This is a genomic window from Pseudomonas arvensis (assembly GCF_056688935.1).
Genome location: NZ_CP162038.1, coordinates 3028733 through 3085192 on the forward strand (window position 1 = coordinate 3028733; position 56460 = coordinate 3085192).

The 56460-nt window shown below is 58.4% G+C and carries 54 protein-coding genes and 3 pseudogenes (2 of these 57 only partly in view); 27 read left to right on the plus strand and 30 right to left on the minus strand.

What is annotated here, in order from left to right; all coding sequences use genetic code 11:
- On the plus strand, positions 1-446 hold the end of the coding sequence (locus AB3G88_RS13505) for a methyl-accepting chemotaxis protein (protein WP_158878281.1). The gene continues 1174 nt to the left of window position 1, outside the view; only the last 446 of its 1620 coding nucleotides appear in the window; its start codon lies beyond the left edge, outside the window; its stop codon occupies positions 444-446.
- Between the two features lie 68 nt (positions 447-514).
- Here the strand turns inward: AB3G88_RS13505 and AB3G88_RS13510 are convergent, their stop codons facing one another.
- The gene (locus tag AB3G88_RS13510; RefSeq protein ID WP_480454345.1) at positions 515-1210 is read right to left on the minus strand and encodes a B3/B4 domain-containing protein; all 696 of its coding nucleotides are present in this window, start codon (positions 1208-1210) and stop codon (positions 515-517) included.
- 161 nt (positions 1211-1371) lie between these two features.
- Here AB3G88_RS13510 and AB3G88_RS13515 point away from each other — a divergent pair, with 161 nt between their 5' ends.
- From AB3G88_RS13515 to AB3G88_RS13565, 11 genes are all read left to right on the plus strand, one after another.
- Positions 1372-1974, plus strand: coding sequence for a helix-turn-helix domain-containing protein (locus AB3G88_RS13515; protein WP_112195367.1), 603 nt, complete (start codon positions 1372-1374; stop codon positions 1972-1974).
- 627 nt (positions 1975-2601) lie between these two features.
- Entirely contained in the window at positions 2602-2856 is a 255-nt protein-coding gene (locus AB3G88_RS13520) for a DUF1652 domain-containing protein (RefSeq protein ID WP_099583081.1), read from the plus strand.
- A gap of 105 nt (positions 2857-2961) precedes the next feature.
- Positions 2962-3702, plus strand: a complete 741-nt coding sequence (locus AB3G88_RS13525) for an OBAP family protein (RefSeq protein ID WP_425375721.1) — start codon at positions 2962-2964, stop codon at positions 3700-3702.
- Between the two features lie 265 nt (positions 3703-3967).
- Positions 3968-4249 (plus strand): hypothetical protein, encoded by a 282-nt coding sequence (locus tag AB3G88_RS13530; protein WP_480454346.1) that lies wholly within the window; start codon positions 3968-3970, stop codon positions 4247-4249.
- Positions 4250-4350: 101 nt separating this feature from the next.
- Positions 4351-4605: a DUF6555 family protein gene (locus AB3G88_RS13535; RefSeq protein ID WP_480454347.1), complete on the plus strand. Its 255-nt coding sequence runs from the start codon at positions 4351-4353 to the stop codon at positions 4603-4605.
- Positions 4605-4844, plus strand: coding sequence for a hypothetical protein (locus AB3G88_RS13540; protein WP_099583170.1), 240 nt, complete (start codon positions 4605-4607; stop codon positions 4842-4844). Before AB3G88_RS13535 ends, AB3G88_RS13540 begins: the two co-directional genes overlap by 1 nt.
- A gap of 334 nt (positions 4845-5178) precedes the next feature.
- The gene (locus tag AB3G88_RS13545) at positions 5179-9324 is read left to right on the plus strand and encodes a CheR family methyltransferase (RefSeq protein WP_480454348.1); all 4146 of its coding nucleotides are present in this window, start codon (positions 5179-5181) and stop codon (positions 9322-9324) included.
- Positions 9325-9772: 448 nt separating this feature from the next.
- Positions 9773-9946 (plus strand): con-10 family general stress protein, encoded by a 174-nt coding sequence (locus tag AB3G88_RS13550; protein ID WP_027616405.1) that lies wholly within the window; start codon positions 9773-9775, stop codon positions 9944-9946.
- A 331-nt stretch (positions 9947-10277) separates the two neighbouring features.
- The gene (locus tag AB3G88_RS13555; protein ID WP_099583089.1) at positions 10278-10562 is read left to right on the plus strand and encodes a con-10 family general stress protein; all 285 of its coding nucleotides are present in this window, start codon (positions 10278-10280) and stop codon (positions 10560-10562) included.
- Between the two features lie 53 nt (positions 10563-10615).
- A complete protein-coding gene (locus AB3G88_RS13560) occupies positions 10616-11167 on the plus strand; it encodes an ATP-dependent Clp protease proteolytic subunit (RefSeq protein ID WP_099583091.1) in 552 nt (183 codons plus the stop codon).
- A 138-nt stretch (positions 11168-11305) separates the two neighbouring features.
- Positions 11306-11521 (plus strand): hypothetical protein, encoded by a 216-nt coding sequence (locus tag AB3G88_RS13565; RefSeq protein ID WP_099583093.1) that lies wholly within the window; start codon positions 11306-11308, stop codon positions 11519-11521.
- Positions 11522-11569: 48 nt separating this feature from the next.
- Here AB3G88_RS13565 and AB3G88_RS13570 read toward each other — a convergent pair whose 3' ends face one another.
- Together AB3G88_RS13570 and AB3G88_RS13575 are read right to left on the minus strand one after the other, a co-directional pair.
- Positions 11570-11839, minus strand: a complete 270-nt coding sequence (locus AB3G88_RS13570) for a DUF6555 family protein (protein WP_099583095.1) — start codon at positions 11837-11839, stop codon at positions 11570-11572.
- 367 nt (positions 11840-12206) lie between these two features.
- Positions 12207-12521 (minus strand): hypothetical protein, encoded by a 315-nt coding sequence (locus AB3G88_RS13575; protein WP_480454350.1) that lies wholly within the window; start codon positions 12519-12521, stop codon positions 12207-12209.
- Between the two features lie 407 nt (positions 12522-12928).
- On the opposite strand from AB3G88_RS13575, the gene cyoA reads away from it, so the two are divergent.
- The 4 genes from cyoA to cyoD are packed head-to-tail and all read left to right on the plus strand — an operon-like array spanning position 12929 to position 16786.
- The gene (cyoA, locus tag AB3G88_RS13580) at positions 12929-13852 is read left to right on the plus strand and encodes a ubiquinol oxidase subunit II (RefSeq protein WP_191958399.1); all 924 of its coding nucleotides are present in this window, start codon (positions 12929-12931) and stop codon (positions 13850-13852) included.
- Between the two features lie 2 nt (positions 13853-13854).
- The gene (cyoB, locus tag AB3G88_RS13585) at positions 13855-15828 is read left to right on the plus strand and encodes a cytochrome o ubiquinol oxidase subunit I (protein ID WP_480454352.1); all 1974 of its coding nucleotides are present in this window, start codon (positions 13855-13857) and stop codon (positions 15826-15828) included.
- Between the two features lie 3 nt (positions 15829-15831).
- Positions 15832-16446 carry a cytochrome o ubiquinol oxidase subunit III gene (locus AB3G88_RS13590; protein ID WP_480454353.1) on the plus strand — a complete coding sequence of 205 codons (615 nt, stop codon included), beginning with the start codon at positions 15832-15834 and terminating at the stop codon, positions 16444-16446.
- 1 nt (position 16447) lies between these two features.
- Positions 16448-16786, plus strand: coding sequence for a cytochrome o ubiquinol oxidase subunit IV (cyoD, locus tag AB3G88_RS13595; protein ID WP_480454355.1), 339 nt, complete (start codon positions 16448-16450; stop codon positions 16784-16786).
- Between the two features lie 194 nt (positions 16787-16980).
- Here cyoD and AB3G88_RS13600 read toward each other — a convergent pair whose 3' ends face one another.
- The 8 genes from AB3G88_RS13600 to AB3G88_RS13635 form a co-directional block, all read right to left on the minus strand.
- Positions 16981-18582, minus strand: coding sequence for a histidine kinase famiy protein (locus AB3G88_RS13600; RefSeq protein WP_480454357.1), 1602 nt, complete (start codon positions 18580-18582; stop codon positions 16981-16983).
- 109 nt (positions 18583-18691) lie between these two features.
- Positions 18692-19576, minus strand: a complete 885-nt coding sequence (locus tag AB3G88_RS13605) for a manganese catalase family protein (RefSeq protein WP_158878292.1) — start codon at positions 19574-19576, stop codon at positions 18692-18694.
- Between the two features lie 331 nt (positions 19577-19907).
- Complete coding sequence (locus tag AB3G88_RS13610) at positions 19908-20924, minus strand: zinc-binding metallopeptidase family protein (RefSeq protein WP_256673649.1); 1017 nt, start codon at positions 20922-20924, stop codon at positions 19908-19910.
- A gap of 224 nt (positions 20925-21148) precedes the next feature.
- The gene (locus AB3G88_RS13615) at positions 21149-22078 is read right to left on the minus strand and encodes a ZIP family metal transporter (RefSeq protein WP_099583104.1); all 930 of its coding nucleotides are present in this window, start codon (positions 22076-22078) and stop codon (positions 21149-21151) included.
- Positions 22079-22100: 22 nt separating this feature from the next.
- Positions 22101-22328, minus strand: a complete 228-nt coding sequence (locus AB3G88_RS13620) for a PLD nuclease N-terminal domain-containing protein (protein ID WP_099583105.1) — start codon at positions 22326-22328, stop codon at positions 22101-22103.
- Positions 22329-22423: 95 nt separating this feature from the next.
- Positions 22424-22870: a DUF421 domain-containing protein gene (locus tag AB3G88_RS13625; protein ID WP_480454359.1), complete on the minus strand. Its 447-nt coding sequence runs from the start codon at positions 22868-22870 to the stop codon at positions 22424-22426.
- Between the two features lie 7 nt (positions 22871-22877).
- Complete coding sequence (locus AB3G88_RS13630) at positions 22878-23396, minus strand: hypothetical protein (RefSeq protein ID WP_480454361.1); 519 nt, start codon at positions 23394-23396, stop codon at positions 22878-22880.
- Entirely contained in the window at positions 23393-23902 is a 510-nt protein-coding gene (locus tag AB3G88_RS13635) for a CinA family protein (RefSeq protein ID WP_480454363.1), read from the minus strand. Before AB3G88_RS13635 ends, AB3G88_RS13630 begins: the two co-directional genes overlap by 4 nt.
- A 73-nt stretch (positions 23903-23975) precedes the next feature.
- Between AB3G88_RS13635 and AB3G88_RS13640 the strand changes: the two are divergent.
- Positions 23976-24095: pseudogene (locus AB3G88_RS13640) on the plus strand (transposase domain-containing protein); the annotation flags it as partial.
- Between the two features lie 74 nt (positions 24096-24169).
- Here the strand turns inward: AB3G88_RS13640 and fabF are convergent.
- Genes fabF through AB3G88_RS13655 form a run of 3 tightly spaced genes read right to left on the minus strand, consistent with a single transcriptional unit; the run spans position 24170 to position 29695 of the window.
- On the minus strand, positions 24170-25468 hold the full coding sequence (fabF, locus tag AB3G88_RS13645) for a beta-ketoacyl-ACP synthase II (RefSeq protein ID WP_400524311.1): 1299 nt from the start codon (positions 25466-25468) through the stop codon (positions 24170-24172).
- A 10-nt stretch (positions 25469-25478) separates the two neighbouring features.
- Positions 25479-28589: an efflux RND transporter permease subunit gene (locus AB3G88_RS13650; protein ID WP_480454365.1), complete on the minus strand. Its 3111-nt coding sequence runs from the start codon at positions 28587-28589 to the stop codon at positions 25479-25481.
- Positions 28586-29695, minus strand: a complete 1110-nt coding sequence (locus AB3G88_RS13655) for an efflux RND transporter periplasmic adaptor subunit (protein ID WP_480454366.1) — start codon at positions 29693-29695, stop codon at positions 28586-28588. The genes AB3G88_RS13650 and AB3G88_RS13655 overlap by 4 nt, the downstream gene beginning before the upstream one ends.
- Positions 29696-29901: 206 nt before the next feature.
- On the opposite strand from AB3G88_RS13655, the gene AB3G88_RS13660 reads away from it, so the two are divergent.
- Complete coding sequence (locus AB3G88_RS13660) at positions 29902-31362, plus strand: efflux transporter outer membrane subunit (RefSeq protein ID WP_480454368.1); 1461 nt, start codon at positions 29902-29904, stop codon at positions 31360-31362.
- A 48-nt stretch (positions 31363-31410) separates the two neighbouring features.
- On the opposite strand, the gene AB3G88_RS13665 is transcribed toward AB3G88_RS13660, so the two are convergent.
- From AB3G88_RS13665 to AB3G88_RS13705, 9 genes and pseudogenes are all read right to left on the minus strand, one after another.
- Positions 31411-32682, minus strand: a complete 1272-nt coding sequence (locus AB3G88_RS13665; protein WP_400524303.1) for an OmpP1/FadL family transporter — start codon at positions 32680-32682, stop codon at positions 31411-31413.
- A 230-nt stretch (positions 32683-32912) separates the two neighbouring features.
- On the minus strand, positions 32913-33533 hold the full coding sequence (locus AB3G88_RS13670; RefSeq protein WP_099583113.1) for a TetR/AcrR family transcriptional regulator: 621 nt from the start codon (positions 33531-33533) through the stop codon (positions 32913-32915).
- A gap of 266 nt (positions 33534-33799) precedes the next feature.
- On the minus strand, positions 33800-34720 hold the full coding sequence (locus AB3G88_RS13675; RefSeq protein WP_112195402.1) for a substrate-binding domain-containing protein: 921 nt from the start codon (positions 34718-34720) through the stop codon (positions 33800-33802).
- A gap of 17 nt (positions 34721-34737) precedes the next feature.
- Entirely contained in the window at positions 34738-35451 is a 714-nt protein-coding gene (locus AB3G88_RS13680) for a methyl-accepting chemotaxis protein (protein WP_371926557.1), read from the minus strand.
- Between the two features lie 144 nt (positions 35452-35595).
- Positions 35596-36723, minus strand: a pseudogene (locus tag AB3G88_RS13685) (HAMP domain-containing protein); the annotation flags it as partial.
- A gap of 172 nt (positions 36724-36895) precedes the next feature.
- Positions 36896-37426: pseudogene (locus AB3G88_RS13690) on the minus strand (GlxA family transcriptional regulator); the annotation flags it as partial.
- Positions 37393-38808 (minus strand): GABA permease, encoded by a 1416-nt coding sequence (gabP, locus tag AB3G88_RS13695; protein WP_480454369.1) that lies wholly within the window; start codon positions 38806-38808, stop codon positions 37393-37395. The gene gabP and the pseudogene AB3G88_RS13690, both read right to left, overlap by 34 nt.
- Before the next feature lie 178 nt (positions 38809-38986).
- The gene (locus AB3G88_RS13700) at positions 38987-40135 is read right to left on the minus strand and encodes a PQQ-dependent sugar dehydrogenase (protein WP_480454371.1); all 1149 of its coding nucleotides are present in this window, start codon (positions 40133-40135) and stop codon (positions 38987-38989) included.
- A gap of 11 nt (positions 40136-40146) precedes the next feature.
- Complete coding sequence (locus AB3G88_RS13705) at positions 40147-40461, minus strand: hypothetical protein (protein WP_480454372.1); 315 nt, start codon at positions 40459-40461, stop codon at positions 40147-40149.
- A 184-nt stretch (positions 40462-40645) separates the two neighbouring features.
- Between AB3G88_RS13705 and ku the strand changes: the two genes are divergently transcribed.
- Complete coding sequence (ku, locus tag AB3G88_RS13710) at positions 40646-41473, plus strand: non-homologous end joining protein Ku (RefSeq protein WP_099583120.1); 828 nt, start codon at positions 40646-40648, stop codon at positions 41471-41473.
- 24 nt (positions 41474-41497) lie between these two features.
- A complete protein-coding gene (gene ligD, locus AB3G88_RS13715; RefSeq protein WP_480454373.1) occupies positions 41498-43963 on the plus strand; it encodes a DNA ligase D in 2466 nt (821 codons plus the stop codon).
- A gap of 18 nt (positions 43964-43981) precedes the next feature.
- Here the strand turns inward: ligD and lpxO are convergent, their stop codons facing one another.
- A complete protein-coding gene (gene lpxO, locus AB3G88_RS13720) occupies positions 43982-44881 on the minus strand; it encodes a lipid A hydroxylase LpxO (protein WP_480454374.1) in 900 nt (299 codons plus the stop codon).
- A 303-nt stretch (positions 44882-45184) separates the two neighbouring features.
- Here lpxO and AB3G88_RS13725 point away from each other — a divergent pair, with 303 nt between their 5' ends.
- On the plus strand, positions 45185-45571 hold the full coding sequence (locus AB3G88_RS13725; protein WP_191958390.1) for a TIGR03067 domain-containing protein: 387 nt from the start codon (positions 45185-45187) through the stop codon (positions 45569-45571).
- 138 nt (positions 45572-45709) lie between these two features.
- Here AB3G88_RS13725 and AB3G88_RS13730 read toward each other — a convergent pair whose 3' ends face one another.
- Positions 45710-46522: a class I SAM-dependent methyltransferase gene (locus AB3G88_RS13730; protein ID WP_480454376.1), complete on the minus strand. Its 813-nt coding sequence runs from the start codon at positions 46520-46522 to the stop codon at positions 45710-45712.
- A 157-nt stretch (positions 46523-46679) separates the two neighbouring features.
- On the opposite strand from AB3G88_RS13730, the gene AB3G88_RS13735 reads away from it, so the two are divergent.
- Positions 46680-47918: an MFS transporter gene (locus AB3G88_RS13735; protein ID WP_480454377.1), complete on the plus strand. Its 1239-nt coding sequence runs from the start codon at positions 46680-46682 to the stop codon at positions 47916-47918.
- 49 nt (positions 47919-47967) lie between these two features.
- Here AB3G88_RS13735 and AB3G88_RS13740 read toward each other — a convergent pair whose 3' ends face one another.
- A complete protein-coding gene (locus tag AB3G88_RS13740) occupies positions 47968-48165 on the minus strand; it encodes a hypothetical protein (protein ID WP_099583126.1) in 198 nt (65 codons plus the stop codon).
- Positions 48166-48493: 328 nt separating this feature from the next.
- On the opposite strand from AB3G88_RS13740, the gene AB3G88_RS13745 reads away from it, so the two are divergent.
- Both AB3G88_RS13745 and AB3G88_RS13750 read left to right on the plus strand, forming a co-directional pair.
- Positions 48494-50080, plus strand: a complete 1587-nt coding sequence (locus AB3G88_RS13745; protein WP_081797888.1) for an ABC-F family ATPase — start codon at positions 48494-48496, stop codon at positions 50078-50080.
- A gap of 163 nt (positions 50081-50243) precedes the next feature.
- Positions 50244-51419 carry an MFS transporter gene (locus AB3G88_RS13750; RefSeq protein ID WP_480454379.1) on the plus strand — a complete coding sequence of 392 codons (1176 nt, stop codon included), beginning with the start codon at positions 50244-50246 and terminating at the stop codon, positions 51417-51419.
- Here the strand turns inward: AB3G88_RS13750 and AB3G88_RS13755 are convergent.
- The gene (locus AB3G88_RS13755; RefSeq protein ID WP_480454380.1) at positions 51413-52450 is read right to left on the minus strand and encodes an alpha/beta hydrolase family protein; all 1038 of its coding nucleotides are present in this window, start codon (positions 52448-52450) and stop codon (positions 51413-51415) included. The genes AB3G88_RS13750 and AB3G88_RS13755 overlap by 7 nt on opposite strands.
- Positions 52451-52661: 211 nt before the next feature.
- The gene (locus AB3G88_RS13760) at positions 52662-53273 is read right to left on the minus strand and encodes an FMN-dependent NADH-azoreductase (RefSeq protein ID WP_112195420.1); all 612 of its coding nucleotides are present in this window, start codon (positions 53271-53273) and stop codon (positions 52662-52664) included.
- 125 nt (positions 53274-53398) lie between these two features.
- Here AB3G88_RS13760 and AB3G88_RS13765 point away from each other — a divergent pair, with 125 nt between their 5' ends.
- Entirely contained in the window at positions 53399-54307 is a 909-nt protein-coding gene (locus tag AB3G88_RS13765; protein WP_400524280.1) for a LysR substrate-binding domain-containing protein, read from the plus strand.
- Positions 54304-54660, plus strand: coding sequence for an MmcQ/YjbR family DNA-binding protein (locus AB3G88_RS13770; RefSeq protein ID WP_012723994.1), 357 nt, complete (start codon positions 54304-54306; stop codon positions 54658-54660). The genes AB3G88_RS13765 and AB3G88_RS13770 overlap by 4 nt, the downstream gene beginning before the upstream one ends.
- Here the strand turns inward: AB3G88_RS13770 and AB3G88_RS13775 are convergent.
- On the minus strand, positions 54649-55032 hold the full coding sequence (locus AB3G88_RS13775) for a DUF1294 domain-containing protein (protein ID WP_122305684.1): 384 nt from the start codon (positions 55030-55032) through the stop codon (positions 54649-54651). The two genes, AB3G88_RS13770 and AB3G88_RS13775, sit on opposite strands and share 12 nt — an antisense overlap.
- Entirely contained in the window at positions 55029-55859 is an 831-nt protein-coding gene (locus tag AB3G88_RS13780) for an undecaprenyl-diphosphate phosphatase (RefSeq protein ID WP_191958385.1), read from the minus strand. The genes AB3G88_RS13775 and AB3G88_RS13780 overlap by 4 nt, the downstream gene beginning before the upstream one ends.
- A 232-nt stretch (positions 55860-56091) precedes the next feature.
- Here AB3G88_RS13780 and AB3G88_RS13785 point away from each other — a divergent pair, with 232 nt between their 5' ends.
- Positions 56092-56460 carry the 5' portion of a methyl-accepting chemotaxis protein gene (locus tag AB3G88_RS13785; RefSeq protein WP_191948047.1) on the plus strand. Its footprint extends 1266 nt past the window's final position, so the window shows 369 of its 1635 coding nt (coding positions 1-369); it begins with the start codon at positions 56092-56094; the stop codon falls past the right edge of the window.

Genomic DNA, 56460 nt, shown 5'->3' on the forward strand with positions numbered 1-56460 from the left:
TCGAGGCAGCACGCGCAGGCGAGCAAGGCCGTGGGTTTGCGGTAGTTGCTGACGAAGTAAGGGCTTTGGCCCATCGCACCCAGATATCGACTCAAGAAATCGAGCAGATGATCGCTGCCATCCAGAACGACTCTGACCTGGCTGTAAAGGCGATGAACACGAGCAAGGACCTGGCGACCGAATCACTTGGCGTTGCTCAAGAGGCCAGCACCTCGCTGGATCAAATAGCCACGGCCATTGTTCAGATCAACGAGCGTAATCTCCTGATTGCCACGGCCTCTGAAGAGCAGTCGCATGTTGCCCGTGAGGTTGACCGCAATCTGGTCAGTATTCGCGAGCTGGCAACTCAGAGTGCTGCGGGTGCCAGCCAGACAGCCAGTGCGTGTGGCGAAATGTCCAAACTGGCGGTTAACCTGAATCATTTGGTTAACAAATTCGTGGTGTGAAAAAGGGCGATTACTGAAAATCCAAGACTCAAAAGCGCTCTAGGGATGGTCAGAAAATGATCTATCGACTATCCGGCCCCAGGACCAATCAGTGAGCTTTCGATCTGGACGCCCGGCATCATTTGCTGCAACCCTTCGATGAGTTTGTCACCCGCTTCCGTCAAGGCTTCAAGCGGCATCGCCGGCAGACTCTCCAGAATGAACCACATGCTCTTCGCGTCAGCACCGAGACGGGTCCTGACGCCTTGCCGCCAATTCCAGCGACGGCAGGTCACGCCTTTGTCATCGCGCCAGACAACCTCGCCGGCATCCGGATACTCGAAAGCAGGAACCCCCTCTTTCATCGTGTCAAAAGGCTCAGTGCCATCTGCGACTACGAGCCGTGGGGAGCCCACATAGGCCTCAATGTTTTCCCCTCCAACCGGGATGGCGTACTCGATGCTGATTGCGTTGTAGAGATCGACGATGGGATCCAGACTAGGCAAGCTGCCGTCACGTAAAACTCGTTTACGCAGCGCTTCAGCTGAACAAGGCGTGCGTTGCGGCTTGGCCCCAAACTTTCGGTATGTCTCAGCCCATGCGGCCAAATGGGCTTCTCCCCAGCTTGGCCCACCTTCCTGCACGGCCTTGCAAGCACGGTCCAGCGCGACCTGAGCCACCTCAGGATGAGCCAGTGGCGCAGCTTCCACCACGATGCTCAGAGCCCTGAACTCCGGCACCAACTGGGCAACGGCTGGATCGATTAACGGCAGTACGGACAGCATCAAAAACCTCCAGGAACCTGAATGTATTTCATGCTAGTCATTGACGACCAGCAAAGTCAATATAATGACCAATATCATCTACTATAACGGATGATCTGGTTGACGGAGCTGCTGATAAAGGCCGAGAATCCCAGCACATTTTTTCCTCATGACCCTCATCAATGACCACCAATACCAGCCTGTCGACTACCCCTGGCGCTGATGCTCAAGCCGTCAGCCTGGCCGTTGCGCGCACTCTCAAACAGGCGCGCAAAGCGCAGAAGATCACGCTGGATGAGCTTTCCCGCCGCGCTGGCGTGAGCAAAGGAATGGTTGTCGAAATAGAGAAATGTACGGCGAACCCCAGTATCGGCATCCTTTGCAAAATCGCCGCCGCGTTGGGCCTGTCCGTTGCAGACATCGTCAATGTGACCGAAGCCCCATCCGCCCATATCATCGACAGTCAAGACATCCCCACGCTCTGGACCGGGGATCAGGGAGGAACAGCGCGCCTTCTTGCGGGAACCTCCGGCCCGAATATGATCGAGCTGTGGCGTTGGGAAATGCACCCAGGCGAGTCTTTCGCTTCACAGGGGCATCCTCAGGGCACGCTTGAACTGTTTCATGTGGAAAAAGGCACGCTGAAATGTGTGGTAGGGGAAACAGAGTTGGTCATTCCTGCGGGGAGTTCGGCAGTCGCCAAAACCGACGTCCCCCATTCCTATTCCAACGCTGGCAGATCCAAGCTGGTATTCACTATGTCTGTGACGGAGATGCACCAGTAGGTACCGGAAGTCCCAGGCAGGGTCACCGAGGCGGGCCAACGTCAATCGTTGGTCGCCCCCCCCCTCCCCCCATGCCATGTAGTCACTTCAGTTAAGCCCTTAGCTCACCTCATTCAGCGCGGCGATCTGCTGAGCACATTGCGTACATTTTTGGAGCATCCAAACCCAATATTTTTATTGTCCTAAAAGGGTTTTGGCCCAACGGTTCACAACGGCCGGGCCATCAATTATTGGCTACGCTCGTCGGCTTTTCCTTCCTGCATCTGTACAGAGGACTTGGTACCGCTGGAGTTGTCTTTGGTTGCATTATCGGCGCTGTCAAAGCATCCATGAAGCATGAATACACTGCAAAAGCCCAAGCACATACTCAACTTTTTCATGATCGTTTACCTATTGGCGAGTGAGTCAATACGGCGCGAAATCTCAAAACCGATCGTCGCACCGCGCTAAACCTATTTGATTAATCTGGCCGAGAGAGCAAATCGTATGTTCAAGAAATTCGAGCCATGTCTGACGAGCGGTACCTTCCAGAAAGGGACGTCGCGCAAAGCCATTATCTTGCTAGCATTTACGCCGTGGCATTCTGATCTAGGCTTGTCGTGTTTACGCATTTAATCCGGTGAACCCATGGACACGCTTACCAAAGTTGAGATTGAAACAGCCCTTTGCGCTCGCCTTCCTAACTGCGCAGTCAACTGTGCGTTCAATCCCGACGGCAGCCTTTCGGTGACCGTAACGGCGCACGACGCTGATCAGTTCACCATCGCAAATATCAATCGCGCCCACTATCACGGGGAATCGGGAATCAATAGGCTCATACGGGAAATACTGGAAGAAATGGTCATGTCGAGACAGTCTTCCAGGCGTTCATCTGTAGGGTAATAAACAGGAATTCATACGCCGGATCCTACTGAAGCTCTTTCCCCAATCAGCTTGAGAGAAGGCAAGAGGATGGAACCCACGACAATGACTACCACGACAGCCAGAATGGCCAAATCGTTTTCCTTGGCGGCAACCTTTACCCTGCTAAGCGCCTGCGCTGGCAATGATTCCCCCTCGAATGTGGGGGCGCCCGGTAAACCGACTACGCCATCAACCCGAACCCTGGAAGCCGGTGCAGCCCTGCTCCAATCTCGTCCGCCTGTTGATGCATTGAACGCCTATCTGGACGGTTTTCACTTCTATAACGGCCATCCCGATGTGCAGATGGAAGCGCATCACTACTGCGCGGTTCTGAACGAAGAAGTGATTCAATGCGTGATCTACGACGGCAATCGCAAGGATGCAAAGTTGATGGGCGTGGAATACATCATCAGCGAGCAGTTATTCAGCACACTGCCTGCCCCTGAAAAGGCGCTTTGGCACAGCCACGTGCACGAAGTGAAATCAGGACAATTGGTCGCGCCGGGAATCCCCGAAGTGGCCGAGCACGCCTTGATGGAAAAACTGGTACATACCTACGGTAAGACCTGGCATACCTGGCATACCGATCTCCACAAACGCCTGCCGCTGGGTGCGCCGCAATTGATGATGGGGTTTACCACCGATGGCCAGGCCGACCCTCGGATGGTCGCCGAGCGAGATCAGCGAATGGGTATCGACAGCACCGAAAAGAAGAAGACTCGCGTCGATATAGTTGCCCCACCCATCGCACCCGGTGCGGACGCATGGCAACAGGGTACCGTTATCCAGATCACCGATCCGACTGTAACGGCCCATCAGCACTGAACGCGCCACTCAGCCATTTGGATTGAACGATCATCTGCCGGCCCTTCTCTATCGCAAGACCAGCGATAGGAGGATGTCATGATGATTGATTCAGCAACCGGAATGAGTCCTGGCATCCGGCTGGCTCACCCGCACCGCCCTGCAACGGCCTCCCATTCAGCGACTTCGTCGGGCAACCTGTTTAGGCCCGCCAGCGGTGAGCGCCGAGTTGAAGCCGCATAACTGAATCGGGGGCAGCCGCTCCGTCTAACTGAGGTAAATCAGCATGTCTTACGAGTTCCAAGGTATTGCCACTGTGATTACTGCTTCGCTCCATTTGGGGACACCCTCGGATGAACGCTTTAACAACGGCGTAAACATCCAAATGAGTAGCAGCGGAAAGCCGACGATTGCGCGTTTGGACTTCGACAAGCCACTGGATTGGCCGGGTAATTCGAACTTCGTCGCGGTCAATTTGCCCGATGGCTCCACCGTGAGTGGTGTCATCGTCGATATCGAGCGGCCCACGAATGCGCCCGGGTGGGTCACGTTTACAGTAGACGACTGAGGTCGTAATGAGCGCCCAGGCTCATCCATCGAGTTGTCGGACAATTTTTTGAATTTTATTTGACGTCAAATATCTGTAATTCATGAGCATAGGGAGGTCTCATGAAACAGAACAATCTATTTACCATCGAGTATCAGCTTCACGGTGAACCGAAGTCCTTCATCGTGCGCGCAGCGCAAATGAACAATGCCGAGGCTTGGCATTGGGCCAGCTGCGATGCAGGTGTTGCCGTCGTACCCAGATTTGGCCAGCACACCCTCAAGCGAGTCTCTAAACCGATGGCGGAAAAATACGGCATTACCGATGTACGTTGGAGCGGCGCGACACAGGTTCAGTGGTCGGAGGGCCTTACATGATGAACAGCCAGGCACTTGGTTATACGGAAAAACAAGCACGGGAAGATGAGGTCGCGCGAAATAACGAGATGTTTTTCGAAGCCGATCGACTGGACGCGCAAGCGTATAAAATCATTGAGTGCTACAGCGGCGATGCGCAGACGTGGGCGCGCTTCATCGAAGCGAAGAAAGTCGCAGATGCGCAACGCACCGCCGCTTACCAAGAGTGGATGCGCATTCACCGCGCCAAGCGAAAGTAGCTGACAGCCCTGTCGAAAACAGGGCCGACGCCCGGCCAAGTATCACAGCCCCTCGCTGTGGTTACTTTTGCGAGGGTGGGCCGGAAGGGTAAGTTCAGATGGATTTTGAAAAAACCGGATAACCCTTCAGGCGCGGCAGAACCATTGGTCAGTCTGAATAAACCTTCTGAAGGTGGCGTGCCTCAACCGCAAGGTAAGGTTTATAGGGTCAGCGATTCGAGGCATTCTTTTGCACGCAGGTTTTCCGCTATATTTCACTTTCGGTTCAGCCCTCGCCCTCGCTTAATTTTCCCTCCACGCGCTTCGCGTGCGCAGTTAACCAAGGTTGGTATTTATGAAGTCTGCCCCCCTGCGGTCCCCTAACGTTCCGCAACGCAAGGATCTGATCCCCAGTGACTTGGATTTTCCGGTGGTTGGGATTGGCGCGTCTGCGGGCGGGCTGCAAGCAGTAAAAACGTTTTTCGAGCATATGCCCAAAGATTGCGGCATGGCGTTCGTGGTGATTCTGCACCTGTCTCCTGATCATCAAAGCGTGGCGGACAAGATCATCCAGGAGTCGACCCGCTTACCGGTATCACAGGTCAACGACACGACGCCCATCGAAAAGAATCAGGTGTATGTCATCTCGCCGGCTCACCATTTGAAGATGAATGATGGCTATTTAGCGGTAACCCCATCAACCCGCGAGGGCGGCTCGCACATAGCCATCGACCTGTTTTTTCGCGACTTGGCAGATGCGCATAAAGAGCGGGCGTTTTGCGTGGTCCTTTCAGGGACCGGAGCGGACGGCGCGGTGGGCCTTTCTCGAATCAAGGAGCAAGGCGGGATCACTCTGGTACAGGCCCCGGAAGATGCTGAGTTCGATGGTATGCCGCGGGCTGCCATCGAAACGCAAATGGTCGATCTCGTGCTTCCCGTGGTGGAAATGCCCCAGAAGTTGCTGGAGCTGTGGCGCAATGCTCAATCGATCATCCTGCCCACCGCCAACGATCCCGAAATCAAAACCACCCCGCCCGCATCCGAACGCGATGCAGCCGTGGCCGAGCAGCTGTTGCTGGACATCCTGATTCAGCTACGCGCCAGTACCGGGCACGACTTCAAGCATTACAAGCGCGCCACAGTATTGCGCCGTATTGAGCGTCGCTTGCAAGTAACCGCCCAGCCGGACCTGGCGGCCTATTACAACTTCCTCCAGGGGCACCCAGACGAAACCAAGGCGTTACTCGGCGATATGCTGATCGGCGTGACCAACTTCTTCCGCGACCGCGAGGCCTTCGAAGCGCTTGAGCGTGACGTGATACCTAACTTGGTGAAGTCACTCGAAGACAGCGTGCCGCACCGTGAAGAGGTGCGCATCTGGTCGGCCGGCTGTTCCACCGGCGAAGAAGCCTACAGCCTCGCGATGCTGGTGGCCGAGCAACTGGCGCTGGATGCCAGCGGCGCCAAGATGCAGGTATTTGCCACCGATATTGACGAGCGCGCAATCACCCACGGCCGCAACGGCGTGTATCCCGAGGCGATCATCACCGACGTACCGCCGCCGCGGTTGCGCCAGTATTTTGCTAAAGAGAAAAACCAGCACTATCGGGTGCGTAAAGAAATTCGCGAGAAGGTTTTGTTCGCTAAACACAGCCTGCTGGCCGACCCGCCGTTCTCCCAGATCGACCTGATCGTGTGCCGCAATCTGTTGATCTACCTGGACCGTGAAGTGCAGCGCGACATCCTGCAGATGTTCCACTTTGCGCTGCGCCCCGGTGGCTATTTGTTCCTTGGTTCCTCGGAGTCGGCCGACGGCTGCCTGGACCTGTTTGTGCCGGTCGACAAACGAAACCGCATTTTTCGGGTGCGTGCCGGCTCCTCCCCTATGCGCCGCGTCCCGACCATGCCGCGAGGCGGCTACTTGCGCCCAAGCACCGCGTCGATCGCGATTGAAAATAAGGCCCCCAACAAAGTTTCATTCGCGGATATTCATCTGCGGGCCCTGGAAAAAGCCGCACCGCCAAGCGTTATTGTCGACATCCACGCGCAGATCCTGCACATGAGCGAAGGTGCCGGGAGCTTCCTGCGTTATGTGGCGGGTGAGATAACGCATAACCTATTGGCACTGGTTCATCCCGACCTGCGCCTCGACATCCGCACCACACTCTTTCAGGTCCAGCAATCGAACATGCCTGTGACCTCCCGCAAGATCCGCGTTCAGCGCGAGCAGGCGCTCTTCATGGTGGACATTACCGCCCGCCCCTATCGCGATGACGCGACCGAAAGCGACTATGTGCTGGTGATCTTCCAGGAAAGCCCGATCGACCTCCAACAGGCCGACTCCACCGCCGTCAGCCATGCTGAAAACGCCATCATGGGCAACCTGGAGCAGGAGCTGCAACGCACCAAGCTGCACTTGCAGGACACCATCGAACAGTCGGAAGTCTCAAGCGAAGAACTCAAGGCCTCCAACGAAGAAATGCAGGCGGTCAACGAAGAATTGCGCTCGGCCACCGAAGAGCTGGAAACCAGCAAGGAAGAGCTGCAGTCGATCAATGAAGAGCTGTTGACCGTCAACTATGAACTTAAAACCAAGGTAGAAGAGACGGACAAGGTCAATGACTACCTGACCAACCTGATCGCCTCCACCGACATCGCCACCGTATTCGTCGACCGCAATATGCGCATCCGGTGGTTCACACCCCGCGCCACCGATATTTTCAGCATGCTCCCGGTGGACACTGGACGCTCGTTGATGGACATCACCCACCGCCTGGATTACCCGCAAATCACCGAAGACGCTACGACGGTGTTTGAGTCGCTGAACATGATCGAGCGGGAAATCAGCGGTAAGGACAACCGCTGGTACATCGCGCGGTTGTTGCCCTATCGCTCCAGCGAGGATCATATCGACGGTACGGTGCTGACCTTCATCGATATCACCAAGCGGCGCCAGGCCGAAGAGGAACTGCGCCTGGGCGAAGAGCGTATGCGTCTGGTGGCCGAGAGTACCCATGACTTTGCAATCATCATCCTTGATGACCACGGCGCCATCACCGACTGGAACACGGGTGCAGAACTGATCTTCGGCTACACCAAGGACGAAGTGCTGGGCGCCTATTACGACTTGATTTTTTCACCCGAGGATCGCACCGCCGGCGCACCCGAGAGCGAGCTGCGCGCGGCCCGCGAACATGGTCGCGGTGAAGATGAGCGCTGGCATGTGCGCAAGGATGGCAGTCGGTTCTACTGCAGCGGTGAGGTCACGCAGTTAAAGAGCGACAGCTTGAAGGGCTACGTCAAGATCGCCCGCGACCTGACCGGCCACAAACGCACTCAGGATGAGCAGAGCCAGCGCCTGATGGAAACCCAGACGAAGAGCCATCTCAAGGACGAGTTTTTCGCGGTGATGTCGCACGAACTCAAACATCCACTGAACCTCATCCAACTGAACGCCGAGTTACTGCGTCGCTTGCCCGCTACCAAGGCGGCGGGCCCGGCGATCAAAGCCGTGAATACGATCTGCGAGGCCGTGTCCAGCCAGGCACGGATCATTGACGACCTGCTGGATGTCGCACGGGTGCGTACGGGCAAGCTCAAGCTGAAAAGACAACGGGTTGATCTGATTCGCACGCTGAGGGAGATCCATGGCGTAGTGCTCGCCGACGGGCATCGTCGTCAGGTGACGCTGCAAACGCCTTCGGATCATGGATCCCTGATTGTCGACGTCGACCCGACGCGCATTGAGCAAGTGATCTGGAACCTGGTCAACAACGCGCTGAAATTCACTCCGGAGGGCGGTCAGGTGCAGTTGGTGCTGAGCCGCTCGGAGGGGCGCGCCCAGTTGGACGTGATCGACAGTGGCATCGGCCTGGCAGATGACAGCCTGGAGAAGATCTTTGATCTGTTCGGGCAGGCAGAAAACCAGCATCAGACGCATCAACGCGAGGGCCTTGGCATAGGCTTGTCCTTGGTACGCCAACTGGTGGAGGCTCATGAAGGCTCGGTCAGTGTTCATTCCAGGGGGCTGGGTTTTGGCTGCACCTTCTCGGTATGGCTGCCGCTGTGCGAACAACAGGATCATCTGCCACTTTCTGACGCTGAACAGGACGAGGTTGAACGCCTCCATGGCGTCAAGGTGTTGCTGGTGGATGACTCTTGCGAGGTGCTTGAAGTGCTGAATCTGCTGCTGGAGATGGAGGGCGCTCAGGTTAACGCGTTCAATGACCCACAGACCGCGCTGGAAACAGCCCGCGATGCACAGTACGACTTGATCATTTCGGACATTGGCATGCCGAAAATGAATGGCCATGAGCTGATGCGCAAGCTGCGCGCGATAGGTCATCTGCGCCAGGTTCCCGCGATCGCCCTCACCGGTTACGGGGCCGGCAGTGACCAGAAAAAAGCGGCTGAGTCGGGCTTCACCACCCATTTGAGCAAACCGGTCGCCCACGAATCGTTGATTGTTCTGATCGAAAAATTGTGTTGCTTACGTCGCTAGTTGGGACCTTCCCAGTTGGGATAAGAGGATTTTCCCGTTCCGCTCAAGGAGCGGGGCTTCCTCTGCAGCCAGCCGCTGTTTCCTGTCCAGCACCGCCCCACGTTCAGTCTCTTTCATACCTGTATATTTGGCATACAGCCTCTAACATTCCGTGATGTAGGTTCGGTAGTCGACCCGTGCAAGAGCTTTCAATTAAAACTACTTTTGCACACTAAGCGAAGCGGCAGCCATTGCTATTAATTTAATATCACTCCCACCCCACCTGGAGTAAAAACTTATACGAAGCGGCGCGAACACCGCGCATCTGTACAAGTTTTCTTCAGCCAAAGACCGTTCATCGTCCTTTTTAAAAAATCCCGAAACATTTCGAAGGCCGCCCTTATCGGAAACTATGTCCGTTGCAATAAACGGGCGTAAGCGAAACCTCAATTACAGTTGGAGTAGCATTATGACGACCAGTAATAAAAACCCAGGTAACTTCGCCAACGATCACGAAAAAGCGTCCGAGGCGGGAAAGAAAGGCGGCCAGGCATCTGGCGGCAACTTTGCCAATGACCGTGAAAAGGCTTCGGAAGCTGGCCGTAAAGGTGGCCAGAATAGCCATGGCGGCGGCCGCAAGTAGTAACAGCGGTCACAAGGGGGCAGCCATGCTGCCCCTTCTCTTAATAGCAGAGGAGAACTAAGCATGGGGGCATCAGCAGACTATCAGCGAAGTATTTTACCTCACAAGCCGAGCACACAAGTGCGAACTGAACCGAGGGCAAGCCTACGCGCGAACACATTGCCGTGTTACGAACATCGGCGCGTCGTCGAACTGGCTGAAGCAACTGTCGATGCGTCGCAAGCACTACCGCTGTGCGAAAGGCATTTATAACCTGAGCGACCATCAGTATTTAACTACCTGTAGATCGAGTTGAAAGATATATTACCAACATAACGACGAGATGACTGAGATGACTACTAACGACAAGCAAAATCAAATGAGCGTCAACGAAGCCGGCAAGAAAGGTGGCGAGGCAACTTCGGCTTCACATGACAAAGAGTTCTATCAGGAGATCGGAAGCAAGGGTGGCCAGAACAGCGGCGGCAATTTCAAGAATGATCCCGAGCGCGCCGCCGACGCCGGTAGCAAAGGCGGTCAGAACAGTGGCGGCAACTTTGCCAACGACCGTGAGAAAGCCTCGGAAGCTGGCCGTAAAGGCGGCCAGAACAGCCATGGTGGCGGACGCAACAGTTGATGTGCTTGATGCAGGGGAGCCGTGCTCCCCTGCCCTGATGGACGGGAGACACCATGCCTTTACACGTCATTAACTTTACCGGGCCGGTCACCGCCTCTACCTGCAGCCAACTCATCGAAAAAGCCTCGTTGGCCGTTCAGCAAGAGGCTTCGGGCCTGGTAGTGAACATCGCCACGATGGGCGGCGAATGCAGCTACGGTTTTACCATGTACAACTTCCTGCTGGCGCTGCCGATCGCGGTGCACACCCACAACCTCGGCACCGTGGAGTCGATGGGCAATATCATCTTTCTGGCCGGTGAGCGCAGGACGGCGTGCAAGCACAGCAAGTTTCTGTTTCATCCGTTTCACTGGCATGTGCAAGGCGCCGTCGACCATTCGCGTATGTCCGAATACGCCATGAGCCTTGACTACGACTTGCAGTTGTATGCACGCATCGTCGAAGAGCGTACCCAGGATGCAAAGGAAAAACTCGAAACAGAAAAGTACCTGATCGCGGCGCCGCGCATTCTCGACCCGCAACAAGCCATGACAGCCGGCTTGATCCATGGGATCGAACTACCGGTCATCCAGGCAGAGTTTGTAAGCAGCTTCATTCACTCCTAGCGCTTTTAAACTTGAAACCCCAATATTGGCGTTTTAACATCAATTAATCGCTTGTTTGAAACTCTTCCTTTTTTTTATTGAAATCGTTCAACTCATCATGGATTGTGAGTGAGCTTTTAATTCAGGGAGGAGTCGAACATGTCTGGTCTACACGCGAACGGCCAGTGCGCCCAATGTAAACAGCCCTTGGAGCCGACGACGGACGAACCCTCCTATCTGGTGTCCACAGCCGCCGAGATGCTCTGCCCGCAATGCAGGCAACAGTATCTGGCGGACTTGATGATGGACGCCCTTCAACGCAGCGCCCTCAAGTTATGCATGCTGCAGGAACGTCGAAAAAACAGTAAGGTTTGACTCAAACCAACACCACACTCAAATGAGTTCATTTGTTAAAAGTTGCATTCATTCAGGGGGCGGCGGTACATAGGGCTGTGCAATAAATGGAATACTGCCAGAAGGACGCCACCTGACATTCTCCAGGCCGTAGCGTTCTGCAAGGGGTCTGCTGACCCGCTTGATCTTTTCATGGCGTGACCGCGGAATTATACCGATCCCAGCATCGCAAGATGCCCAATGCCACGCTTCTGCATTATTCATAACCTCCGCTCTTATAATGAAAGATCTCGGCTTATGATGGTATTCGTACTCGATAATATATAAAGAATTTTTCATATGCCCTCCTTCTGATTTTTGTTATTGGAGCAGCGCGAAGGTTCAGATTTTTCCTCTTTGATGTGTATTTTTAGTTGCGCCAACTTACGGCCCCGCCGGGATATGACCATTCGTCGGCACCTCATGAAAAAAAACAAAACCGTTTTCGCTTTAGCGCTTCTTACTATTGAGCCTGTTCCCTCCAGGCTCTGGTAAAAACTCCTGTCTTGCCCGTACTCCGTACGGGCTTTTTTTCGAGCTGTACATAGGCCCGTAACGCTATTAGGCGAGCCGGTGACTAGTGCGCCGAACTTATATACGCAACGGCGGCTTATTTCGCTGCGTCTGAATGCGCTGCGGTGAGTAACTTGAACTTCACGGCGCTCCGTTAATCGTCCTCGTGCATGTGTCCATCGGCACAGGGCAGCCGTCCCGATTCTCCGCCAGCGATCCGTTCCGCCTGATCAATGCCGCGCTTGAGCGCGTCGTGCACGGTCCATTCGGCGCCCGGCAACTGCCTGGTGCGTTCGACCACGCATTGCCCCGTCGCTGTATAGACGCTGACCAACACTTCGATATCGGCGTCTTCGCGCTCCCGGGCCCTGACTTCGATATGGCAACCGTTTTCCACTTCCTGAGTAAAGCATTCCTCTTCCAATGCCTTTTCTGCCCATGCTTTATAGGTATTACCACGAATAAACATAACTATTCTCCCGGGCCGTTAGTGGGTTGACCCTCAAGTAAGACCTGAATGCTTTAGCAGGGATTCCGTCTTTTTTCCAAGGCCAACTGCATCATGTCTACTGCCGTTTCGCTTGTTAAGCCGTTCGTCAGGCGAAGTAACAAATTGTTAAACCAACCCCGTGACGTCTATTCAAAATATTCGGCAGCGCGGTGAAACCGCCCACCGTAGAGCAGCAGCGAAAGCCAACAGATTCGGGCAGTGGATGCGTTTTATCCATTGATGGCGCTGTATTGCCTGGCGTCAGGCACTTGACTGCGCCAGGCACTAACAAACGCAGCGCCAGCGTTTCGCTTAAGTCATTTACGAACACTGTCGCCGGAGTTTCGGCACCGTCACAACGGACGTTTTCAATACAGGAGCAAGGCATGAAACGAGCGATTGGCTATTGCCTGGCATATCTCGCCAGCGTCTTCTTGTTAAGCGGCTGCAACTTAGTGGTGTTCAACCCCAAGGGGCAGGTTGCAACCGATGAGCGCGACCTGATTATCCTCGCCACCGGCTTGATGCTGTTGGTTGTGGTGCCGGTGATCGTGCTGATGTTCGTATTCGCCTACCGCTACCGCGCCACCAATAAAAAGGCCCGTTACTCACCGCGCTGGGCCAGTTCCCACAAAATCGAAGCGGTGGTGTGGGGCGTGCCGCTGCTGATCATCATCGCCTTGGGCTGGGTGACGTGGAAAACCACCCACGCCCTCGACCCCTATCGCCCGCTCGACTCGGACACGCCACCGATCAACGTCCAGGTGGTGGCCACCGACTGGAAGTGGCTGTTCATCTACCCCGACCTGGGCATCGCCAGCGTCAACGAACTGGCCTTGCCGGTGCACACGCCGGTGAGTTTCACCATCACTTCCGATGCGGCCATGACGTCGTTCTTCATACCGGCGCTGGGTGGTCAGATTTACGCCATGGCAGGCATGCAGACCAAGTTGCACCTGATCGCCAACGAGACCGGCGAGTTCAAAGGGATTGCCGCCAACTACAACGGCCCCGGTTTTTCCGACATGCATTTCACCACGCTGTCATTAAGCCCCACCGACTTCCAGGCCTGGGTGAACAAGGTCAAGGGCGCCTCCACAACCCTTGACCAAACGAGCTATGCGCACCTGGCCAAGCCCACCATCAAGCACCCGGTGACCTATTACTCGGCAGTGCAGGAGCGGCTGTTCCTGGACATCGTCGATAAATACGAAGGCATGAACAAGGCCAATAAAACCAGGCGAGCGCCATTGAGCGGCACTGGAGAGCGCGCCGATCAACACACCCGTTTACTGGCCGAGGAGCAATAGCAATGTTCGGAAAACTCTCATGGGATGCGATTCCAACCACTGAACCGATTGTGATGTATACGCTGGCCTTCATCGGGCTGATCGGCGCGGCGATAGTGGGCACCATTACCTGGAAGCGCAAATGGGGCTATTTGTGGCGCGAGTGGTTCACGTCGGTGGACCACAAAAAGATCGGCTGTATGTACATCATCGTCGCGCTGGTGATGCTGCTCCGCGGTTTTTCCGATGCGATCATGATGCGCACCCAGCAAGCCATGGCCGCCAGTGGCGGGCCGGGTTATCTGCCGCCGGAACACTACGACCAGATCTTCACCGCCCATGGCGTGATCATGATTTTCTTCGTGGCCATGCCCTTCGTCGTCGGCCTGATGAACGTTGTGGTGCCGTTGCAGATCGGCGCACGCGACGTGGCCTACCCGTTTCTCAACGCGCTGAGCTTCTGGCTGTTCGTGGCCGGTGCCGCGCTGGTCAACGTCTCATTGGGGATCGGTGAGTTCGCGCGAACCGGTTGGGTCGCCTATCCGCCGTTATCCGGGTTGGCCTACAGCCCCGGGGTCGGGGTGGACTACTACATCTGGTCATTGCAGATATCCGGCATCGGCACATTACTGACGGGGCTGAATTTCTTCGTCACGATCTTGAAGATGCGTACCGAAGGCATGACATTGTTCAAGATGCCGGTGTTCACCTGGAATGCGCTGTGCACCTCGGTGCTGATCCTGGCGTCGTTTCCAATTCTTACTGCCACCCTGCTGATGCTGTCGCTGGACCGTTACCTGGGCATGCATTTCTTCACCAACGAAGCCGGCGGCAACCCGATGATGTACGTCAACTTGATCTGGGCCTGGGGGCATCCGGAGGTGTACATCCTGATCCTGCCGGCGTTCGGGGTGTTTTCCGAGATTGCCGCGACCTTCAGCAGTAAGCGGCTGTTCGGTTACGTGTCGCTGGTATGGGCGACGATTGCGATTACCGTGTTGTCGTTCATCGTGTGGCTGCACCACTTTTTCACCATGGGCGCAGGGGGTAACGTCAACGCGTTCTTCGGCATCATGACCATGATTATCGCGGTGCCGACCGGGGTGAAAATCTTCACCTGGCTGTTCACCATGTACCGTGGCCGGGTGCGCTTCGAGACCCCCATGCTGTGGACCCTGGGCTTTATCGTGACCTTCAGCATCGGCGGGATGACCGGGGTATTGCTGGCAGTACCGGGCGCCGACTTTATGCTGCACAACAGCCTGTTCCTGATCGCGCATTTTCACAACGTGATCATCGGCGGCGCGGTGTTCGGCTACATGGCCGGCCTGACCTACTGGTTCCCCAAGGCCTTTGGCTTCCGCTTGAACGACAAGCTGGGCCGCATCGCCTTCTGGTGCTGGCTGATCGGCTTTTATTTCGCGTTCATGCCGTCGTACGTACTGGGCTTCATGGGCATGACCCGCCGACTCAACCACTTCGATAATCCGGAATGGCGGCCTTGGCTGCTGCTGGAACTGCTGGGCGTGGCAATCATCCTCTGCGGCGTGGCCGCCCAGGCACTGCAACTGTTCGTCAGCATCCGCAACCGCCACCAATACCGCGACCTCACTGGCGACCCGTGGGACGGGCGCACCCTGGAATGGGCCACCGCCTCTCCGCCACCGCTGTACAACTTCGCCGAGCAACCCAAGGTCAATGACCTAGACGCTTATTGGGGCATGAAGGAGCGCGGCGTGAGCACCCTCAGCCATACCGATTACCGAAGCATCCACATGCCGCGCAACACCGCCTCGGGCATGGTGATCAGCCTGTTTGCGCTGATCTGCAGCTTCGCCCTGGTCTGGCACATCTGGTGGCTGGCGGCGTTCGGGCTGGTGGCTTCGGTGGTCGCGTTCGTGGTGCGCAGCTACGACGAAGACACCGATTACTTCGTGCCCGCGCAAGAGGTGGCACGCATCGAAACGGCACGTCTCAAAGACCTGGCAGAGGCTTGATCCATGTCCAATATCGTGATTGAAAAAGACGTCGCTCATATACAGGAACACGGACATGAAGACGCGGGTTCGCTGAGCGTCTTCGGGTTCTGGATCTACCTGATGACCGACTGCATCCTGTTCGCGAGCTTGTTCGCCGGCTATGCAGTGTTGCGCGACAGCGTGGCCGGCGGTCCTTCGAGCGTGGATATTTTCGAACTGCCCTATGTGCTCGCTGAAACCATGCTGCTGCTGTTGAGCAGCATCACCTACGGCTACGCGATGCTCGCGATGAACCGTGGCCAGCAAAGCCAGGTGCTGCGTTGGCTGGGACTCACGTTCGTGCTCGGCGCCGGCTTCATCGCCATGGAAATCAACGAGTTCCACCATCTGATCGCAGAAGGCTACGGACCGGACCGCAGCGCGTTTCTGACCGCGTTTTTCACCCTCGTCGGCACCCACGGCGCGCACGTGTTGACGGGGTTGATCTGGATGGCTGTGCTGATGGTGCAGATTCGCCAGAAAGGCCTGACCAACACCACCGCCACCCGGCTCAGTTGCCTGAGCCTGTTCTGGCACTTCCTGGATGTGGTGTGGATCTGCGTTTTTACCGTGGTCTATTTGTTGGGGGTGGTGTGACATGTACAAACAAAGTCCGATTCACAGCAGCGCCGGTACCAGCCATGGCAGTAGCCGTTCCTACTTGGTCGGGTTCCTGCTGTCGGTGCTGCTGACCCTGATCCCTTTCGCCTTGGTGATGTTCCCTTCGCTGCCGCGCACCATCACCGCCTGGCTGGTGGTGGCGCTGGGGGTGATCCAGATCGTGGTCCACCTCAAGTTCTTCCTGCATCTGGATACGGCCGAGGAACAACGCTGGAACCTGATTGCACTGATTTTTTCGGCGGTCATCATTCTTTTGCTGGTAGGGCTCTCGCTATGGATCATGGATAGTATTCACCACAACATGCTGGCGCACTGAGGTGTACACCCTGGCCTTCTGCGTCGGCCCCCTGCTGCTGGGAGTGGTGGCCCAGATGGGCATACCGTATTTCGCCGTGATCAGCGCCTTGGGCGGTTACTGGCTGGCGCTCGCCAACAGCGGAATGCGCCGTGTCGATCCAGCGCGCTGGGCGCGCTCGATCTTCGGCTTCTCGATTCTGTTGGTGATGGCCCTCAACCTGATGCTGGCGCTGTCCACGCTGTGTCGAGCAGGCTGCGAATCTTCCTGGGCAAATCAGCGGGCTGGTAGGGTTTGGCAATCAACTCAAACTCATGCACCTGTATATCCGCACGCTCCAGCGAGTCTTTCGCATAGCCCGTCGTAAGCAGCACCCTGGTGTGCGGATACAGGCGCGCTATCTCGCGCGCGAGCTCCGCGCCATTCATCTGGCCGGGCATGATCAAGTCACTGAACAACAGGTCATAGGTCGTAAAGGCGAGCCGGTCCAGCGCCTCGGCGGCAGTGTGCGCAATGTCGGTGCGATAACCGTAGTCAGACAGAACCTCCTGCGCGAGCTCGGCCACTTCGGGCCGGTCCTCCACGATCAAGATGCGCTCGTCGCCTTGAAGCGAGGTGGCCGCAGGCGTTTGCTCGACCCAGAGTTGGCTGTCGTTCGCCGGAAAATACAGGCATACCGTCGTGCCAACGCCTGGGTAGGAATGGATGCGCGCAGTACCGCCCGATTGCTTGACGAAGCCATACACCATCGACAACCCCAGCCCCGAGCCCTTGCCCTCTTCCTTGGTGGTGAAGAACGGCTGCATGATTTTCTCTTGGACGCTCTCATCGATGCCATTGCCGTTATCGCTGATCGAGAGGCCCACGTAGCGGCCTTCAGCCAACCCGTCGCGTTGCGCATTGGCATCGCCCGGAACCTGAACGTTGCGCGTCTTGACCGTCACGGTCGGCGCGGCATGTCCTTCGAGCGCATCCTGGGCGTTGGATAACAAATGCTGCACCGCCAGCTCCGCCTGCGCAGGGTCAATACGGCAGTTCCACAGGTCTTCAGCCAGATCCACATGCAGCTGGACATCCTGCAGTGTCTGCGCCAGGAAATCGGTGCGGCTCAGCAAGGTGTTCAGGTTGATCACGCGACTGTCGAGGCGTTGCTTGCGCGAGAACGCGAGTAGTTGTTGGGTCAGGGTTTGAGCTTTTTCGGCGGCGGCCCTGGCGCGGCTGGCGCTGTTGAAGATGCGCTGCGGGTCGGTGCCGGGGCGCTTGACGCTCTGCTGGATCAGTTCGAGATAACCGACCATCACCTGCAGCAGGTTATTGAAGTCATGGGCGATGCCGCCGGTCAGTTGCCCCAGGGCCTCCAGGTCCTGGACGCGGCGCACGCGCAGTTCAGCGTCGTGGCGCCGGCTCACGTCCAATTGGGAGGCAAAAAAGTACACCAATTGGCCGCTTTCGTTGAACAGCGGCGAAATGAACAGTTCATTCCAGAACGTCGAACCGTCCTTGCGGTAGTTGAGTACTTCCACACATACCTCATGGCGGCATGTCATCGCTTGCTGCACTTGCCGCAGCGCACGTTTATCGGTTTCAGGTCCTTGCAGGAGCCTGCAATTGCGTCCGATGACTTCATCCTGTTCATACCCCGTCAGCCTCAGGAACGCCTGATTGGCGAAGATGATCGGGTTGTCGGGTTGGGCGGGGTCGCAAACGATCATCGCGCTTTGGCTGGTTTCCATGGCCGCGAAAAACAGGTCTTTGCGGCTGGAAGAGAGCCGAGCCGGGTCGACACGGTCGACCACGGGCTTTTTCTTGCTTGCCAAGGTTCACCTCCAGTTACGTGGCGCGTGTTCCATGGACCGTGAAAACGTCGCACAGTGCCACCCTGCACTGAATTGACGCCCGCCGCAGGCGGTCGGGCGCCGCCCAACGTCAAATCTCGCGTTTAGATTGCATTCCCGAGCCCAGGTCAGCACCGGTAACGGGATCGCTCGTCGCGTCCGAGGCCGTGCGGATCTTCATCGCGCTCAACGTCGCTTCGTCATCGGCATCCAGTTGCACAGTGGCCAAGCCATCACCACCATCGACCGCCGGTTGCGGGTTCTCCACGAACTCCCACCCTTCGCCCTGGTTCCACGGGCCACGCACACTTTGCGCGCCTTGGGACATGTTGTAATAAACCTGCGTGAATTCCGGCATGCCCGGCAGCTTGCCTTGAGGGAAGTTCGGCTGGATCGAATGCAGCGCCTTTTCAAAAGACAGTTGATGCGCGATTTCCCGCGTCATCAAAAAGCCCAGCGCTTCTTTTACGCCCGGATCATCCGTGACGTTCATCAACCGCTCGTAGACGATTTTGGCGCGGGCTTCGGCGGCGATATTGGAGCGCATGTCCGCGGTGGGCTCACCGATGGTGTCGATATAGGCCGCTGTCCAGGGCACGCCGGCGGAGTTGGTCAACGGCGCACCGGCACCGTACAGCAGGCTGGTGATGTGAGAGTCATTGCCGGCACCGTTGAGGGAACGATACAACTCGCCCTCCTCTTCCACGCCTTCGGCCAGGCGCCCCTTGGCGCCCTTGTTGAGCATCACGATGATGGACCCGACGATCTCCAGATGGCTGAGCTCTTCGGTGGCGATGTCCATCAGCAGATCCTTGCGGCCCGGATCGTCTTCAGCCAAGGCCTGGGTGAAGTAGCGGGACGCTGCCGCGAGCTCCCCTTGAGCGCCGCCAAACTGTTCCAGCAGCAGGTTGGCCAGACCTGGATTAGGTTCGGCGACACGGACTGTGTATTGAAGTCGCTTGTTATGTAGAAACATGAACAAATCTCCTCAGGCTTAAGAAGGGGCAGCGCCCGCCTGGAGCACTGCCTACCTTTTTGTGAGGCGCTTCCCTGTTCATAAATTTCAAAATAAACCGTTGCAGTGCGACCAGCGGTCGGGGGTTACGCATCAAGCGAAACCGCGACGCAGAGCACTTGTGGCTCACTTCCCGGCGTCCTCGTTCGGCTCAGGCGATGAAAGGCGCGACTGGCAAGCGAAGCGCAAAGTCATGTGGTGAGCCGAAACTTATGTTGAAGCGAGCATGCACGTTCCCGCGCCTGTAGCCTCATCAGTTTGAACAAGCTACTCGCTGGAAGGCTTTCAGCCTTTAGCAAGTGGCCAGGTACTCGCAAAGCGTCGCCGAACAAGCCCGAACTGCGCCGTCCACAATCAGCTCATAACCATGAGTGTTTTCGGTAGGTATTGCTATGCACCCCGCTCTGGCCGACGAGCCATTGCTTAATACGGCGCTCGCATCTGAAGCAAAATCGACGAGTAACGCATATTGAGGGCTGTAACCACAGCGCTCTGCTGCAGCAGCTAAGGACGTCACGATGTCGCGTGTGTAATAGCCCTTTTCGTCGCCGGTATTGATGATTGGATCGACACTCAGCCTCGTTCCATACTCATCCATCACTGGCCCGACCTCTACAGCGATAGTGGTTTCACCTGGGAGAGATGCGGATGCGAACATCGCCCCTGCATTGGATTCTTCTTCCGACGTCGTAAATACAAGATATACGTCGCATGCCAGCTCATCTCGACGATGGCTCAATTGATGGGCGGAATCGATCACGGCCGCCATGGGGGCACGGTCATCCAGAAAATGCGCAGCGATGGCGTCACCCACCCGAAACGGTTCACGCCAATGACGACTCAACACGACCCGCGTACCTGGACGTACGCCCTGAGTGCGCAAGACCGGCGGTGAAGATCGCGTAATCACATGAACGTCATTCCAGTGCACGTTTCCCGATAACACATCAGCGCCTTGGGGTGCATTCTGCGTTGCATGCATTGAGCCGAAAGATAAAACGCCTGGGATAATTTCGTTATCACCCAGAATATCAACCGGACACATACCGAAATTCACCGGGTTCGCGCCTCCCAGCGCAGTAACTCTCAATGTGCCGTCTTCATTGACGCTCTTAACCACCATCGCGATTTCATCCATGTGCGCCATGACCCTTACGGCTCTGCGCGATTCGGTAACCTCCCGCTTACCCTTGATAAGTCCTATGACGTTACCTGCGGCATCAACCCATGTTTCGTCGCAGAGAGGAGTAATGGTTTGCAAGCATATTTCGCGAACCTCATCTTCCTGCCCACCTGGCCCGCGAGCCATCAGGAGTTGAGTCAACAACTCGGAAAGTGTGTTTTGCGGGTTTGAGGCTCTGGAATTCGCTTCACGTTGTGCATCAGACATTTTCGGTCTCTCGCGCAGGCATTTGTAAATGGCAAGCGGCGCCATTGCAGCGCCGCCTGGTTTCAAATCACGGCTTTTACTTGGATTACAAATTCGAGAGGTGTTCCGGAAATTTTTCAGGGCGACGGATAAAAGGTTCAGAACTAACCCAGGGCTGTATCAAGAAACATCATGACTGCGAAACCCAGCATCAGGCCTAAGGTCGCGGGTGTCTCATGACCATTGCGATGTGTCTCGGGAATGACCTCATGGGACACTACAAAAATCATGGCGCCAGCTGCTAAGCCGAGAGCGATGGGATACCCCAAGGCAAAGCTACTGGAAATCCCTAAACCGACAATTGCCCCCAAGGGTTCCATCAGCCCCGAACCAACCGCAATCAGCGCGGCTCGAAGCGCAGAGATGCCTGTCACCCGTAATGCCAGGGCGACTGCCAACCCTTCCGGAATGTCCTGTATGGCAATCGCGGTTGTCAGCGGCAGCCCCACCTTCATATCGCCGTTGGCGAAGCTCACTCCAATAGCCATCCCTTCTGGCAGGTTATGCAGCGTGATTGCCAAGACGAACAACCAGACCCGATTGATACGCTGCGCGTCCGGCCCCCTGCGTCCGCTTTTCTCGTGTTCGTGAGGGACGAAACGATCAAGGCCAACCATCAGCGCTACGCCCAATCCCAATCCCGCAACAACAACGCATGCTGCGAGCAACTGGTTTGCGCAAAGGGCCTGAGCTGCTTCGATACCAGGGAGAATGAGCGAGAAGGAACTGGCGGCCAACATCATGCCGGCGGCAAAGCCAAGCATGATGTCTTGCGTACGGGCGGTTATGTCACGCAATGCGACTGCTGCAATGGCTCCAAGTCCTGTCGCGGCGAACCCGGATAGCCCACCCAGAAAGGCAAAGTGGAGATTCGCCTTGTTGGCACCGACAAACGATCCATAACCGCTGACCAAGAGGAAAACAGTGACACACAACAGCAACGCCCAAAAGGACAGTCCTCCCCACCCTGAGCGGGAAACGTGTGCCAACCAACCGCGCAAGTGCACGCCAAAAGATGAAGAGGGTTCCGTCATTCTTCCTCCGTAGCTTTAAGCGTCAGCCTTTACTGTGCTCGGGCGAGGAAGGCCCCTCCTTGACGCCCCGTGGTCCGGCGACTCCCCAGACGACTAAACCCACTACCGGGAATATGATCAGACCAAGCGCCCACGCTGATTTTATCCCTACGGTTTTGTCGCTCCGAAACACGCTGACAATGGCCAATAGATCGACAAGCAGAATGAACACGGCGACAGCAATCGCAAAATAGCTGGTGGCTTCAGACATGGTTTAGCCCTCCTTAGGGTGTTAACCCTTAGGCTCCGGGCGAATACGGACGTTCCAAGAAAATCACGGGGCTGCAGCTAGTACGGGTCTGCGTTTTAATTTTCTTTGGCAATGATGGAGATTTTTCCGTTGCGCTCAATTATCGCGAACTTGATCTCTTCCAGCCTCTCGATACCTTGGCTGGAGCGCGCAGCCTCCATTACATCAGCTTCGATTAATCGAGCGTGACGCAGGCGTCTGTGCAGGAGCTTGCCATTCTCGACGATGATCGTTGGCTCACCATCGATCAGCCTTGATACCCAGCCAGAACGCTGTTTAAGCAGCGATAGGCCAACGTCAATGGCGATCAGCGTCACGATGACGAGCACGCCGTTGGTGATGGAAAAATCATCGCCCAGCAGCGCTTGCTGAGTGGCTTCGCCGATCATCATCAGCAAGACGAAATCGAAGGTCGTCAGCTCTGCCAATGAGCGCCGCCCGGCAATCTTGAAGAGCACCACAAGGGCTAAATACATTGCTCCTGCACGCAAGACAGAGTCCATAGGTCACCTAAGGAAAAATGAATTGAACAAGCCTTACGCTTGAAGTGCCGGCGGAGATGATTTTGCTGCGCAAGAGACCGACCGCGTCGCCGCGTAAGGTGATGTACAGGGTTGCCTGTCCATTGGCGTCAGTTTGCATCCAGAGTTTCATGCCCTGTGAGGAACTTCGTGAGCGCAACGGTTCGGGTTGTAAGGTTTCAATGCTGAAACCCTCCAGCAACTGCCCAGCCAGCTCCAGTTCAACGGGTGAATTTGGCCTTTCTGTCAGCGTGATTTTCATCGAGTTGGTGGAGCCGTTTCGATGAAACATCTCGTATTCGACCCTGACCTTCCCATCGTCGCTACGCACATCTCTCGAACTGAGCAGTCCTCTGGAAAACACGCCCCCGAGCGCCATCACCAAAATCAGAACCAACACGTACCAGCCGACCCGCTCGAAACGCCAGACCTTCAATTGATAGGCCATGTCCTCACGAACGGGACGGTTTCGGCTTTTCAAATCTGGATGATCGGTATCGTCGCTCATCGGGCTTCACCTGTATCGCCGAGCTGCGCGCGGCGATGAAAATGAGGAAGCTGGCGCAAGGCGTATTCGGTGGCTTCCTTTTGAACCTGACAACGCCCGCCGGAGAACCGGTGTTCGTGACTGAACAGATAGCACTTGTCATCGGACTGAAACGCCCAGGCAAAACAAACTGTGCCCGCGGGAATGCCGTCCACAGCGTCGGGGCCGAGTATCCCCGTAGTCGCGATGGCGGCATTTGCAGTGCTGTCTCGTAACGCCCCTCTGGCCATTTCCTCAGCGACTTCGACGCTCGTCAGGTTGAACGTCTCGATAGTCTGGGGGCTGACATGGAGCAATCGTTGCTTGGCCTGTGGCGAATAGACCACATAACCACATTCGATAAATTCGCCGCTGCCCTCCACTTCAGACAACAGCGTGACAATTTTGCCAGCGGTGCAGGACTCGGCCGTGGTCACTACCAAGGCGTGCTCACGCAAGTATTGGACGATCTCATCTGCGATGGGCATGTGCTGAACTCATCGGGGTATTGTTTGATCGACCACTATAGAAGCCGAACATTCCAACGATTTTCGACGAAAAGGATTTAGAGCGGCTGCGATTTACAGCCTGCTGGGGTCGGCCAAGCTCAACGACCTGAACCCGCAAGCCTATTTGACACGCGTGCTGGAGCGCATCGCCGTACGCCCGATCAGTCGGGTCAGTGCAGTTCGCACGCTTACTGCCTTGCAGCCTCTACAGCGACTCATCTGCCGTCTCCCGGGCACAACCTGTCATCACACTTCAGACTCAGGCACCCAGCGGCGGAACAGCACACTCGCGTTAACGCCGCCAAAACCGAACCCATTTGAGAGTGCGTTCGTGATCGCCATCTCCCGGGACTTGAGGCGTACCAAGTCAAGCCCTGCGGCCGCCTCATCGGCATGATTCAGGTTGAGCGTGGGAGGCACGACCTGATCACGAAGCGCCAGTACGGTAAAGATCGCCTCAATGCCTCCGGCCGCACCCAGAAGATGCCCGGTGGCAGACTTGGTCGAGCTGATTGCCACGCCAGAATCGATCCCGAATACCGCGCGAATGGCGGCCAACTCGCCCTTGTCACCGACCTGGGTGGAGGTCGCGTGTGCGTTGATGTGCTGCACATCCAGAGGGCTGACAGCCGCCTGACGCAGTGCCTGCTCCATGGCGCGGCGTGCGCCGCTACCGTCCTCGGGACCTGCGGTCAGGTGATAGGCATCTGCACTGGTGCCATAACCCACCAGCTCGGCCAGTGGCTTGGCGCCACGCGCGAGGGCATGCTCCAGTGACTCGATCACCAGCAACCCCGCGCCTTCGGACATCACGAAGCCATCGCGATCCCGATCAAAAGGCCGTGAAGCCTGCTGCGGGTGCTCGGCAAAACCGGTGGATAGCGCACGCGCCGCTGCAAAACACCCCAGGGTCACACGGTCGATCGCCGCTTCGGTACCGCCGCACAGGGCGATATCCGCCTCACCACTTCTGATGATCCTGGCGGCATCGCCGATAGCCTGTACGCCGGCGGCGCAGGCCGTGACCGGGGCGCCGAGCGGCCCTTTGAAACCGTGCTGGATGGAAACGTGCCCCGCCGCCATGTTGGCGAGAAAAGACGGCGCGGTGAATGGCGATAATCTGCGCGGGCCACGTGTGTCGGTGGTCCGCACAGCATCGGCAATCACACCAAACCCGCCCACGCCAGATGCAATAATCGTCGCGGTCCTTTGCTGGTCTGCGCTTTCAGTCGGGTGCCAGCCTGCCAGCTCAAGCGCCTCATGCGCCGCCACAAGAGCAAACTCAATGAAGCGATCCATCTTCTTGCGGTCCTTGGCCGAAATGATGCGCTCAGGGTCATACCCCGCGATGGCATCTTCCGCCAGTGACGGCACCTGACCACCGACTGCAACACCGGTCCCCTCGGTAACCTCGCCCGGTAGCTGGCGGATGCCCGAACGTCCAGCCAACAAGCGCTTCCAGACCTCCTCAACCCCGCATCCCAGCGGCCCGACAATGCCGACGCCCGTGACCACGATTCGCTTTTGTCCGTTGAGATTATTCATTGAACCCTCTTCATTTATCAGTCGGAAGTGCTTGGGTGGGTTTCGCTGTATGCGTACCGCTCTCAGGCTCGGGACGGATCTTGAACCATATGGAATACATCGCAGGCAGGAATACCAGCGTCACAATGGTTCCGACAAACGTGCCTCCGATCAGGGTGTAGGCCAGCGTCCCCCAGAAGACGGAATGGGTCAGCGGGATGAACGCCAGGATTGCCGCCATCGCTGTCAGCAAGACCGGGCGAGCCCGCTGTACCGTGGCTTCGACCACCGCATGAAAAGGGTCCAGCCCTTCTTGTTCGTTGTGGTGGATTTGCCCGATCAGAATCAGCGTATTGCGCATCAGGATGCCCGAGAGCGCGATCAGACCGACCAGCGCGTTGATGCCGAAGGGTTGTTGAAACAGTAACAAGGTCGGCACTACACCCATCAACCCCAGCGGTGAGGTGAGGAACACCATGATCATCGCGGAGATGGAGCGAACCTGCAGAATGATGACCAGCAGCGTCATGGCAATCATGATCGGGAACAGCGGCAACATCGCCGTACCGGCCTTGCCCGACTCCTCGATTGCACCCGCTTGCTCGATCCGATAGCCGTCCGGCAGTTTGTCGATGATCGGCTGGAGTTCCTTCACAATCGCACTCGACACATCCGGCGGCTGCAGATCCTCGGCAATATCGCCGCGTACGGTGATGGTCGGTGTACGGTCACGACGGCGAAGGATCGGATCCTCCATACGTACATCGACCTCCCCTACCTGAGACAACGGAATCCGCTGACCCGCCGTGCCGACCAGGGTAAAGCCTTCGATTTTGGCGGGATCAAGGCGGATATCACCTGCCGCACGCCCGACCACCTGCACCGAACGAATGTCCTCGCGCACCGCCGTGATCGGTACGCCCGCCAGCAGGAACTGCAGTTGCTGTGCCACCGCGCTTGACGTCAACCCCACGGCCTGCAAACGATCCTGATCCAGCGTGAAATGCAAGGTCGGCGTCAGCGGGCCCCAGTCGGTGTTGACGGTTCTCATCATCGGACTGGCCTGCAACACGTCCTGCACCTGACCGGCAATTTCGCGAAGTTTCACCGGGTCAGGCCCCATCACCCGGTAGGCGACCGGGAACGGCGAGTACGGGCCAAACACCAGTTGCGTGACCCGGACCCGCGCTTGCGGCGCAAGGCCTTCGGCAGCCGCCTCGCGCAGACGCAACTTGAGGGTCTCACGGGCCTCCTGGCTGTCTGTCAGCACCACGATTTTGGCGAATGACGGATCCGGCAGTTCCGGTGCCATCGCCAGATAAAAACGCGGTGCGCCTTGCCCGATATAGGCCGTGACGATTTTTGCCTCCTCCTGCTGTTGCAGCCAGGCTTCTATCTTGGCGCTGGTGGCGCTGGTCTGCTCAATGGAGGTTCCATAGGGCATTTGCACTTCAATCAGAACCTCAGGACGGTCCGAGGTCGGGAAGAACTGCTTCTTGACCAGGCCCATGCCGAGGATCGACACCACAAACAAAACGATAACGGTGCCGGCCACCAGCCATTTGCGCGCAATGACCTGCGTCAACAGCCGGCGGAAGCGGTTGTAGTGACGGGTGTTGTAGATGGCGGCGTGGCCACCATCGACTGTCTTAATGTTCGGTAGCATCTTCACGCCCAGATACGGGGTGAAAACAACGGCCACCACCCAGGAGGCAATGAGGGCTATACCGACAATCCAGAACATGTTGCTGGTGTACTCACCGGCGGTCGATTGCGCGAAGCCATTGGGCATAAAGCCGATCGCCGTCACCAGGGTACCGGACAGCATCGGCGCCGCCGTATGGCTCCAGGCGTATGCGGACGCCTTGATGCGGTCGTAGCCCTCTTCCATTTTCACCACCATCATTTCGATAGCAATGATGGCGTCGTCCACCAGCAGGCCGAGTGCCAGAATCAATGAGCCGAGGGTAATCCGGTCAAAGTTCTTCCCCGTGGCCTCCATCACCACAAACACTACGGCCAGCGTCAACGGCACAGCGGCCGCCACCACAACGCCGACACGCCAGCCCATGCTGAGAAAGCACACCAGCATCACCACGAGCAGTGCAACGAAGAACTTGACCATGAACTCGCCGACGGCCGAATCGATATTCACCGCTTGATCGGTGACTTTGGTGAGCGCCATGCCCAGCGGCATGCCCTGGTTGATCTTGACGGTCTCCGCATCCAGCGCCTTGCCGAGGTCCAGCCCGTTCCAGCCATCGCGCATCACGATCCCCAGCAGCAACGCATCTTCACCGTTGTTACGCACGAGAAAGGTTTTGGGATCTTCGTAACCACGTTCAATCGTCGCCACATCAGAGAGCTTGAGCGTGCGTCCCTGGAGCGTAATAGGTGTGTCGCGAATTTTCTGCAGCTTATCGAAGGCGCCATCCAGGCGCAGGAAGACTTCAGGTCCTTGGGTTTCAATGGAACCTGCAGGCGTGAGCACATTTTGATTATTCAGCGCGGCAAAAATGTCCTGAGGCGATACGCCCAAGGTGGCCAGGCGATCATGGGAAAACGAGACAAAGATACGTTCGGGCTGCTCCCCGATAATATTGACCTTCTTCACACCCGGCACATGCAGCAGGCGCTGGCGCAACGACTCGGCATCGCGCACCAACAGGCGCTGTGGCTCGCCTTTGGCTTTCAGGGCAAACAGGGCGAATGTCACGTCCGAGAATTCATCGTTGACCATCGGCCCAATGACACCGGCCGGCAGCTTTATCGCCTCATCATCGAGCTTTTTACGCGCCTGATAGAACTCCTCCTGCACCTGCGACGGCGGCGTGCTATCGAGCAATGACAGCATCGTGAACGCCAGGCCCGGGCGGGTATAGGTTTCCGAGCGGTCGTACCACTTCAGTTCCTGCAGGCGTTTTTCAAGCGGCTCTGCGACCTGATCCTGCATCTCCTGGGCAGTCGCCCCCGGCCACGCGGTGACCACCGTCAACTGCTTGACCGTAAAGGGAGGATCCTCCGCGCGCCCCAACTGGAAGAACGACAGGATGCCCGCAACAGCAATCAGGAAGATCAAAAATACCGTGATCGAGCGCTCGCGTACGGCGAGCGCCGAAAGGTTGAAACGACCCTCGCTCATGGATGAGTCCCCGCAACCTTGACGTCACCCTGTTGAGCCAGCCGCACCTCTTCGCCATCGCGCAGCAGGTGTGCACCCAAGGCTACAACCGGCTCGCCTTCCTTGAGATCGCCTGCGACGCGTGCTGCATCGTCGCTTAAACCCAGGACCTGCACAGGCCGCCAACTCACTTTCGCCGGTGTACCGGCGATGACCCACACCCCCGTCCCCTTGCCGGGGTCATAAACCGCCGCGATGGGTACTTGCAACACCGGCCCCTGCGCCGCGCCTTCGCCAATCCTGAGTGTGACGGTCGAACCAAGTGGCGCATTCGCCAGTGCGCCCTCCAGCACATATCGCGCCTCGAAGGTGCGAGTCATACGGTCCGCCGAGTCCGACAGCAGCCTGAGCCTTGCGGTAACCGCACCGGTGGTGTTGCCATAAAGTGTCGCTTGCGCGGAAGACCCGACTGCCGGGCGCACGGTCTCGGGCAGGTGCACGATAGCCTCGCGCTGCCCTGCTCTCGCGAGCCGAACCACCGGCTGCCCCGGGCTGACGACTTGCCCAGGCTCAGCGAGCGTCTCCACCACGATGCCGTCGGTATCCGCCACCAGCACCGCATAACCCGAAGCATTCCTTGCCACATCAGCCTGCGCTTGCGCGGCGCCCAGTTGTGCCTTGGCGGTATCCGCCGCCGCTTTGATCTGGTCATAGGCCGATGCAGAGACCGCACCTGCAGCGACCAGATCACGGTAACGCGCTTCGTCATCCGCAGTCTGCTTGGCTCGGGCCCTAGCGGCTGTGACCGACTCTTGCTGTGCCCGCGCCTGCAAACCCAAGTCAATCGGGTCGAGTCGCATGAGCGGCTGGCCACGCTTGACGGTCTGGCCGGTGTCAACCAAGCGCTCTAGGATCTTGCCTGACACCCGAAAGCCCAAATCGCCCTGAGTACGGGCAGCGACCACCCCAGTGAAAGAACGCGAGATATCAGAGGAAGCCTGAACCGCTGCCGACCTCACCAGCGGGGCTTGCGTGCGCGGATCTTGAGCGGTGGATGGCTCGCCACACGCCGTCAGGACGAGAGGCAACAAGCAAGCGGCAATAGGGGCAGGTCGAAGCCGGCGCATAGATTCCCTTGATTAAATAATAGGATGGAAATCATATTTTTAGACCTGTGACTATATTTGTCAACGGTCACAATTGCCATGCACCGATCTAAAAGCCTGGCAGTCGCGTTTATAGGTCAAACTGGTCGTTGAGCAATAGTGTCAATTGACAGATAGTGACCATGACGTAACATGGTCACATCCAACATTCGATTCAAGGAATCTCAATGCCCTCCCTTCACCCCCTCGCTCTTTTGGTGAGCGCCAGCCTGATAGCAGGTTGCGCGGTCGGTCCGGACTATCAGCGTCCTGACGCGCCGCTTTCCGGTGCATATATGGGCCAGGCCGCTGTTGAACAACGGCCTGGTGCGCCGCAGGCGAGTCTTGCCGCGTGGTGGGAAGGCTTTGGTGATCCACAGTTGGCCGACTTCGTCTCTAAAGCCCTTGCGCAGAACCTGGACCTGGCACAAGCGGCGGCGCGAGTCACACAAGCGCGCGCAGGACTGGGCGCCGCCAATGCCGCTTTACTGCCCTCGGGAAACATCAGTGGTCAGGCTGCGCGTTCCTATCAGTCAATCGAGACGCCACTGGGCCAGGTGTTGAATTCAACCCCTGGCTTTGATCGATACGGAAGTTCCTACGAGCTCAACCTTGATGCGAGCTGGGAGGTGGATGTGTTTGGCGGCCTGCGACGCGGGCGCGAGGCCGCACTGGCCGAGTACCAGGCCTTCGAGGCTGGCGCTGCCGCCACACGCCTGGCCATCGCTGCGCAGACGGCTGATATCTACATCACGGTACGTGGATTGCAGGCCCGGCTGGACATCGCAAACCGACAAGTCAAAACGCAGGAGCAATTGCTGGAAAAAGTCCAACTGCTCTATGGTAAAGGCCTCGCCGCCAGCTATGAGGTTCGCCAAACGGAAGGCGCGCTGTTGCAAGTCCAGGCGACAGTACCGGCTCTGCAAACTGGCTTGGATGCCGCCATTAACGCACTCGATGTGATCCTCGGCACACCTCCAGGCACGCATCGAACGCAATTGGCAAGTCAGGGCACGATTCCTCTGGCACCACAACTGAACGACACTGGAACACCCGCCGATTTGCTGCGCCGCCGGCCAGATCTGATTGTGGCTGAGCGCCGCCTCGCGGCCTCCAATGCACGCATCGGTGCGGCCGCCGCTGAGTACTACCCGAAGTTTTCACTGAGCGCATTGCTCGGCAGTGCCACGGCCGTATCCGGCGGCAACCTGTTTACCGGCGGTGCCAGCCAGTCGGCAGGCGTCTTGGGCCTGCGCTGGAGGCTCTTCGACTTCGGTCGCATAAACGCACAGATTGACCAGGCAAAGGGGCAGGAAGCCGAAGCACTGGCCGCTTACCGCCAGTCTGTCTTGCGCGCCACTAAGGATGTCGAAAACGCCTTCTCCGCCCTGGTGAATCGGGAAGTTCAAGCCACAACTCTCACCGCAGGCGAGGACGCCCTGACACAGGCCCGCCAATCGTCGTTCACAGCCTATCAAAACGGCACAGTCAGCCTGATCGATGTGCTGCACGCCGACGAGATCCTGCTGCGCTCGTCCGATGCTCGCGCACAAGCTCGAACCGAATCGGCACGGGCGGCGGTCGCCGCCTTCAGAGCGCTCGGCGGTGGCTGGCAAGCGCCTGAGTCCCAGCGTGTGGCGACTCGATAAACTACGGGCCCTGCCGTACGGCAGGGCCGCGTGTGGAACAGCAGCCAATCAGAACCGATAACTGACAGAGGCTCCAAGACCGCTCGCGCTGTTTTTATACTTGGAACTGTATGCGCCCCTGGTCGCAGAGACGTGATTGATCTGAACACTCTCTTCCCACAGATAAGAGTAGGCAACATCAATTGTGAAGTTGTTTGCGGGGGTCCAGCCTGCGCCGACGCTGAACACTTTCCGGTCGCCCGTAGGAATGCGCGGCCCTCGATCGGTGTTATTGGTGGGCGACTGATCGACCGAGAAGCCGGAACGAAGCACCCACTGATCATTTAACTTGTACGCCGCGCCGATCGCGTGAGCCCACGTATCATGCCAGTTCTGTTCTTCGGTGACGGAACCCAGTTGAGCACTCAACAAAGGAGGCAAGCCTTTGGTCTCGCTGGTCAATTCCTTGAAGCGACTCCACCGCGTCCAGGTACTCCCAGCGTATAGGGTCCAGTCATCATCCAGTTGATGAGTCAACGACATGTCCACGGACTCTGGAGTATCCACTTCCAGCGAAGCGTCATAGCTGCGACCACTCACCCCCAGCACGCTAAAGAGACCGTCAGTGACCTTGGTCTTGGCATCCAGGCGGTAGCTGACCTTGGAATGGTAAGTCATCCCCAGACGGGTGCGGTCTGTAGCCTGCACCAAGATACCGACGTTGAAACCCAGAGCCGTGTCATCCCCTGTACTTTTGAGTTTGCCGTCATTGCGGCCGGGGCTCAGCGGATTGGGCACCATCCCGGACAGCTCGCCGCTGATGCGGTTGATGGTAGGACCAAACCCGATCGATACTTTATCGTTAAAGGCATAGCTGACGGTGGGCTGAAACGTAAGGGTCGTGACTTCACTTTTGTTGGCATAGTAACGGCCGGCAAAATCGCTGCCGTAATCGGTCATCAGACCAAACGGCACATAGAACCCCACACCGAATGCCCAATGCTCATCAATAGGCTTCACGTAGTACCCCATCGGTACCGTGGTCACTGGCACCATGTCGCCGTCTTCCTGACCGCCGAATGTACTGCGCGTCTGGCTTATATCCGACTTCGCGAAAAGCATCGCGCCACCCACGCTGACCTGCTCGCTTTTCAAGCGAGCCATACCCGCCGGATTACCGAAGACCGTGCTCGCATCTTCAGCCGAAGAAGAGCGACCGGCAAACCCGGAGCCCATCCCGCTGATGCTTTGTTCGTTGAGCGCAAAACCGCTCGCCAGCACGTTAGAAGAAGCAAGCACGACAGCCAGTCCAAGTGGACGTTTGAGCAAGTTTTTTTTCATTATTGGAACTCTTCATGGTCACCGAAAGAACCCGGCGGTCGCCGCGCAAGTAACAGAGAGGCGCTGAATCATAGCGATGCCGCCAAAGCTGGGGAGTCATGTTTAGTCATGTGACCATTTATGTCAATGGTCACAATCCAGGCAAAAGCGTGTACGCCGCTGCTCGATGCAATGGCTGAAACTGAAAAGGTATTTTTTCGACGTTCACATGAAGGCTGCGCAGCCTGGAATCACGGCATGAGGCTACGCAATATCAGGTTCGAGGTGAGCGTGGGTGCTGTCTCTACGAAGTCAAGATTGTATTGCAGCAGCAACGGGTTGACGAAAGGTCGCAGCGCAAAATGGATGGAATCTACCGTCTCATCCAATGGAGTCTTGCGTTCAAATTCGCCGCTTTCCCGCCCTTCACGCACGATATGCAAAACGAAACGTTTAATCTGTGCGTCGTAATGTTGTGTACTCGGCCAGCTTTCTGACGCCGCAAGAGCGGCAATGTCATAGAGCTTTCGATCGTTAAAGAACAGGCTCGCACCCGTGGAGATCAAGGTCCTGACCAAGCGTCGAAAGCGCTCCGTCGACGAAATATCATCGACACTGATGGCCTGTTCAACCGCCGCAACGATTTCCGCCAGGCAATTTGAGCAGATGGCTTCGCCGATCGCTTGTTTGGAATCGAAGAACTTGTAGATGTAAGCCTTGGAAAATCCAATGGCCTTGGCCAGGTCGGAAACCGTGGTTTTGCTGTAACCGTACTGGCTGAAATGTTCGTTGGCCGCCGCGACAATCTGATCTCGAATGTCATGATCGGCTGGGCCCCGAACGCCGGGCGAGAAAATGGATGGCTGGTTCATGCCTGTAGCTTACGGATCCAAGTCACAGTTGACAACTCGTGACCGATTTCCAGTCAGGTCACAAGTCGGTCAGGCTGGGGATACCTTGCTACCGTATTGACTTGGGTCGGTCGGGATTCGGATCCGCCCTTATGCTGACTTCTCTTCAATGCATCATTCAACGTATCGCTGCCAGGCCAACGCTTATTTCCGGTGATGTCCCAACAAACATATCCGTGTCGCCACAAGCCCAGCCCAGCGCATTGACCGCCTGCTCCGCCACCCTGTCACTCGAACTGCTGGCGATTCTCCGGGGTAATCAGCTGGAACGGCACCCAGATAATCGGCGCCTCCAACCCTTCGCCACGCGCCAGATGAACAGCGGCCTCAACCGCGCCATTGGCCTGCCCCACGGCATCCTGGAACACACTGACTGCCATTTTTCCCTCCGCCATGAGCTTGAGCCCATCCGACGTGCCGTCGATGCCGCCGACCCAGTAATCCTTGGCCTGTTTGCCCGCCTTCTCCAGGCCCATGATCGCGCCGATCGCCATCTCATCGTTGTTGGCGGCGACAATCGAAAAGTCGACGCCTTGCTTCACCCAGTCCATGACCACCGTGGCGGCCTGGCTGCGCTCCCAGTTGGCGACTTTTTTCTGCACGATTTTCATGTCCGGGTACTTGGCGACGACTTTTTCGACGTCCTCCGTGCGCATCAGCGAGGACGCATTGGCGGGGTCGCCGACCAAAATCACCACGTTGCCCTTGTAGCCGGCACGGCGCGCCAACTCTTCCATCTGCAACGTGCCTGACTCCAGTTCGTTGGAACCGACAAACGCCGCACGGGCGGTGAGCTTTTCGGGCGATGGATTACGGTTGACGAACACCAGTGGAATATTCGCTTCGCTCGCCAGGCGCATCATCTGTGGCGTGCTCTTGCCATCGACCACCGCCACGATGATCGCGTCGACTTTGGAGTGGATCAGGTTGCGGAATTGCCGCATCTGCAGTTCAGCATTGTCCTGCCCATTCTCCATAAAGATATCGATATCCATCGCCGCTGACTTTTGCTGCACGCCATTGCGCAGCAACGCCTGGAAATTATCGTCGTACTTGGCCATGGCCACGCCCACCAGCGGTGTGGCCGCCTGGGCCAGGCCCGTCGTTAACAGCGCCGACCCCAGGAAACATTTCAACCATGCGTTCATTTTCTTGCTCCTGAGGATCAAACGCTGAATTGATGAAGCAATTCACGCTGCACTTTGGCCATGCTCGACAGGCGCTGGCTGCTGCTGGCCGATTCTTCGGCACCTTGCGCGGTCTGCTGTGCTGAGTCATTGATCTGGATAACCATGCGACTGGTCTCCGCGACGGTGGCGCTCTGCTGCTCGGTGGCGGCGGCGATCTGAATATTCATGTCGCGAATCGTGCCCACCGCCGCGCTCATCGAGTGCAGCAGTTGCCCCGCACCGGAGGCAAGGGTCACGCATTGGCTCGATTGCGCCTGGCTTTCGTTCATCACCTGGACGACGGAGTGAATCGTTTCCTGCATCCGGCCGATCATGTCCTGGATTTCGCTGGTTGAGGACTGGGTGCGACTCGCCAGGGAGCGCACCTCGTCGGCAACCACGGCAAAACCTCGGCCCTGCTCGCCCGCACGCGCGGCTTCGATGGCGGCATTGAGCGCCAGCAGGTTGGTCTGTTCGGCGATGGTACGGATGGCAACCACGATGCCCTCGATAGTGTGGCCGTACTTCTGCAACTCGTCGGTGACCTCCGTGGCTTTGTTTACTTGCTCCGCCTGACGCCGGATATTGTCGATGGTCTCGGCCACACGCTCCTGCACCTCATCTGTGAGGTCACTGGTGTCATCCACCGCCTTGCGGGTGTCCTGGGCGCGCCGTGCAACCTCTTCCACGGTGCTTTCCATTTCAGTCATGGCCGAGGCCGCCGATTGCAGCCGGTCTTTTTGTTCATCGACCACGCGGGTGGTCTGCTCACTGTTCAGGGCATTGTTGTCTGCCGTGGTCGCCAGGGCATCGGCGGAGCTGATCAACTCGCGGAAGGTTTTGCGCAGGGCAATGGTCAGCTCGTTCAGGTAACCGCCCAGCTCTCCAAACTCATCCTTGCGCGAGACGTCGAAACTGACGCGCATATCACCCGCCGTCAGTTGCTTGAGCACCTCGCGAAACGCGGCCAGCGGCCGGCGCAGGCTGAAAGCCACCCAGAGCCCGATCAGCACAGCGGCGAGCACCGCCAGTACACAAGCGATCAACAACAGGCTGCGGCTGGTGCCGATGGTGGCGTTGGCAGCGTCCCGGGCCTGATTGGCGACCTCAAGGGATTGGCTGCCAAACTCGCCAATCTTGCCAAGGGTCGATTGCAGTGCAGCTTCCACCGTATTGCGTTGCTGCATGACCTGGGCGCCCAGTTTTGCCTCTGCCTGGTAGGCATGGAATACACCGTCGGCTCCGGTCAGGTCCGTGAGCAGACGATTGACCATCACGGCGGCAATCCGTCCACCTCTGGGGTCGACGGCCAATAACGCCTGCAGGCGTGTGCTGATGACCTCGTCCTGCAGGTTCAGCACCCGTTGCAGGTTCTCGATGGCGGGCGTCGCGGCATGGGCGGCCAGTCCGTCATAGGATTTATTGACTTCCAACAGCAGCTTTTCAGCTGCCGCGACCTGTTGGTTGTCGCCGGCACCGCGTGCACGGGCAATCTCGTCACGCAAGAAACCCGTCAACTGCGAACCCTGGCCACTGCTGTAACCTTGCAGCACACGCGTCAGCGCGAGCTGCTGCACATGCTCACGATGCGAGGCCATCAGGGCTTGCGCCTGTTCGGTGTAGGCATTCACTAACTGACGCTGTTGAGCGAGACTGGCCTTCAACTCGTCCCGGTCGACGACATACACCGCGGTGCTTTCGAGTAAACGATTGAACTGGTCAACGCTGTCAGTGAACGGTTGCTTGCCAGCGTCGATCTGTTTGAGATCGTTGCTGATCAGTATGGCCAGCAACGCCTGGTTCGCGCGCAGGATGTGCACGTACAACTCACTGGCGGCCCGACTCAACGGCGCCGATTGGCCCGTAATAATGCCCAGGCGCTCGCTGATGGAATGCGTGCTTTGATAGCTGATCCCGGCCATTGTCAGCAGCAACAGCACAAGCACGGCAAAGCCCCCGATCACCCTTTGTAAAATGGTCATGGCTACCCTCTTTAATTGTTATGGGTGAGGCTGTCTGAAGCATGGGCGTACATCGAGGGAGAAAGCTCGCAACGCTAAATCTTTCATCGGCCGGGCAGCGGGAAACTTGAGGGTAAAGCACAGCACAGAGTCATGTGTCAGCCTTTAACGCAAGGCTGGCGCTCGACAACGCTCAGGACTTCAGGTTTTTAACACTGGCAAATGTCGCCTCGCCCCGTGCCTGATCCAACGCACTCATCGGCATGGGCATCGGCACGCCAAAATACTCGCGGTAGCATTTGGAGAAGTGAGGGGTGGACACAAAGCCACAGAGCACCGCCAGTTCGACGATGGAGATGGGGGTTTGCTTGAGCAACTGACGCGCGCGGATCAGCCGCAACCTGAGGTAGTAGCGCGACGGTGAGCAGTGCAGGTATTTCTGGAACATTCGCTCCAGCTGGCGGCGTGAAAGGTCCACATATGCCGCCAACTGATCCAGGTTGATCGGCTCTTCCAGGTTGGCCTCCATCAACGCGACGATTTCCTGCAGCTTCGGTTGCTGGGTGCCCAGCATGTGCTTGAGGGGCACGCGCTGATGGTCTTGCTGATTGCGCATACGCTCGTACACGAACATGTCGGAGATGGCCGCCGACAGCTCGTGCCCATGCTCACGGCCGATCAGGTGCAGCATCATGTCCATGGGCGCGAGGCGACCGCTATCGGTTTCTGCACCCGCTCGGGTTGCCGCGCCGTGATCACGCCGGCCAGGGAAATCAGCAACGCCAGGCAGATGGTCGACGACACTTCAAGGCGATGTTCGGGGCTCAACAGCATCACCGCCAAGGCCGCGCAAATGAACACGATCACCACCCAGGTCAGCCACGGAAACAACCACATCTTGAACGTCAGTGCGATGTTTCGGCTTTGCAGGATCTTGCGCATGCGCAGTTGCGATACGGCAATCACCAGGTACACCAGCAACGCAATGGCCCCCGAGCTGGCCAGCAGAAACTGGAACAGGCCCGCCGGCATGAAGTAACTGAGCAAGGTCACGCCTGCCCCAAGCACCGTACTGGCGATCACGGCGGCCCTTGGCACACTGGCGGCTGAGGTTTTTTTCATCAGCGTTGGCGCATCTCCACGCTTGCCCAGTGAATACAGCATGCGCGAAGCAATGTAGATCGAGGAGTTCATGCAACTGGCCACGGCGATCAATACCACCACGTCCACCAGCAATTTGGCGTGGGGTATGTTCATCAGCTCCAGCGCGCGCTGATAAGAGCCGACCGATGCCAACAGCGGGTCATTCCAGGGCACCACGGAAATCACCACAAAGATCGACAGCACATAGAACACACCGATGCGCCACATCACCGAACGGGTCGCCCGGGCAATGTTCTGCGCCGGGTTACTGGACTCGGCGGCGGCAATGGTGACGGCTTCAGTGCCGATAAAACTGAACATGATGGTGATAAAGGCGCCGACGACCGCAGACAGCCCGTTGGGCGCGAAACCGCCATGATCTTCCATCAGACGGCTCAAACCGCTGGCTTCGCGCTCGGGAATCCAGCCCATCAACACCGCACCGCCCAGGCCGATAAACCCGATGATCGCGATGACCTTGGCCATGGCAAACCAGAACTCGAACTCGCCGTATTTGGAGACGCTGAACAAATTGGTGATCACCAGCAAAAAGATCGACAACAAGGCAAACAGCCAAGCGTCGATCTGCGGGAACCACTGATTGAGGATATGCCCGGCGGCCAGGGCTTCGATGGGAATCACCAGCACCCAGAACCACCAATACAGCCAGCCAATGGTAAACCCGGCCCAGCGGCCGATGGCTTGGTCGGCGTAGGTCGAGAAGGAGCCGGTGTCCGGATTGGCCACGGCCATTTCCCCCAGCATGCGCATGACCAGCACCACCAGTAGCCCGGAAAACAGATAGGCCAGCATCACCGCCGGGCCCGCTGCCGCAATCGCATGGCCGGAGCCGACAAACAGCCCCGCCCCGATAATCCCGGCAATCGAGAGCATGGTCACATGGCGCGGCTTGAAGCCTTGCGCCAGTTGGCCGTTTGAATCCTTGGAAATCGGGCTATTCATCGTTGTTTTTATTCTCTGTGATCGACATTAAACGTACTGACTGGAGGGTCAGGCGATCATCATTTCTTAATGACGGGTCACAGTACGCGGCATGCCCACCGCAAAAATAGCCTCATTGCGTCATACAATCGCCTGATACCGACAACGACGCAGGGCTGTGGGGGCTGGGCGCCACCCTTCAGTCCTGATTCAGGCCGACACGGTAAAGAACGCCGCGGTCTTCATCCGTCAGCACATACAGGTAGCCATCCGGCCCCTGCCGCACGTCGCGGATGCGCGCCTTCAAACCGCCCAGCAAACGCTCCTCATGGATGACCTTGTCGCCGTCGAACTGCAACCGGATCAGTTCCTGGCTGGCCAGCGCGCCGATGAACACGTTGTGCTGCCACGCCTTGAAGCGGTCGCTGTCATAAAACGCCATGCCACTGATGCCCGGTGACTTCTCCCACACATGGTGAGGCGCCACGGTGCCTTGCGCCGTCTTGCCCTTGGCCTCCGGAATCGGTGTCAGGGAGTAGTTGATGCCGTGGGTTGCCAGGGGCCATCCGTAGTTTTTGCCCCGCTCGATGATGTTGATCTCGTCACCGCCTCGTGGCCCGTGCTCGTTTTCCCAGATCGTGCCGCTCCAGGGATTCAGCGCCAGGCCCTGCGGGTTGCGTTGGCCGTAGGACCAGATCTCGGGCCGTACGCCCGGCTGACCGACGAAGGGGTTGTCATCCGGCACGCGGCCATCGGGGTAGATCCGAACAACCTTGCCCTGCAGCTTGTCCAGATCCTGGGCGGTGGGCCGGTCATTGTTTTCGCCCAGGGTCACGAACAAGTAGCCATTCTGGTCAAAGGCCAGGCGCGAGCCGAAGTGATTGCCGGTGGACAGCTTCGGCTCCTGGCGCAGGATGACTTTGAAATCGCTCAGGCCGCTGAGGTCCGCTGCCAACCGTCCACGGCCCACCACCGTGCCGGCCGTACCACCTTCGCCGCCGCCTTCGGCGTACGACAGGTAGACCGTGCGGTCCTCTTTGAAATCAGGCGAGAGCACCACATCGAGTAAACCGCCCTGCCCCTTGGCCCACACCTCAGGCACCCCGCTCAGAGGTGCCGAGAGCTTGCCATCCGGGCTGACAACCCGCAGATGGCCTGGGCGTTCGGTCACCAGGAAACCTTGCTGGTCCGGCAGAAACGCCACGGCCCAGGGGTGGTCCAGGCCTTTGGCGACCGCCGTGACGCTGAGGCTGCCTTGCTCACTGGGGAATTGCTGCGAATCGGCGGCGCAAACCGAGGTCAGGGTCGTCGCGCACATAACGGCTAACAGGGTTTTGCGTATAAACATAAGACAAGTCCTTACCGGCGATTGCCGTTGGCATCAAATGTGGGGGCTTTGGTCTCGGTGGCCGGGCGACTGGGCGCGGCCTCGCGTTGGGGATAGCGGTTGCCGATGCCGCCGTTTTCCAGGGTCGGCGTGCGCGGGGTCGGCACGGTCTGGGTGCCGCGAATCGCCGGCGCATTGGGCTGGGTGCCCTGCATGCTGTTGGGGTTGGCCCGGTGGATGGGGCCGTTGTTAGTGCTGTTGCTGCCAGGCAAGTTCTGCGCCTGGGCGGTGGCTGCAAGTGCCAGGCCCAACGCCAGCGCTACAAGTTGATGCACTCGGGTGATCATGACAAAGCCTCTCTGGGGCGAGGAGTACCTGCGTTCGATACCACGCTACGCCTGGGGTTCGGCTTTGGTAACTAAATACTTCCTCATCAGGTGTAACACGATCTGTCCGCGCATCTGTCCGGGGAAACTTTTTCCAGCGCCTGCGAGTCACCCGAATACAGTCTCTGATCAAGGAATCGCTCATATGCCACGGGCCATCTGGAAAGGCGCCATCAGCTTCGGTTTGGTTCATATCCCGGTGTCACTGGTCTCGGCCACGTCCGCCCAGGGCGTGGATTTCGACTGGTTGGACAAACGCAGCATGGACCCGGTGGGCTACAAGCGCATCAACAAGACCACTGGCAAGGAAGTCACCAAAGAGCACATCGTCAAGGGCGTAGCGTTCGAGAAGGGTCGCTATGTGGTGCTCAGCGAAGAAGAGATTCGCGCGGCCCACCCCAAATCCACCCAGACCATCGACATCATCGCCTTTGTCGCCAGCGACCAGATCCCCTTGCAGAACATCGACACGCCTTACTTCCTCGCGCCGGACAAACGCGGTGGCAAGGTCTACGCATTGCTACGGGAAACCCTCAAGAAAACCCGCAAGGTCGCCCTGGCCAATGTGGTGCTGCACACCAAGCAGCACCTCGCGGCGCTGATGCCGCTGGACTCGGCTCTGGTGCTGGTGATGCTGCGCTGGCCCGCCGAGGTGCGCAGCCTGGATGAACTGGAACTGGGCAGCGACGTGACCAAGCCGTCCCTGGCCAAGGGTGAGCTGGACATGGCCAAGCGGCTGGTGGAAGACATGAGCGCCGACTGGCAGCCGGAGGACTACCGCGACAGCTTTCAGGAAAAAATCATGGCGCTGGTGGCGAAGAAGGCCAAGGCCGGCAAGATCGAAGACGTGGAATCCCAGGAAGGCAGCGAAGAGCGCAAGTCGGCCGACGTGATCGACCTGACCGAACTGCTCAAGCGCAGCCTGGCCGGTAAGCCGGCGGCGAAGAAAACCACCAAGAAAAAGGCCTCTTGAGCCCGCCAGCACGCGGAGAACCCCATGACAAAGCCCCTGAATGAATACAACCGCAAGCGTGATTTCAAGATCACCGCAGAACCTTCGGGCAAAGCGCCCACCGGCAAGCGCAAGGTGTCGGCGCTGTCATTTGTGATCCAGAAGCACGACGCGCGCAACCTGCACTATGACTTTCGCCTGGAACTCGACGGCGTGCTCAAAAGCTGGGCCGTGCCCAAGGGCCCCAGCCTCGACCCCAGCCAGAAACGTCTGGCAGTGCACGTCGAAGACCACCCACTGGGCTACGGCAGTTTCGAAGGCAGCATCCCGGCCGGTCAATATGGTGCTGGCGATGTGATTGTCTGGGACCGTGGAGTCTGGCAACCCCATGACGACCCACACAAGGCCTACGCCGCCGGCAAACTCAAGTTCACGCTGGTGGGCGAAAAACTCTCGGGAGATTGGGCACTGGTGCGCACCCGCTTGAAAGGCAGCGGGGACAAGGAACAATGGCTGCTGATCAAAGAGAACGACCAACAGGCCCGCCCCGCTGCCGACTACGACATCGTGCAGGCCGAGCCGGGAAGCGTGCTCAGCGATGCCTCCATCGCGCCCCCCAAGGCCAATGCGAAAACCAAGCAAAAAAAAGCCACTGCTGTGCCTGAGCAATTCACCCCGCAATTGGCAACCCTGGTAGACCGCGCACCCGACGGCGACTGGCAGTACGAAATCAAGTTTGACGGCTACCGCATGCTGGCGCGTATCCGCGACGGCGAGGTCCGGCTGTTTACCCGCAACGGCCATGACTGGACCGAGCGCCTGCCCCGCCAGGTCAAGGCCCTTCACGCTCTCAAGCTCACGGACAGTTGGCTGGATGGCGAAGTGGTCAGCCTCAACCCTGAAGGGTTACCGGACTTCCAGGCCCTGCAAAATGCCTTTGACAGCGGCCGCAGCCTGGACCTTGTCTATTACTTGTTCGATGCGCCGTTTCTGGAGGGCCGCGATCAGCGCCAGGCGCCCGTGGAAGATCGCCGGGCCGAACTCAAGGCCGCGCTGGCCGGTAGCAAAAGTAAACTGCTGCGGTTTTCCGAAGCCTTCACTGCCCATCATCAGGACATCTTGCAGAGTGCCTGCAACCTGGCCCTGGAAGGCGTGATCGGCAAACGCATGGGCAGCCCCTACACGTCCACGCGCAGTGCCGACTGGATCAAGCTCAAATGCCGGTTGCGACAGGAATTCGTGATTGTCGGGCATACCCGCCCCCAGGGTTCGCGCAGCGGTTTTGGCGCCTTGTTGCTGGCGGTGAATGACGACAGCGGGCTGAGGTACGCCGGGCGCGTGGGCACCGGTTTTGATCAGGCCTCGCTCGACACTATCTACGCGCAGCTCAAGGCGCGGGCCCGCACAACCTCCCCGTTGCACAACGCCTTGACCAGTGCCCAGGCGCGAGGCGTGCAGTGGGTGGAGCCGACGCTGGTCGGCGAAGTGCAGTTTGCCGAGTGGACCCGTGAAGGTGTGGTGCGCCATGCCGCCTTTATGGGCATGCGCAGCGATAAGCCGGCCGCGCAGATCGTGCACGAGCAGCCGCAGGAGTCCAAATCCTTGAAAGCCCCCAAAGCCAGCAGCGTATTGAAGATCACCCATCCTGAGCGGGTGATCGACCCACACAGCGGCACGCAAAAGCAGGAGTTGGCGCAGTTCTATGAAGGTATCAGCGAATGGATCCTGCCCTTCCTGCGCCTTCGCCCGGTGTCCTTGCTGAGGGCTCCGGAAGGCATCGAGGGTGAGCAGTTCTTCCAGAAACACTCAGAGCGCCTGGCGATTCCCCATATCAAGCAACTGGACGCCGCGCTGGACCCCGGCCATGCGCGGCTGATGGAGATCGACAGCACCCAGGCCCTGGTCGGCGCCGTGCAAATGGGTAGCGTCGAATTCCATACCTGGGGCGCCACCTCGGACAAGATCGAGACCCCTGACCTGTTTGTACTCGACCTCGACCCGGACCCGGCGCTGCCCTGGAAAAGCATGCTGGAAGCGGCGCAACTGACCTTGTCGGTACTGGACGATCTGGGCCTTGAAGCATTCGTCAAAACCAGCGGCGGCAAAGGTCTGCACCTGATAGTGCCGCTGGCGCGTCGGGACGGTTGGGAAACGGTAAAAGCGTTCGCCAAGGCCATCGCCCAATTCATGACCCAGCAATTGCCCGAGCGCTTTACCGCCACGTCCGGGCCGAAAAACCGTGTCGGCAAGATCTTTATCGACTACCTGCGCAACGCACGGGGCGCGAGCACCGTTGCGGCGTATTCGGTACGGGCACGCCCAGGGCTGCCGGTGTCGGTGCCGGTCAGTCGCAAGGAATTGCCGCAATTGCGCGGCGCGCAGCAGTGGACGGTGGCTAATCTGCACCAACGCTTGCAGGGGCTGAAGGAAGACCCGTGGGCGGGTTATGCCCATCGGCAGAAGATCAGCAAGAAAATGTGGCACAAATTGGGCGCCCAGCCACCGCAGTGAAGGCGCCCGGAGCGAGCTTTAGATAAGCACGAAGATCAGCGCCAAGGCCGCGAACATTGCCCATTTTTCCAGGTAATAACGCGTGCGGTTGCGTTTTTTTAGCGCTTTGCCGCGCAGGCGGATCTTGTACAGCTGCGTAAACGCGCGGTTAAGCCCGCCGGTCTTGTCGCCCGAGTCGTTGGGCGAACCCGCCGCCGCCATCACCGTGCGGCTGAACCAGCGATTGAACGCCGCCGCCCAGCGGTACTTCATCGGGCGCTCGACATCGCAGAACAGGATGAGGCGGTTCTGCTGCGTAACGTTTTCGGCGTAGTGGATAAAGGTCTCGTCGAACATCACCGGCTCACCGTCGCGCCAGTAATAGTTTTCCCCGTCCACGTTGATGTAGCAGCCCGGATCGTTCGGCGTATCCAGGCCCAGGTGATAACGGTAGGACCCGGCGTAGGGATCGCGATGGCGCACCAGTTTGGAGCCCGGCGGCAGCTCGGCGAACATCGCGGCCTTGATCGAACCGATGCTCTGCACCAACTCGGTGGTACGCGGGCACAGTTTCATTGCCGACGGGTGACTGTCGCCATACCACTTGAGGTAGAACCGCTTCCAGCCCGACTTGAAAAACGAGTTGAAGCCGACGTCATCGTACTGGTCGGAACGCTTGATCGCCCCTGCTCGCATCAGGTTCTGGCCCTCTTCACGAATCTCCTCCCAATGCGCTTGCAGCGGGCTCAGGTCGGGGAAATCGCTGGTCGAAAGATACGGTCGGCCGGGCAGTTTGGAGCACAGATACAGAAAACAGTTGATGGGTGCCAGGAAGGTCGAATGATCACTCAGTTGGCGACCCAGTTTGTGTCGAACCCGGCCACGCAGGTGTACATACGCAATGGAGGCGACATAGAGGACAACAATGATCAGTTTCAAGGGATTTCGTCACACGTCAGTAGAGAATAGGCTGCTCCTGCGTGCCCACTACGGCCGAGGATGGATAGCAGCAACTGAAATCACAATTCACAGACAGGCACCAGGAGCGGCTTGATGACAAGCAGTTCCATGGCCACTGACAGTTATTTAGCCATATTCTGTAACTAAAAGTTAACCAAGAATTGTGAAAAGCTGTCTAAAGACAGTAGGACTGTTCCTACATGCGCTTCGCATAAGACAGGAAAAAAACCCAGCATCCTCCATGCCAGCCGGCAATTAACCCTTCAGCAAAAAGGAATTTGTATGTCAGCCATTTCAGACCCAGATGTTCAAGCGCTCCAAGGAGCCTGGGAACAAACCTCGCTGGAGGACAATGGCGTACTCAACCCCCCCGATGCGCACAGTGCTCCGGGGGCAATTACCCTAATCACCGGCGACCGTTTCGAAGTAAAGACCCTCTGTGGTGAGGTGTTGCTGGAGGGCCAGTTTTTCCTCGACGGCACTACCGTCCCCAAAAGCATCACCTGGGTGGACTCCATCGGAGAAGACGCCGGCAAACACCTGCCGGCCAGCTACCGCCTCGAAGGCGATACATTTGTGTTCATCGCGGCGGATGAAGGCATGCCCAGGCCAGTCTCATTCAAGACGGGTGCAGGCCAGACCATGCGCAGCTTCATACGGCGCGCCTGAACCGTAGGCCATCCGAAATTGCGACAGCGTTTTCACCACGCCTTCACTTTCAACGCAATAAGGTGAGGCCTACCTACTCCAGTGAATCCCTTGGCCCGCCTGTCTTCGCGGGCTTTTTTTTGCCTGGAAACCACCGGGTCAGGCTGGCCGTTTGGTGGCGGTCAGGGTAAAGCACAGCGGCAATTGCGCCGGCTGGTGCTCGTACTGGTCGTAGAGTTCTTCGCGATTGGAGTGTGCATATTCCTGCAAGTGACTGATCTGCAAGTCGGCGCCAATCGCGGCGTTCACCAGGTCGCCCAAGGTGTGCACGTACCAGTACGACGTCGGCCCGGCTACCGCGCCCTGGCCTTCATAGACAATCGACTCTTGCAGCACAAAGGGCTCGCGCTGAAAGTACGAGCTGGCCGGCAACAACGGGTTTTGCGCCCTGGGGTCGAACACTTCGAGAAACGGATGGGTTTCATACATCACCAGCGTCCCGCCGGGCTTCAGCGTGCTGGCGGCATGGCGCATGAACAGCGCCACATCCGGCATCCAGCCGAGCACGCCGATGGTGACCAGCGCGATGTCGAAGCGCTCATGCAAACGCTGCGGCAAGTGGTGGATATCGCTTTCGATAAATTCAGGCGCATGGGGCGACACCTCGGCAAGCTCACGCGCCTGCTGGAGAAACGCCGCGGATTGGTCCACCCCCACTACCGAGCGTGCGTTCAGGGCGAACAGCGACAAGCTTTCACGACCGTTGTTGCAGCACAGTTGCACCACGTCCTTGCCGGCGACACCGATGTCTTGCAGCACCCCGGTAATGGTGGGGTCCAGGCAGGAAAAACCCGCATTGCCGACACGCTTGAGCATCGCGTGCCAGGTGTCGGTGGTTTTATGCAGGCTGGCAGATTGATCCCAAGCGTCCTTGTTACAGGCAATTGCCTGTTGAGCTGAGGGCATGTCCATTGCGTCTCCAGATAAGTCATACGGCGGGGCAAAAAAAATACGGCAGATGCCCGCAGATTAAAACCCCGGGCAACCGGCGAAACTTAACGCACGCCCCGCAGGTCACTAACGCAGTGCGTGTTCAGCCCTTGAACACCGCCTCAGCGAAGCCTTCATCGTGGCCAACCACTCCGACCTGCGTAATGCCCTGTCTTTGGACAGCCTGAACTTCTTCCTGGCGGATGTGCGGGACGGCCTCGGCCCGTACCTGGCTATCTACCTGCTGGCCGTGCACAAGTGGGACCCGGCCAGCATCGGCGTGGTCATGACCCTGGCAGGTATCGCCGCGCTGCTGACCCAGGGCCCGGCCGGTGCACTGATTGACCGCACACGCAGCAAGCGCGCCGTGGTTGCCCTCGCCGCCATCCTGGTGACTGCCAGTTGCCTGGTGCTGCCCTTCGTCAGCGCGTTCAGCCTGGTGGCCTTGACCCAGGCCGCCAGCGCCGTCGCTGCGTCCGTGTTTGCCCCGGCAATCTCCGCGATTTCGCTGGGGATCACCGGCCCGCGCGCCTTTACCCGCCGCACCGGGCGCAATGAAACCTTCAACCACGCCGGCAACGCCGTGGCCGCACTGCTGGCCGGTGGCTTGGCTTACCTGTATGGACCGGTCGTGGTGTTCTACCTGATGGCGTTTATGGCGGTGGCCAGTATCGTCGCGGTCAGTTGCGTGTCCGCCAAGGCCATCGACCACGAGGTCGCCCGCGGTTTCGATCCGGCCCATGCCACCGACCACGAACATCCCTCGGGCGTGAAAGTATTGCTGGCCAACCGCCCGCTGCTGCTGTTCGCCATTTGCTGCGCCCTCTTCCACCTGGCCAACGCCGCCATGTTGCCGCTGGTCAGCCAGAAGCTGTCCCAAATCAACCTGCAGATGGCCACCCCGCTGACTTCAGCCTGCATCGTCGCCGCACAACTGGTGATGGTGCCGATTGCCTGGCTGGTAGGCGTCAAGGCTGACGTGTGGGGGCGCAAGCCGCTGCTGATGTTCGGCTTCATGATTCTGCCGCTGCGTGGCGTGCTCTACACCCTGTCCAGCGACCCCTATTGGCTGGTGGCCGTGCAAATGCTCGACGGCATCGGCGCGGGGATCTTCGGCGCGCTGTTCCCGGTGATCGTCAAAGACCTGACCCAAGGCACCGGCCGTTTCAACGTGAGCCTGGGCGCGCTGTCCACGGTGTTTGGCTTGGGCGCGGCATTGAGCAACAGCCTGGCGGGGTTCGTGGTGCAACAGGCGGGTTACAACGCGGCCTTCCTGACCCTGGCCGGCGTTGCGGGTGTCGCGTTGGCGCTGTTGTGGGTGGCGATGCCGGAGACGTTGGCGAAGCCGCACTTTGCGACTCATGCATCGGCTGCATGATGGATACATAAAACCCGGCGCCTGGCCGGGTTCCTTGCTCTACACATGTTCAGTTGTCGGGATGCTCGCTGGCGACCGAATCGGCAGCATCGACATCGGACATGTCCTCATCCAGCGGTGCATCATCGTCCGGCGGTAGCGGGATATGGTCCTCATCATTTCTCGGGTCGTGCCCTGTCTCATTATCTGTGCCGCGCGTTACGGCCTGCTGTGAAAGATTGCCTGGGGCGTTCTCATTGATGTCCATGCTGGCTCTCCGTTCTTAGGCTCGGGGTATCCGCGCTTAATGATGTGAGGCGGCAGGCCGGTGCAAGTGCCGGGCATTAGACGAATGGCGAAAAATACCGCCAGGCATCCGACCTGCACGAGGAGTGGAGCCCGACTTTACAAGGCTCTGAACAGCCGTCGTTCTCTGCCATACAACTGTCGCCTCACATATGCGACAATGCGCGCCAAATTCCAACACACATCCCCATTTTTTGCTCAGCGACCGGGTTTCGCGCCTTGATGTCGCTGTTGATGCATGCCTGACGGCGCCTGCTGCCACGCTCGCAACCCATTGATAGGTAAAGTAATTGATCTCCACAGCTAACATCACCATGCAGTTCGGCGCCAAGCCGCTCTTTGAGAACGTCTCGGTCAAGTTCGGCGCCGGCAACCGGTATGGTTTGATCGGTGCCAACGGTTGCGGCAAGTCGACCTTCATGAAAATCCTCGGCGGCGATCTCGACCCGTCGGGCGGCCAGGTCATGCTGGAGCCGAATGTACGCCTGGGTAAACTGCGCCAGGACCAGTTCGCCTACGAAGAATTCACCGTGCTCGACACCGTGATCATGGGCCACGAGGAGCTGTGGAAGGTCAAGGCCGAGCGCGACCGTATCTACTCGCTGCCGGAAATGAGCGAAGACGATGGCATGGCCGTGGCCGAGCTGGAAACCGAGTTCGCCGAGATGGACGGCTACACCGCCGAGTCCCGTGCCGGCGAGCTGCTGCTGGGCCTGGGCATTCCCCTGGAACAGCACTTCGGCCCGATGAGCGAAGTGTCCCCAGGCTGGAAGCTGCGCGTTTTGCTGGCCCAGGCGTTGTTCTCCGATCCTGAAGTGCTGTTGCTCGACGAACCGACCAACCACTTGGACATCAACACCATCCGCTGGCTGGAAAACATCCTGACCCAGCGTAACAGCCTGATGATCATCATCTCTCACGACCGTCACTTCCTGAACAGCGTGTGCACCCACATGGCTGACCTGGACTACGGCGAGCTGCGCCTGTTCCCGGGCAACTACGACGAGTACATGACCGTGGCGACCCAGTCCCGCGAGCAGCTGCTGTCGGACAACGCCAAGAAGAAGGCGCAGATCTCCGAGCTGCAATCCTTCGTCAGCCGCTTCTCGGCCAACGCCTCGAAAGCCAAGCAGGCGACTTCCCGTGCCAAGGCGATCGACAAGATCCAGCTGGCCGAGGTCAAGCCTTCGAGCCGTGTGAGCCCGTTCATCCGTTTCGATCAGAACAAGAAACTGCACCGCCAGGCTGTCATGGTCGAAAAAATGGCCAAGGGTTTCGACGGCAAGCCGCTGTTCAAGGACTTCAGCTTCCAGGTTGAAGCCGGCGAGCGCGTGGCGATCATCGGCCCGAACGGTATCGGCAAGACCACCCTGTTGCGCACCCTGGTCAACGAGTTGACCCCGGACGCAGGCAGCATCAAGTGGACCGACGCGGCAGAACTGGGCTACTACGCCCAGGATCACGCGCACGACTTCGAAGACGACGTGACGCTGTTCGACTGGATGGGCCAGTGGACTCAGGGCGAGCAGATGATTCGCGGAACGCTGGGCCGCATGCTGTTCTCCAACGACGAGATCCTCAAGTCGGTCAAGGTCATCTCCGGTGGTGAGCAAGGTCGCATGCTGTTCGGCAAGCTGATCCTGCAAAAGCCGAACGTGCTGATCATGGACGAACCGACCAACCACTTGGACATGGAATCCATCGAGGCGCTGAACCTGGCGCTGGAAAACTACCCGGGCACGCTGATCTTTGTCAGCCACGACCGCGAGTTCGTATCGTCCCTGGCTACCCGCATCATCGAGTTGAGCGCCGACGGCGTGATCGACTTCAGCGGCACCTATGATGACTACCTGCGCAGCCAAGGCGTGGTGTTTTAAGAGCGGTGACTAGCGTTTAGCTGCAAGCGGCGAGTAAAAGCCCCATCCACTGTGATGGGGCTTTTTGCATCTGGTGGAATATGGGAATTAATAGATAGGCTGCTTCCTTTTCCCCCACTCCCTTGCCATGATGCCCTCACCGCCCGCCCGCGAACGAGTGCCCATGTCAACCGCCGCCCCCTCCTCTCTGTCGATCACTTTGCAGATCGTCTCCATCGTCTTCTACACCTTTATCGCCTTTATCTGCATCGGCCTGCCGATTGCGGTCATCCCCGGCTACGTGCACGAACAATTGGGTTTCAGCGCCGTGGTGGCTGGGATCACCATCGGTTCGCAGTATCTGGCGACCCTGCTCAGCCGCCCCATGGCTGGGCGGATGTCAGACAACGTCGGCACCAAACGTGCGATTGTGCTGGGGCTGGCGGGTATTTTGGTCAGCGGTGTACTGACATTTTTCGCGACGCTGCTGGAAAGTACGCACAGCTTGAGCCTGGGCATTCTGATCGTCGCAAGGCTGTTGCTGGGCGTGGCCCAAGGCCTGATCGGCGTGGGTACCATCAGTTGGTGCATGGGCCAGGTTGGCGCAGAGCACACGGCGCGGTCGATTTCATGGAACGGCATTGCGTCCTACGGCGCCATCGCCATCGGTGCACCGCTGGGCGTGGTGATGGTGGCCGAGTATGGCTACAACAGCCTCGGGATTGCCCTGACCGTGCTCGCGGCACTTGGTCTGATGCTGATCCGCAACAAGCCCTCGGTGCCGGTGGTGCGCGGCGAACGCCTGCCATTCTGGGCAGTGTTTGGGCGTATCGCGCCATTTGGGGCCAGTTTGTGCCTGTCTTCGATTGGCTACGGCACGCTGACCACCTTTATTACCCTCTACTACCTCAATCGTGGCTGGGAAGGCGCGGCGTACTGCCTCTCGGTGTTTGGCGTGTGCTTTATCCTGTCGCGCCTGGTGTTTATCTCGGCGATCAGCCGCTTTGGCGGGTTCAACGCCGCCATCGCGTGCATGGTTATCGAAACCCTCGGCCTCACCTTATTGTGGCTGGCGCCGTCCACCGGCGTCGCATTGATCGGCGCTGGACTGACGGGTTTTGGTCTGTCGCTGGTGTATCCGGCGTTGGGTGTAGAAGCCATCAAACAAGTGCCCAATAGCAGCCGTGGCGCGGGCTTGAGTGCGTATGCGGTGTTCTTTGACCTGGCGCTGGCGATTGCCGGGCCGTTGATGGGCTTTGTGGCGCTGAACTTGGGATATGGCTGGATTTTCTTCTGCGCGGCGCTGCTTTCGGTCACGGCACTGGGCGTGACCTTGCTGCTGAAGCGCAAGGCTTACTGATCGGCGGTCTGTAAGCCAGCGCGAGAAGGCTCACTGAGGGCGTGAGCGAAAAAGCGCCCGGCCTCTGAGATCAAGTCGCGGTGGATGCCTTCGCGGTCAACACCGTCCGCGTCGGTGCAGATGGCCGGCATGGCGGCCAGTTGATCGCTGTCGCACGGCGCCATGAACACGAAGTGCCCTGCGCCGGCCAGCAGCTTGAAATTCGGCGGCTCAGGCAATTTGCGCGCGAGGGCTTCGGCGTTCTTGTCCACGGCCACCAGCTTGTCACCGTCGCCGCTGTAGAGCAGCACCGGCACATGCACATCGGCCAAGGTGTGACGGCCAAACATCAGGCTCAATGGCGCCATCAGCATCAACGCATGGATACGCGGGTCGGATTGCGGCTGCAAGTCGTCACGGTCCACCACCAACTCGCCTTTGGTAGTGCAGGCGTCGCGGTCTTCCGGGCGTTCCTGGCAATAGCGGCGCAGGCGGTCGAAATCAGGCTTGGCGCCGGCGAGGATCAACGCGGTTTCACCCCCGGCGGAGTAGCCGATCACGCCCACCTGGTCAATATCCACAAACGGCGACAGCATCGGGTCCGCCAGGGTAGCGGTGATCGCTTCGGAAATCTGGATCGGCCGCCCATACAGATTGCTCAGCGTGCCCAGACGGCTGTGGTCCTTGTAGTTGTCGCCGGGATGCAGCACCGCCACCACCACAAAGCCTTTACGCGCCAGGGACGTGGCCAGGTCATGCAGGGCCAGCGGCGTGCCGGTGTTGCCATGGGACAGCATCAGCATCGGGAAACGGCCAATGGCAATCCTGGAATCTTCGGTGGCGGCGACGTGATAGGCGCCCAACTGCGTAGTGTGCTCCAGACCGGTAGATGGGTAGAACGCCACGGCTTTCATGGGCTGCAGGTCGAGCGGATCAAGAAACGTCATGCGATGAAAGCCGACACTCCAATGGGGGTGCGGCGCGGGCGCGGCATGCACTGAAATCAGGCTGCCGAGCAGGGAAAGAACCAGAACAGCACAAAGACGCATCATGGGGATGTCCACCTTTGCTGCGTGAGAACCGACATGTCGAATGAAAAGTCCAGGGTATTGAACCCATGCTTGCACAACCTGGGCCACATCAAAGGAGACAGCGGGTAAACGAAAAAACTCCGTAGTCCGGTCGCGTTCAGGCGAACAGAATACAGAGTTTAGGCGCTCGGTTTCAGATTGAAACCGAGAGAAGGCTTTATTTACACAAGCCTTACGCGGCAGCGAACAATTGCTCTTGGATCAGTACGTTAGCGTCACTCAGGGACTTGCTGCGAACTTCATCACCGTAAGCCAGGCCTTCGGCCCGCACGATTTCGATGTTGGTGATGCCGAGGAAGCCGAACAGCAGTTTCAGATAGCCTTCATGGGCCGCGCCCGAGGCTTGACCGGCATGCAAGCCGCCAGCGGTGGATACGATGATCACTTTCTTGTTACCGCACAGGCCTTCCGGACCCGCTTCGGTGTAACGAAATGTCTGGCCAGCGACCGCGATACGGTCGATCCAGGCTTTCAGTTGGGTCGGGATGGTGAAGTTGTACATCGGCGCACCGACCACAATGGCGTCAGCAGCGAGGAATTCAGCCAGGGACGAAGCGCTCAGTTCAGCTTCGTGCTTTTGCGCAGCGTCACGCAGATCAGCGGCGGTGCCCAACGCGCCCAGGGTGGCGCCGGAGAAGTGGTTGATCGCGTCGCTGGCCAGGTCACGGTAAGTCACTTCCACACTCGGCTCAGCCGCTTGCCAGGCCTTCACTACGCCGGCGCTGAGCTGACGGGAAGCGGAGTTGTCGCCGAGGATGCTGGAATCGATATGCAACAGTTTCATGATGGATCTCCGAGGTGGGATCGACTAGGGCGATCAGATGGTGGTGATGCTACGCATGAAACCAATACTCGATAAGCCGCCTGCAATGCGATAGTTTGTCCCACTGACAGGACAATAGGCGCGCCATGCAAGACCTCAACGATCTCTACTATTTTGCCAAAGTCGTCGAAGCCGGCGGTTTCGCTGCCGCTGGTCGGCTGCTGGGCATTCCCAAATCACGCTTGTCGAGGCGGATTGCCGAGCTGGAGGAACGCCTGGGCGCGCGCCTGCTGCAACGCACCACGCGCCAGCTGACCCTCACCGCCGTCGGCGAGCGCTACCTGCGCCACTGCCAGGCAATGCTGCTGGAAGCCGAGATGGCCGATGAGGCCGTGGCCAGCATGTCCAGCGAACCCCGTGGCCGGTTGCGGGTGACGTGCCCGGTGGGGTTGGCAAACAACATCATGCCGGATGTAGTCGCTGGATTTCTCGCAGCGCACCCTCAGGTTCAGCTGGAAATGACCCTGGTCAACCGCCGCGTCGATCTGGTGGCCGAAGGCATCGACGTCGCGCTGCGCGTGCGCGAGCTGGGCGATGAAGACCCGTTGCTCGTCACCAAACGCCTGCGCCCGGCCCAGACCGCTCTGGTTGCCAGCCCGAACTTCTTGCACGGCCGCCAGATCAACACCCTCGATGACCTCAAGCAGTTGCCGATACTCGGCGCGCTGGAGGCGGACCGCATGGTGCACCAACGTATTCTCGATCCCCAGGGCACGCCCCATGACCTGATCATGGAGGCGCGCCTGGGCGTTGATGACTTCAACGTGCGCAAGGCCAGCGCCATCATGGGCCTGGGCTTCACCGTGCTGCCGATGATGTATTGCGAGGAAGAATTGGCCAACGGCCAGTTGGTGCAGCTGCTGCCGGAATGGTCACTGCCGGGCGGCTGGTTACAGGCCGTGTACCCGCACCGGCGCGGCGTGCTGCCGGCCATTCGTGCCTGGATCGATTACCTGGAAGAAGGCTTTAAAAGCTGCGGAGACCGTCTGCTATGAAAATGACCGAAGCACAAGTCGCCACCTTCTGCCTGAGCCTGCCGGGTGCGCGGGAAGACTATAAATGGGGCGGTGTGCGGGTGTTCTCGATTGCCGGCAACAAGATGTTCGCCCTGCAAAACCTGCGCGGTGATTCGCTGGCGTTCAAGGTCGACAAGGAGCTGTTCCTGGGCCACGTCGACCGTCCCGGCATCCACCCGGCGCCGTATCTGGCGCGTGCGCAGTGGATCATCATGAACACACCCTACCCGCTGGGCGCCGAGGAACTGCGTGGCTTGTTGCAGCGTTCCCACCAATTGGTGGTGAGCAAATTGCCCAAGCGCACGCAGATCGGCTTGTTGCTAGAGGACTGACAGTAACGTGCCGCCGAGGAACAGCTGGTCCAACCAGAACACCTGGTGCAGCAGCACAATCGCCCAGAACAGCACTTGGAAAGACACCTTGCGTGTCTTGTGCCGGAACACCTGCTGGGCAATCAACGCCCCCGGCCAACCGCCCGCCAGCTCCACGGCGTGGAGGATGTTTTCCGGGGTGCGCCAGCTGTCGGTCTGCGCTTTGCGTTTGTCACTCCAGTACAGGAAAAACGCGATCACGCTGACCACGCCATAGGCCGCCAGCGGGACCACGGTTTCACCGCGTTGCCACACCAGCACCGACCCCAACAGCGGCGCCGCGCACAAGAGCACAAAGAGCGCCGCCTTCAAGCGTGGGTGCTGGATGCTCATGCCTTGGCCGCCGCCCAGTCGATCCAACCGAACTGCCAGGTCGCCAGGATCAGCAGGCCAAAACCGATGCGGTACCAGGCAAACGCCGCGTAGCTATGGCTGGCGATGAACTTGAGCAGGCCCTTGACCGCGATCATCGCGAAAATAAACGAGGTGATAAACCCGATGGCAAACACCGGCAGGTCCGCCGGCTGGAACAGGTCGCGGTACTTGTAGCCCGAGTACAGCGCCGCGCCGACCATGGTCGGCATGGCCAGGAAAAACGAGAACTCGGTGGCCGTCTTGCGTGACAGGCCGAACAGCAGGCCGCCGATGATGGTGGCGCCGGAGCGCGAGGTACCGGGGATCATGGCCAGGCACTGGGCAAAGCCGACCTTGAGGGCATCTTTCCAGGTGATGTCATCGACCGTTTCAGCATGCACGGTATGTTCGCGCCGCTCAGCCCACAACATGATCACGCCACCCACCACCAAGGCGGAAGCCACCGTGATCGGGTTGAACAGGTAATGCTTGATCGCGTTCGCGAAAATCACCCCCAGCACCACGGCCGGTAGCACGGCGATGATCAGGTTCACGGTGAAACGCTGGGCATTGCGCTGAGTCGGCAAACCGACGACCACGTCCAGGATCTTGCGGCGAAACTCCCAGACGACGGCCAGAATGGCACCCAACTGGATAATGATATTGAATGCTTCGAAGCGCTCACCACCGAAGCCAATCAAGTCGGCGACGATGATCTGGTGGCCGGTACTGGAGATCGGCAGAAACTCTGTAAGCCCCTCCACTACACCAAGAATCAATGCCTGAATGGCGGTCCAAAAATCCATGCTTCCCCCAAAGGTCATGCGCCGTGGCATGCCTTACTAGTCTTTTTTAATGGTTCACTGACGACGCGCGCGCTGAAGGCCCAATGTTGATGATGGTCAACACCGGCCCGCAAAAATGCTGTGAAAATCAGGCAGTACTCAGGTTTTCCGATTACAGGCCGAAAGCCTATCAGACAAGGCGTAAAAGTCGATGCGACGCCCACAATTATAAAAAGCCCGGAGTGCCAGGACGATGAACAGTTTGCGCAATATGTCGATTAGCCGACGCCTCTGGCTGATCCTGATAGTCGCCGTGCTGATGCTGCTGACCTTGGGTTTACTGATGCTCAAGCAGATCCACGACGACCTTTACCAAGCCAAGCGCGAACAGACCCAACATGTGGTCGAGACCGCCAGTGGCATCCTGACGTTTTATCACGGCCTGGAAACCACCGGCGTCATGACCCGCGACGCGGCCCAGAAACAAGCCCTGAGCGCGGTGCGCGGGTTGCGTTACAACCACGACGACTATTTCTGGATCAACGACCTCACGCCCGTGATGATCATGCACCCGGCCAACCCCAAGCTCGATGGCCAGAACCTCTCGGCCATCCGCGATCCC

Excerpts from the sequence above, each read along its gene's own strand:
- cyoB (WP_480454352.1), top strand. The coding sequence starts at position 13,855 with ATGTTCGGAAAACTCTCATGGGATGCGATTCCAACCACTGAACCGATT.
- AB3G88_RS13650 (WP_480454365.1), bottom strand. The coding sequence starts at position 28,589 with ATGAGCGAGGGTCGTTTCAACCTTTCGGCGCTCGCCGTACGCGAGCGC.
- AB3G88_RS13660 (WP_480454368.1), top strand. The coding sequence starts at position 29,902 with ATGCCCTCCCTTCACCCCCTCGCTCTTTTGGTGAGCGCCAGCCTGATA.
- AB3G88_RS13520 (WP_099583081.1), top strand. The coding sequence starts at position 2,602 with ATGGACACGCTTACCAAAGTTGAGATTGAAACAGCCCTTTGCGCTCGC.
- AB3G88_RS13590 (WP_480454353.1), top strand. The coding sequence starts at position 15,832 with ATGTCCAATATCGTGATTGAAAAAGACGTCGCTCATATACAGGAACAC.
- AB3G88_RS13565 (WP_099583093.1), top strand. The coding sequence starts at position 11,306 with ATGTCTGGTCTACACGCGAACGGCCAGTGCGCCCAATGTAAACAGCCC.
- AB3G88_RS13620 (WP_099583105.1), bottom strand. The coding sequence starts at position 22,328 with ATGTCTGAAGCCACCAGCTATTTTGCGATTGCTGTCGCCGTGTTCATT.
- AB3G88_RS13730 (WP_480454376.1), bottom strand. The coding sequence starts at position 46,522 with ATGGACATGCCCTCAGCTCAACAGGCAATTGCCTGTAACAAGGACGCT.
- AB3G88_RS13765 (WP_400524280.1), top strand. The coding sequence starts at position 53,399 with ATGCAAGACCTCAACGATCTCTACTATTTTGCCAAAGTCGTCGAAGCC.
- AB3G88_RS13755 (WP_480454380.1), bottom strand. The coding sequence starts at position 52,450 with ATGATGCGTCTTTGTGCTGTTCTGGTTCTTTCCCTGCTCGGCAGCCTG.
- AB3G88_RS13775 (WP_122305684.1), bottom strand. The coding sequence starts at position 55,032 with ATGAGCATCCAGCACCCACGCTTGAAGGCGGCGCTCTTTGTGCTCTTG.
- AB3G88_RS13540 (WP_099583170.1), top strand. The coding sequence starts at position 4,605 with ATGAACAGCCAGGCACTTGGTTATACGGAAAAACAAGCACGGGAAGAT.
- cyoD (WP_480454355.1), top strand. The coding sequence starts at position 16,448 with ATGTACAAACAAAGTCCGATTCACAGCAGCGCCGGTACCAGCCATGGC.
- AB3G88_RS13530 (WP_480454346.1), top strand. The coding sequence starts at position 3,968 with ATGTCTTACGAGTTCCAAGGTATTGCCACTGTGATTACTGCTTCGCTC.
- AB3G88_RS13670 (WP_099583113.1), bottom strand. The coding sequence starts at position 33,533 with ATGAACCAGCCATCCATTTTCTCGCCCGGCGTTCGGGGCCCAGCCGAT.
- AB3G88_RS13610 (WP_256673649.1), bottom strand. The coding sequence starts at position 20,924 with ATGGCTCGCGGGCCAGGTGGGCAGGAAGATGAGGTTCGCGAAATATGC.
- ku (WP_099583120.1), top strand. The coding sequence starts at position 40,646 with ATGCCACGGGCCATCTGGAAAGGCGCCATCAGCTTCGGTTTGGTTCAT.
- AB3G88_RS13675 (WP_112195402.1), bottom strand. The coding sequence starts at position 34,720 with ATGAACGCATGGTTGAAATGTTTCCTGGGGTCGGCGCTGTTAACGACG.
- AB3G88_RS13630 (WP_480454361.1), bottom strand. The coding sequence starts at position 23,396 with ATGAGCGACGATACCGATCATCCAGATTTGAAAAGCCGAAACCGTCCC.
- gabP (WP_480454369.1), bottom strand. The coding sequence starts at position 38,808 with ATGAATAGCCCGATTTCCAAGGATTCAAACGGCCAACTGGCGCAAGGC.
- AB3G88_RS13605 (WP_158878292.1), bottom strand. The coding sequence starts at position 19,576 with ATGTTTCTACATAACAAGCGACTTCAATACACAGTCCGTGTCGCCGAA.
- AB3G88_RS13510 (WP_480454345.1), bottom strand. The coding sequence starts at position 1,210 with ATGCTGTCCGTACTGCCGTTAATCGATCCAGCCGTTGCCCAGTTGGTG.
- AB3G88_RS13680 (WP_371926557.1), bottom strand. The coding sequence starts at position 35,451 with ATGACTGAAATGGAAAGCACCGTGGAAGAGGTTGCACGGCGCGCCCAG.
- AB3G88_RS13560 (WP_099583091.1), top strand. The coding sequence starts at position 10,616 with ATGCCTTTACACGTCATTAACTTTACCGGGCCGGTCACCGCCTCTACC.
- AB3G88_RS13550 (WP_027616405.1), top strand. The coding sequence starts at position 9,773 with ATGACGACCAGTAATAAAAACCCAGGTAACTTCGCCAACGATCACGAA.
- AB3G88_RS13575 (WP_480454350.1), bottom strand. The coding sequence starts at position 12,521 with ATGTTTATTCGTGGTAATACCTATAAAGCATGGGCAGAAAAGGCATTG.
- AB3G88_RS13625 (WP_480454359.1), bottom strand. The coding sequence starts at position 22,870 with ATGGACTCTGTCTTGCGTGCAGGAGCAATGTATTTAGCCCTTGTGGTG.
- AB3G88_RS13780 (WP_191958385.1), bottom strand. The coding sequence starts at position 55,859 with ATGGATTTTTGGACCGCCATTCAGGCATTGATTCTTGGTGTAGTGGAG.
- AB3G88_RS13545 (WP_480454348.1), top strand. The coding sequence starts at position 5,179 with ATGAAGTCTGCCCCCCTGCGGTCCCCTAACGTTCCGCAACGCAAGGAT.
- AB3G88_RS13635 (WP_480454363.1), bottom strand. The coding sequence starts at position 23,902 with ATGCCCATCGCAGATGAGATCGTCCAATACTTGCGTGAGCACGCCTTG.
- AB3G88_RS13665 (WP_400524303.1), bottom strand. The coding sequence starts at position 32,682 with ATGAAAAAAAACTTGCTCAAACGTCCACTTGGACTGGCTGTCGTGCTT.
- AB3G88_RS13535 (WP_480454347.1), top strand. The coding sequence starts at position 4,351 with ATGAAACAGAACAATCTATTTACCATCGAGTATCAGCTTCACGGTGAA.
- AB3G88_RS13700 (WP_480454371.1), bottom strand. The coding sequence starts at position 40,135 with ATGTTTATACGCAAAACCCTGTTAGCCGTTATGTGCGCGACGACCCTG.
- ligD (WP_480454373.1), top strand. The coding sequence starts at position 41,498 with ATGACAAAGCCCCTGAATGAATACAACCGCAAGCGTGATTTCAAGATC.
- AB3G88_RS13555 (WP_099583089.1), top strand. The coding sequence starts at position 10,278 with ATGACTACTAACGACAAGCAAAATCAAATGAGCGTCAACGAAGCCGGC.
- AB3G88_RS13515 (WP_112195367.1), top strand. The coding sequence starts at position 1,372 with ATGACCACCAATACCAGCCTGTCGACTACCCCTGGCGCTGATGCTCAA.
- cyoA (WP_191958399.1), top strand. The coding sequence starts at position 12,929 with ATGAAACGAGCGATTGGCTATTGCCTGGCATATCTCGCCAGCGTCTTC.
- AB3G88_RS13705 (WP_480454372.1), bottom strand. The coding sequence starts at position 40,461 with ATGATCACCCGAGTGCATCAACTTGTAGCGCTGGCGTTGGGCCTGGCA.
- AB3G88_RS13655 (WP_480454366.1), bottom strand. The coding sequence starts at position 29,695 with ATGCGCCGGCTTCGACCTGCCCCTATTGCCGCTTGCTTGTTGCCTCTC.
- AB3G88_RS13740 (WP_099583126.1), bottom strand. The coding sequence starts at position 48,165 with ATGGACATCAATGAGAACGCCCCAGGCAATCTTTCACAGCAGGCCGTA.
- AB3G88_RS13570 (WP_099583095.1), bottom strand. The coding sequence starts at position 11,839 with ATGAAAAATTCTTTATATATTATCGAGTACGAATACCATCATAAGCCG.
- AB3G88_RS13750 (WP_480454379.1), top strand. The coding sequence starts at position 50,244 with ATGTCAACCGCCGCCCCCTCCTCTCTGTCGATCACTTTGCAGATCGTC.
- AB3G88_RS13725 (WP_191958390.1), top strand. The coding sequence starts at position 45,185 with ATGTCAGCCATTTCAGACCCAGATGTTCAAGCGCTCCAAGGAGCCTGG.
- AB3G88_RS13525 (WP_425375721.1), top strand. The coding sequence starts at position 2,962 with ATGGCCAAATCGTTTTCCTTGGCGGCAACCTTTACCCTGCTAAGCGCC.
- AB3G88_RS13770 (WP_012723994.1), top strand. The coding sequence starts at position 54,304 with ATGAAAATGACCGAAGCACAAGTCGCCACCTTCTGCCTGAGCCTGCCG.
- AB3G88_RS13615 (WP_099583104.1), bottom strand. The coding sequence starts at position 22,078 with ATGACGGAACCCTCTTCATCTTTTGGCGTGCACTTGCGCGGTTGGTTG.
- AB3G88_RS13760 (WP_112195420.1), bottom strand. The coding sequence starts at position 53,273 with ATGAAACTGTTGCATATCGATTCCAGCATCCTCGGCGACAACTCCGCT.
- fabF (WP_400524311.1), bottom strand. The coding sequence starts at position 25,468 with ATGAATAATCTCAACGGACAAAAGCGAATCGTGGTCACGGGCGTCGGC.